59 protein-coding genes, 3 pseudogenes and 2 riboswitches (2 of these 64 cut by a window edge) are annotated in these 57,671 nt (G+C 31.0%); of the genes and pseudogenes, 43 read left to right on the top strand and 19 right to left on the bottom strand.

Annotated features, from left to right (window positions below; translation table 11 throughout):
- Together KM800_RS00580 and KM800_RS00575 are read left to right on the top strand one after the other, a co-directional pair.
- Positions 1–1,135: the 3' portion of a M56 family metallopeptidase gene (locus KM800_RS00580; RefSeq protein WP_217811332.1), read on the top strand. It extends 173 nt beyond the left edge of the window; only the last 1,135 of its 1,308 coding nucleotides appear in the window; its start codon lies off the left edge, out of view; its stop codon occupies positions 1,133–1,135.
- A gap of 184 nt (positions 1,136–1,319) precedes the next feature.
- The gene (locus KM800_RS00575) at positions 1,320–3,686 is read left to right on the top strand and encodes a type IA DNA topoisomerase (protein WP_217811331.1); all 2,367 of its coding nucleotides are present in this window, start codon (positions 1,320–1,322) and stop codon (positions 3,684–3,686) included.
- Positions 3,687–3,698: 12 nt separating this feature from the next.
- Here the strand turns inward: KM800_RS00575 and KM800_RS00570 are convergent, their stop codons facing one another.
- Positions 3,699–4,577 carry a LysR family transcriptional regulator gene (locus tag KM800_RS00570; RefSeq protein ID WP_254906419.1) on the bottom strand — a complete coding sequence of 293 codons (879 nt, stop codon included), beginning with the start codon at positions 4,575–4,577 and terminating at the stop codon, positions 3,699–3,701.
- 138 nt (positions 4,578–4,715) lie between these two features.
- Here KM800_RS00570 and KM800_RS00565 point away from each other — a divergent pair, with 138 nt between their 5' ends.
- The 4 genes from KM800_RS00565 (at position 4,716) to KM800_RS00550 (ending at position 8,190) form a co-directional block, all read left to right on the top strand.
- Positions 4,716–5,597 carry a DMT family transporter gene (locus KM800_RS00565; RefSeq protein WP_217811329.1) on the top strand — a complete coding sequence of 294 codons (882 nt, stop codon included), beginning with the start codon at positions 4,716–4,718 and terminating at the stop codon, positions 5,595–5,597.
- Between the two features lie 93 nt (positions 5,598–5,690).
- Positions 5,691–5,903, top strand: coding sequence for a hypothetical protein (locus tag KM800_RS00560; RefSeq protein ID WP_217811328.1), 213 nt, complete (start codon positions 5,691–5,693; stop codon positions 5,901–5,903).
- Between the two features lie 66 nt (positions 5,904–5,969).
- Positions 5,970–6,755, top strand: coding sequence for a PhzF family phenazine biosynthesis protein (locus tag KM800_RS00555; RefSeq protein ID WP_217811327.1), 786 nt, complete (start codon positions 5,970–5,972; stop codon positions 6,753–6,755).
- A 556-nt stretch (positions 6,756–7,311) separates the two neighbouring features.
- On the top strand, positions 7,312–8,190 hold the full coding sequence (locus tag KM800_RS00550; RefSeq protein ID WP_217811326.1) for a DMT family transporter: 879 nt from the start codon (positions 7,312–7,314) through the stop codon (positions 8,188–8,190).
- A 273-nt stretch (positions 8,191–8,463) separates the two neighbouring features.
- On the opposite strand, the gene gdhA is transcribed toward KM800_RS00550, so the two are convergent.
- Positions 8,464–9,810 carry an NADP-specific glutamate dehydrogenase gene (gene gdhA, locus KM800_RS00545; RefSeq protein ID WP_217811325.1) on the bottom strand — a complete coding sequence of 449 codons (1,347 nt, stop codon included), beginning with the start codon at positions 9,808–9,810 and terminating at the stop codon, positions 8,464–8,466.
- Positions 9,811–9,962: 152 nt separating this feature from the next.
- Between gdhA and KM800_RS00540 the strand changes: the two genes are divergently transcribed.
- The 8 genes and pseudogenes from KM800_RS00540 to KM800_RS00505 all read left to right on the top strand — a co-directional run bounded on the left by KM800_RS00540 (position 9,963) and on the right by KM800_RS00505 (position 16,573).
- Entirely contained in the window at positions 9,963–10,577 is a 615-nt protein-coding gene (locus KM800_RS00540; RefSeq protein WP_217811324.1) for a GNAT family N-acetyltransferase, read from the top strand.
- 125 nt (positions 10,578–10,702) lie between these two features.
- Positions 10,703–11,158, top strand: coding sequence for an AraC family transcriptional regulator (locus KM800_RS00535; RefSeq protein WP_217811323.1), 456 nt, complete (start codon positions 10,703–10,705; stop codon positions 11,156–11,158).
- A 183-nt stretch (positions 11,159–11,341) separates the two neighbouring features.
- Positions 11,342–11,998: a TetR/AcrR family transcriptional regulator gene (locus tag KM800_RS00530; protein WP_217811322.1), complete on the top strand. Its 657-nt coding sequence runs from the start codon at positions 11,342–11,344 to the stop codon at positions 11,996–11,998.
- A 3-nt stretch (positions 11,999–12,001) separates the two neighbouring features.
- The gene (locus KM800_RS00525; protein WP_217811321.1) at positions 12,002–12,520 is read left to right on the top strand and encodes an RICIN domain-containing protein; all 519 of its coding nucleotides are present in this window, start codon (positions 12,002–12,004) and stop codon (positions 12,518–12,520) included.
- Entirely contained in the window at positions 12,498–13,430 is a 933-nt protein-coding gene (locus KM800_RS00520; protein ID WP_217811320.1) for an SDR family NAD(P)-dependent oxidoreductase, read from the top strand. The genes KM800_RS00525 and KM800_RS00520 overlap by 23 nt, the downstream gene beginning before the upstream one ends.
- Positions 13,427–14,203: an EFR1 family ferrodoxin gene (locus tag KM800_RS00515; protein ID WP_217811319.1), complete on the top strand. Its 777-nt coding sequence runs from the start codon at positions 13,427–13,429 to the stop codon at positions 14,201–14,203. The genes KM800_RS00520 and KM800_RS00515 overlap by 4 nt, the downstream gene beginning before the upstream one ends.
- Before the next feature lie 130 nt (positions 14,204–14,333).
- A pseudogene (locus KM800_RS00510) lies at positions 14,334–15,207 on the top strand (AraC family transcriptional regulator).
- A 124-nt stretch (positions 15,208–15,331) separates the two neighbouring features.
- Complete coding sequence (locus KM800_RS00505) at positions 15,332–16,573, top strand: hypothetical protein (protein WP_254906418.1); 1,242 nt, start codon at positions 15,332–15,334, stop codon at positions 16,571–16,573.
- A gap of 68 nt (positions 16,574–16,641) precedes the next feature.
- On the opposite strand, the gene KM800_RS00500 is transcribed toward KM800_RS00505, so the two are convergent.
- Complete coding sequence (locus KM800_RS00500) at positions 16,642–17,178, bottom strand: flavin reductase family protein (protein WP_217811318.1); 537 nt, start codon at positions 17,176–17,178, stop codon at positions 16,642–16,644.
- A gap of 107 nt (positions 17,179–17,285) precedes the next feature.
- Here KM800_RS00500 and KM800_RS00495 point away from each other — a divergent pair.
- A pseudogene (locus KM800_RS00495) lies at positions 17,286–17,809 on the top strand (LysE/ArgO family amino acid transporter).
- A gap of 15 nt (positions 17,810–17,824) precedes the next feature.
- Here KM800_RS00495 and KM800_RS00490 read toward each other — a convergent pair.
- The 3 genes from KM800_RS00490 to KM800_RS00480 form a co-directional block, all read right to left on the bottom strand.
- Positions 17,825–18,655, bottom strand: coding sequence for a nitroreductase family protein (locus tag KM800_RS00490; RefSeq protein WP_217811317.1), 831 nt, complete (start codon positions 18,653–18,655; stop codon positions 17,825–17,827).
- 3 nt (positions 18,656–18,658) lie between these two features.
- A complete protein-coding gene (locus tag KM800_RS00485) occupies positions 18,659–19,360 on the bottom strand; it encodes a nuclear transport factor 2 family protein (protein ID WP_217811316.1) in 702 nt (233 codons plus the stop codon).
- A gap of 116 nt (positions 19,361–19,476) precedes the next feature.
- On the bottom strand, positions 19,477–20,379 hold the full coding sequence (locus KM800_RS00480) for a YafY family protein (protein ID WP_330655441.1): 903 nt from the start codon (positions 20,377–20,379) through the stop codon (positions 19,477–19,479).
- 179 nt (positions 20,380–20,558) lie between these two features.
- On the opposite strand from KM800_RS00480, the gene KM800_RS00475 reads away from it, so the two are divergent.
- Positions 20,559–21,167: a VanZ family protein gene (locus tag KM800_RS00475; protein WP_217811315.1), complete on the top strand. Its 609-nt coding sequence runs from the start codon at positions 20,559–20,561 to the stop codon at positions 21,165–21,167.
- 21 nt (positions 21,168–21,188) lie between these two features.
- Here KM800_RS00475 and KM800_RS00470 read toward each other — a convergent pair whose 3' ends face one another.
- Positions 21,189–22,178, bottom strand: a complete 990-nt coding sequence (locus KM800_RS00470) for an alpha/beta fold hydrolase (RefSeq protein ID WP_217811314.1) — start codon at positions 22,176–22,178, stop codon at positions 21,189–21,191.
- Positions 22,179–22,504: 326 nt separating this feature from the next.
- Here KM800_RS00470 and KM800_RS00465 point away from each other — a divergent pair, with 326 nt between their 5' ends.
- The 5 genes and pseudogenes from KM800_RS00465 to KM800_RS00445 all read left to right on the top strand — a co-directional run bounded on the left by KM800_RS00465 (position 22,505) and on the right by KM800_RS00445 (position 28,195).
- Positions 22,505–23,440 carry an ABC transporter ATP-binding protein gene (locus tag KM800_RS00465; RefSeq protein WP_217811364.1) on the top strand — a complete coding sequence of 312 codons (936 nt, stop codon included), beginning with the start codon at positions 22,505–22,507 and terminating at the stop codon, positions 23,438–23,440.
- Complete coding sequence (locus KM800_RS00460) at positions 23,433–24,593, top strand: ABC transporter permease subunit (protein ID WP_217811313.1); 1,161 nt, start codon at positions 23,433–23,435, stop codon at positions 24,591–24,593. The genes KM800_RS00465 and KM800_RS00460 overlap by 8 nt, the downstream gene beginning before the upstream one ends.
- A 58-nt stretch (positions 24,594–24,651) precedes the next feature.
- Positions 24,652–25,341, top strand: coding sequence for a response regulator transcription factor (locus tag KM800_RS00455; protein ID WP_217811312.1), 690 nt, complete (start codon positions 24,652–24,654; stop codon positions 25,339–25,341).
- Complete coding sequence (locus KM800_RS00450; RefSeq protein ID WP_254906416.1) at positions 25,325–26,752, top strand: sensor histidine kinase; 1,428 nt, start codon at positions 25,325–25,327, stop codon at positions 26,750–26,752. Before KM800_RS00455 ends, KM800_RS00450 begins: the two co-directional genes overlap by 17 nt.
- Positions 26,753–26,906: 154 nt before the next feature.
- Positions 26,907–26,988: riboswitch (ZMP/ZTP riboswitch) on the top strand.
- 45 nt (positions 26,989–27,033) lie between these two features.
- Positions 27,034–28,195 (top strand): annotated as a pseudogene (locus KM800_RS00445) (phosphoribosylaminoimidazolecarboxamide formyltransferase).
- Positions 28,196–28,457: 262 nt separating this feature from the next.
- Here the strand turns inward: KM800_RS00445 and KM800_RS00440 are convergent.
- A complete protein-coding gene (locus KM800_RS00440) occupies positions 28,458–29,246 on the bottom strand; it encodes an amidohydrolase family protein (RefSeq protein WP_217811311.1) in 789 nt (262 codons plus the stop codon).
- A gap of 112 nt (positions 29,247–29,358) precedes the next feature.
- On the opposite strand from KM800_RS00440, the gene KM800_RS00435 reads away from it, so the two are divergent.
- Entirely contained in the window at positions 29,359–29,685 is a 327-nt protein-coding gene (locus KM800_RS00435) for a winged helix-turn-helix transcriptional regulator (RefSeq protein WP_039652934.1), read from the top strand.
- Positions 29,686–29,781: 96 nt separating this feature from the next.
- Positions 29,782–30,735: a MerR family transcriptional regulator gene (locus KM800_RS00430; RefSeq protein ID WP_217811310.1), complete on the top strand. Its 954-nt coding sequence runs from the start codon at positions 29,782–29,784 to the stop codon at positions 30,733–30,735.
- Positions 30,736–30,773: 38 nt separating this feature from the next.
- On the opposite strand, the gene KM800_RS00425 is transcribed toward KM800_RS00430, so the two are convergent.
- The 3 genes from KM800_RS00425 to KM800_RS00415 form a co-directional block, all read right to left on the bottom strand.
- On the bottom strand, positions 30,774–30,977 hold the full coding sequence (locus tag KM800_RS00425) for a helix-turn-helix transcriptional regulator (RefSeq protein WP_039652938.1): 204 nt from the start codon (positions 30,975–30,977) through the stop codon (positions 30,774–30,776).
- A 2-nt stretch (positions 30,978–30,979) separates the two neighbouring features.
- Positions 30,980–31,369: a hypothetical protein gene (locus KM800_RS00420; protein ID WP_039652941.1), complete on the bottom strand. Its 390-nt coding sequence runs from the start codon at positions 31,367–31,369 to the stop codon at positions 30,980–30,982.
- 126 nt (positions 31,370–31,495) lie between these two features.
- Complete coding sequence (locus KM800_RS00415; RefSeq protein ID WP_254906414.1) at positions 31,496–32,236, bottom strand: nitroreductase family protein; 741 nt, start codon at positions 32,234–32,236, stop codon at positions 31,496–31,498.
- A 78-nt stretch (positions 32,237–32,314) separates the two neighbouring features.
- Between KM800_RS00415 and KM800_RS00410 the strand changes: the two genes are divergently transcribed.
- The 3 genes from KM800_RS00410 to KM800_RS00400 all read left to right on the top strand — a co-directional run bounded on the left by KM800_RS00410 (position 32,315) and on the right by KM800_RS00400 (position 35,068).
- Positions 32,315–32,641 (top strand): winged helix-turn-helix transcriptional regulator, encoded by a 327-nt coding sequence (locus tag KM800_RS00410; RefSeq protein WP_217811309.1) that lies wholly within the window; start codon positions 32,315–32,317, stop codon positions 32,639–32,641.
- Between the two features lie 193 nt (positions 32,642–32,834).
- Positions 32,835–33,002 carry a hypothetical protein gene (locus KM800_RS00405; protein WP_217811308.1) on the top strand — a complete coding sequence of 56 codons (168 nt, stop codon included), beginning with the start codon at positions 32,835–32,837 and terminating at the stop codon, positions 33,000–33,002.
- 227 nt (positions 33,003–33,229) lie between these two features.
- Entirely contained in the window at positions 33,230–35,068 is a 1,839-nt protein-coding gene (locus KM800_RS00400; protein ID WP_217811307.1) for an APC family permease, read from the top strand.
- A gap of 89 nt (positions 35,069–35,157) precedes the next feature.
- Here KM800_RS00400 and KM800_RS00395 read toward each other — a convergent pair whose 3' ends face one another.
- From KM800_RS00395 to KM800_RS00385, 3 genes are all read right to left on the bottom strand, one after another.
- On the bottom strand, positions 35,158–35,388 hold the full coding sequence (locus KM800_RS00395; protein WP_217811306.1) for a DUF1292 domain-containing protein: 231 nt from the start codon (positions 35,386–35,388) through the stop codon (positions 35,158–35,160).
- 194 nt (positions 35,389–35,582) lie between these two features.
- Positions 35,583–35,738 carry a hypothetical protein gene (locus KM800_RS00390; protein WP_217811305.1) on the bottom strand — a complete coding sequence of 52 codons (156 nt, stop codon included), beginning with the start codon at positions 35,736–35,738 and terminating at the stop codon, positions 35,583–35,585.
- Positions 35,739–36,042: 304 nt separating this feature from the next.
- On the bottom strand, positions 36,043–37,266 hold the full coding sequence (locus KM800_RS00385; RefSeq protein WP_217811304.1) for an EAL and HDOD domain-containing protein: 1,224 nt from the start codon (positions 37,264–37,266) through the stop codon (positions 36,043–36,045).
- A 302-nt stretch (positions 37,267–37,568) separates the two neighbouring features.
- On the opposite strand from KM800_RS00385, the gene KM800_RS00380 reads away from it, so the two are divergent.
- The 10 genes from KM800_RS00380 (at position 37,569) to asrC (ending at position 48,814) form a co-directional block, all read left to right on the top strand.
- Complete coding sequence (locus KM800_RS00380; protein WP_217811303.1) at positions 37,569–39,284, top strand: methyl-accepting chemotaxis protein; 1,716 nt, start codon at positions 37,569–37,571, stop codon at positions 39,282–39,284.
- A 283-nt stretch (positions 39,285–39,567) separates the two neighbouring features.
- Positions 39,568–40,872, top strand: a complete 1,305-nt coding sequence (locus KM800_RS00375) for an MFS transporter (RefSeq protein WP_217811302.1) — start codon at positions 39,568–39,570, stop codon at positions 40,870–40,872.
- Positions 40,873–40,877: 5 nt separating this feature from the next.
- Positions 40,878–42,950: a molybdopterin oxidoreductase family protein gene (locus tag KM800_RS00370; protein WP_217811301.1), complete on the top strand. Its 2,073-nt coding sequence runs from the start codon at positions 40,878–40,880 to the stop codon at positions 42,948–42,950.
- A gap of 22 nt (positions 42,951–42,972) precedes the next feature.
- On the top strand, positions 42,973–44,166 hold the full coding sequence (gene glp / locus KM800_RS00365; RefSeq protein WP_217811300.1) for a gephyrin-like molybdotransferase Glp: 1,194 nt from the start codon (positions 42,973–42,975) through the stop codon (positions 44,164–44,166).
- On the top strand, positions 44,144–44,686 hold the full coding sequence (gene mobB / locus KM800_RS00360; protein ID WP_217811299.1) for a molybdopterin-guanine dinucleotide biosynthesis protein B: 543 nt from the start codon (positions 44,144–44,146) through the stop codon (positions 44,684–44,686). Before glp ends, mobB begins: the two co-directional genes overlap by 23 nt.
- Positions 44,673–45,272: a molybdenum cofactor guanylyltransferase gene (locus tag KM800_RS00355; RefSeq protein ID WP_017752895.1), complete on the top strand. Its 600-nt coding sequence runs from the start codon at positions 44,673–44,675 to the stop codon at positions 45,270–45,272. The genes mobB and KM800_RS00355 overlap by 14 nt, the downstream gene beginning before the upstream one ends.
- A 12-nt stretch (positions 45,273–45,284) precedes the next feature.
- Entirely contained in the window at positions 45,285–45,965 is a 681-nt protein-coding gene (locus KM800_RS00350; protein WP_217811298.1) for a Crp/Fnr family transcriptional regulator, read from the top strand.
- Positions 45,966–46,051: 86 nt separating this feature from the next.
- Positions 46,052–47,035, top strand: a complete 984-nt coding sequence (gene asrA, locus KM800_RS00345) for an anaerobic sulfite reductase subunit AsrA (protein ID WP_039652959.1) — start codon at positions 46,052–46,054, stop codon at positions 47,033–47,035.
- Positions 47,036–47,058: 23 nt separating this feature from the next.
- The gene (gene asrB, locus KM800_RS00340; RefSeq protein WP_217811297.1) at positions 47,059–47,850 is read left to right on the top strand and encodes an anaerobic sulfite reductase subunit AsrB; all 792 of its coding nucleotides are present in this window, start codon (positions 47,059–47,061) and stop codon (positions 47,848–47,850) included.
- A gap of 16 nt (positions 47,851–47,866) precedes the next feature.
- Positions 47,867–48,814: a sulfite reductase subunit C gene (asrC, locus tag KM800_RS00335; RefSeq protein WP_217811296.1), complete on the top strand. Its 948-nt coding sequence runs from the start codon at positions 47,867–47,869 to the stop codon at positions 48,812–48,814.
- A gap of 36 nt (positions 48,815–48,850) precedes the next feature.
- Here the strand turns inward: asrC and KM800_RS00330 are convergent, their stop codons facing one another.
- The 3 genes from KM800_RS00330 to ablB all read right to left on the bottom strand — a co-directional run bounded on the left by KM800_RS00330 (position 48,851) and on the right by ablB (position 50,595).
- Complete coding sequence (locus KM800_RS00330) at positions 48,851–49,039, bottom strand: DNA/RNA helicase domain-containing protein (protein WP_278246131.1); 189 nt, start codon at positions 49,037–49,039, stop codon at positions 48,851–48,853.
- Positions 49,040–49,329: 290 nt separating this feature from the next.
- Positions 49,330–49,596 carry a TIGR04076 family protein gene (locus tag KM800_RS00325; RefSeq protein ID WP_017752888.1) on the bottom strand — a complete coding sequence of 89 codons (267 nt, stop codon included), beginning with the start codon at positions 49,594–49,596 and terminating at the stop codon, positions 49,330–49,332.
- A gap of 147 nt (positions 49,597–49,743) precedes the next feature.
- Positions 49,744–50,595: a putative beta-lysine N-acetyltransferase gene (ablB, locus tag KM800_RS00320; protein ID WP_217811295.1), complete on the bottom strand. Its 852-nt coding sequence runs from the start codon at positions 50,593–50,595 to the stop codon at positions 49,744–49,746.
- A 118-nt stretch (positions 50,596–50,713) separates the two neighbouring features.
- Positions 50,714–50,844, bottom strand: a riboswitch (cyclic di-AMP (ydaO/yuaA leader).
- 129 nt (positions 50,845–50,973) lie between these two features.
- Between ablB and KM800_RS00315 the strand changes: the two genes are divergently transcribed.
- The 6 genes from KM800_RS00315 (at position 50,974) to KM800_RS00290 (ending at position 55,854) form a co-directional block, all read left to right on the top strand.
- The gene (locus KM800_RS00315) at positions 50,974–51,267 is read left to right on the top strand and encodes a DUF202 domain-containing protein (protein ID WP_017752886.1); all 294 of its coding nucleotides are present in this window, start codon (positions 50,974–50,976) and stop codon (positions 51,265–51,267) included.
- A gap of 230 nt (positions 51,268–51,497) precedes the next feature.
- Positions 51,498–52,697, top strand: a complete 1,200-nt coding sequence (locus tag KM800_RS00310) for a S8 family serine peptidase (protein ID WP_136710668.1) — start codon at positions 51,498–51,500, stop codon at positions 52,695–52,697.
- Between the two features lie 179 nt (positions 52,698–52,876).
- A complete protein-coding gene (locus tag KM800_RS00305; RefSeq protein ID WP_017752884.1) occupies positions 52,877–53,065 on the top strand; it encodes a hypothetical protein in 189 nt (62 codons plus the stop codon).
- A 33-nt stretch (positions 53,066–53,098) separates the two neighbouring features.
- Entirely contained in the window at positions 53,099–53,494 is a 396-nt protein-coding gene (locus KM800_RS00300; RefSeq protein ID WP_017895146.1) for a hypothetical protein, read from the top strand.
- Positions 53,495–53,743: 249 nt separating this feature from the next.
- A complete protein-coding gene (locus tag KM800_RS00295) occupies positions 53,744–55,486 on the top strand; it encodes an ABC transporter ATP-binding protein (protein WP_017895147.1) in 1,743 nt (580 codons plus the stop codon).
- 152 nt (positions 55,487–55,638) lie between these two features.
- Positions 55,639–55,854 carry a hypothetical protein gene (locus tag KM800_RS00290; RefSeq protein ID WP_217811294.1) on the top strand — a complete coding sequence of 72 codons (216 nt, stop codon included), beginning with the start codon at positions 55,639–55,641 and terminating at the stop codon, positions 55,852–55,854.
- Positions 55,855–56,008: 154 nt separating this feature from the next.
- On the opposite strand, the gene KM800_RS00285 is transcribed toward KM800_RS00290, so the two are convergent.
- Both KM800_RS00285 and KM800_RS00280 read right to left on the bottom strand, forming a co-directional pair.
- Positions 56,009–56,659: an EAL and HDOD domain-containing protein gene (locus KM800_RS00285; protein WP_217811293.1), complete on the bottom strand. Its 651-nt coding sequence runs from the start codon at positions 56,657–56,659 to the stop codon at positions 56,009–56,011.
- Positions 56,660–56,782: 123 nt separating this feature from the next.
- Positions 56,783–57,232: an Lrp/AsnC family transcriptional regulator gene (locus KM800_RS00280; RefSeq protein WP_017895148.1), complete on the bottom strand. Its 450-nt coding sequence runs from the start codon at positions 57,230–57,232 to the stop codon at positions 56,783–56,785.
- 146 nt (positions 57,233–57,378) lie between these two features.
- Here KM800_RS00280 and KM800_RS00275 point away from each other — a divergent pair, with 146 nt between their 5' ends.
- On the top strand, positions 57,379–57,671 hold the beginning of the coding sequence (locus KM800_RS00275; RefSeq protein WP_017895149.1) for an LrgB family protein. Its footprint extends 412 nt past the window's final position; the window shows 293 of its 705 coding nt (coding positions 1–293); its start codon is at positions 57,379–57,381; its stop codon lies off the right edge, out of view.

Here is a 57,671-nt window from a genome sequence, read left to right as displayed (position 1 = left end):
TTACTTATCTCAAGAAGTATATAAATTTTTTGGATACTTTTTTGATGTTAAATTAATAACTGATAATACTAACTGGTTAAATTATAATATGGTAGTAAAAAGCAGCGTTAATGTGGTATCTGTCAATAGTAACAATACAATAAATTATTTTGAGATATTATTTTATCTATGGTTTATTGTTTCAATAACATTCACAGTGTATTATATCATATCTTACATTAGTTTTAATAAAAAAATCAAGCATTTTATGTACGATATCTCTGATGATATCATAACTCATATGTATTCAAACTTATTAGTAGAAATGAATATACGAAAAAAGGTTTCATTAAAGTTCTGCAGGGGAATTTCCACACCACTAGGTATAGGAATAATACATTCTTATATACTGCTTCCAGAAGTTAATTATAATGCTGAAGAAATAAAATATATCTTAAAACATGAACTAATGCATTTTAAAAGACATGATATGCTATATAAAATTATATTGTTAGTAGTTACAATAATGCACTGGTTTAATCCATTAGCTTATATATTATGCAGATTAATAAATAATAATTGTGAATTATCATGTGATGAAGCAATATTAAAGAAATCAGACATAAAAGAGAGAAAATTATACGCATTGACTCTCATTAATTCTCTAAGACTTAATAAAAATAATGCATTTCAAAATAATCTTACTATGGGATTCAATAGTAAGAAAAATATATTAAGAGGGAGACTGGAAAATATGCTGAATTTAAAAAAACGAAAAAAAGGTGTAACTATAGGTGCTCTGGCTGTGATATTAACGATAAGTTCAGTAATTAGTGTAAATGCTTTTGCTAAAAACAGTTCTAGTTCTGTAGATAGAACCAATACATCAATTAATAAAACTGTAAAAACTAATACGCAAAATAATGTAAGAATTGTATATTCAGGTAAAACAAAAGATATGCCGCAAAAATATAAAAATATGTTTAATATTAAAGATTCTACAGAAGACAACACTAAATCAATAGTAATTACAGGTTTTAAAGAGTATACTTATTCAAATGCACCAGAATCTGCAAAGAAACAATATGAAGAAGCTTGTAAAAAATTAAATATAAAGCCAGATCCATCTCATGTTATATTTGCTCATGAAAAATAAAATTTTATTAGTATAACCTAGTATTTTCAATGGATATTATAGGTAATTGTGGATAATTATTGACGCAGTTACCTTTTTGTTTTAAACATAATTTTTATAGAAAACTATTGTAGACAGTGCAGCAATAGATGTAAACTAAATAATGCACAGTTATACGTTAGTACGGATTTAGAAAGGAATCAAAATGAAATTGATAATAGCAGAAAAACCAAGCCTGGCAATGAATGTTGTCAAGAGTATTGGCAATATGAATAAACATGACGGATACTTTGAAAACAGATATTATATTATAACTTTTGCATTTGGACATTTATTGCAGCTTTTCGATGTAGATGATTATTTTAATAGAGAAAAAACAAGATGGAGTTTAGAGGAACTGCCTTTCATCCCGGAAAGCTTTAGATTCAAGCTTAGAGATGATGGTGGAGTAAGAAAACAGTATGAAATTATAAGATCCTTGATTAAAAGAAATGATATATCCGAGATTGTAAATTGTGGTGATGCTGATCGCGAGGGGGAAGTAATTATAAACAATATAATTACTAGAATTTTTCATCAGGAAAATATAAAAAAGCCTGTAAAGAGATTATGGCTGCCTGAACAGACAACTCAAACTATATGCAGTGAATTGAGAAATTTAAAAGATGATGGAGAGTATAAAAATTTATATAATGAAGGTCTTGCAAGGACTTATCTGGATTGGACATATGGGATAAATTTAACAAGGTATCTTAGTATAAAGTGTCAGTCTTTTTTACCCGTAGGGCGTGTCCTTATACCTATAGTAAAGTTTGTCTATGATAGAGACAAAGCAATAGAGAATTTCAAGTCGGAAACTTATTTTGAAATAGGTGCAATTATAAACAAAAACAACTTACAGATAAAGGCAAAACTAAAAGACAGGCATTTTTCAGCAGATGAAAGGAACAAGGCAGATGCCCTGTTAAATAGTTTAAAGGATAAAAAAGCTGTAGTTAGTAAAGTTAAAAAGAGAACAGTTAAAAGGCAGCCTCCTAAATTATTTTCCCTTGATACTATCCAAAATAAAATGTTCAGACAGTATAAAATGGCACTGGATGATACTTTGAAGCATTTGCAAAAATTATATGAAGGCGGATATACGACTTATCCAAGAACCAATACTGAATATCTTGCAGATACGGAAAAGGGAAAAATAAAGCAGGTAATTGCAGCGGTAAAAGAAAAATTTAATGTGGATATAGGTTTTAAAGATAAGAAATCCATATTCAACAGCAGCAAGGTTGAAAGCCATAGTGCAATTACTCCTACAATTAAAATTCCTGATGAGGGGCATTTAAGTGAAGGCGAAAGGAAGGTCTATAATTCAATAAAGAATAGATTTATAAGCAATTTTTTAAATGAGGAAACGATAATCGAAGAAACCAGGGTACTTATTAAAATAGATGATGAGTCCATAGAGCTTAAAGGTAATGTTATAAAGCAGCAGGGATTTTTAAAGTATGAGAAAATTAAAAAAGATAATGAACTTCCTGAATTTATAGAAGGTGAGAAATTAAATACTAAACTTTCTGTAGATGAAAAACAAACTCAAAGGCCTAAAAATGTTACTGAATCTGAACTCAATAATTTTCTTAAAAATCCTTTCAAAAAAAAAGAAGTTGAAGAACTAGAAAATAGTAATGATGATGAAGAATATAAAATGATATTAGAGGGTTGTGAGATAGGTACTGTTGCAACAAGGTCGGGAATTATAAAAAATGCCAAACGCTATGAGTACATAAAAGAAATTAAATCACATTTGGAATGTGAGGAAAAAGGCATAAAATTAATAGAGGCTCTTGAAAAGCTGAAAATTAATCTGGATAAGGAAAAAACCGTTGAGTTTGGAAAGCAACTTAAAAATGTATATAAGGGCAATATAGAAATCAATAATATAGTAGATGAAGTTAAAGATGAATTGAATAATATAATTGCCAATGGAAGTAGTATTCAAATCGATAGGATATATAGTCAAAAAAATAATAAAAAATTCAAAAGCCTTGGCGTTTGTCCAGTATGTAATAAAGGGAAGATAATAGTTGGAAAAACAGGATATGGCTGCAGCAGATGGAAGGAAGACTGTAAATTTTTTATAGCCAAAACCATAGCGGGAAAAACCATAAGTGAGTCTACAGCAAAAAAGCTTATAAAGAATGGGAAAACCAATATTATAAAAGGTTTTAAAAACAGAGCTGGAAAAAGTTTTGATTCAGTGCTTGTTATTAAAGAAGGAAAAGTTGTTTTTGATTTTAGCCTGGAAAATAGAAGCTTGGGGAAATGCCCGATATGTGGAGAAGGAGAAATTACCTCCAATAAATCAGGATATGGATGCAGCAGGTGGAAAGAGGGCTGCAAGTTCTTTATAGGTAAGTGTATAGCAGGAAAAAACATAACTGAATCAATGGCCAAAAAACTTGTAAAAGATAAAAAAACCAATCTTATAAAAGGATTCAAGAGCAGGGCAGGCAAAAAATTTGATGCTGCATTGATAATTGATAAAGATGGAAAAATTGTTTTCATGTTTGAATAAAATATTTTCCATCTATATAGTTCTTTCCTGTAATCTATTGACAATATAATCAATAAAATATTTAACGGCAAGAGATGGCTTTTCCTTGCATTTTAAAGCAATTTCCATTGTACGATAGAAAGTTGGATTGGTTTCCTTGGCTAATATTTCATAAGGGCTTCTTGTAAGGACGAGTTCAGATAATATACTTATCCCAAGGCCATTTTCAACCATGGACATTATAGTATAGTCGTCTTTGGCAATATAATGGATGTTGGGAGTTATGTTGTTGTCTTCAAAAATGTGTAAAATAATATTACTGTTGCCTGTTTCCAGTAAAATAAAAGGTTCGCTGGCAAGTGCCTGAATTGGAAAAAATTTTTCATGGGCATATTTATGATTCTTTGGAATTACCACTTTCAATTTATCATTTTTGAGAAAAATTGTTTTAAAGTTCTTTTTATGAGGCGGACATGTAGAACCAAAATCAACAACGCCATTTGCTATCCACGTTTCTATTTCATTATAATCGCCCTGTAGTAATTCAAATTTGATATTTGGGTATATAATTTTAAATTCTTTTATAAGAGGTGGCAGCCAATGGCAGGACACGCTTGAAAAAGTACCAATTCTGATTAGCCCCGTTTTCATGTTCAAAAGTTCAAAAATCTTCTCAGAAAGTTTATGATGGCTGTTACTGATATTTCTAAGATAGGGAAGTAACTGTTCGCCTTCTGCAGTTAGCCAGACTCCTGAATGAGTCCTGTTTAGAAGCGATATACCAAGTTCTTTTTCTAAAGAGCTAATTATCTGACTTACAGCAGATTGTGTATAGTTAAAATATCCGGCAGCTTTTGTTAAATTCCCCAATTCAATAACCTTCATAAGAACCTCATATCTTGAAATACGCATGTTTGTCAGCCCTTTCGTGCATTAGAAAATCTAATGTTAAATATAACAAAAGTTTGTTTTACTTATATAATACGTGATTATATAATAGATTTATAGAAAAGACAAGCATTATAATTTATAAAATATGAGGTTAATATTATGACACAGAAAAGAGCAAATCTATTACTTCTAACTGTTTCTATGGCATGGGGAACTTCCTATTTGCTTATGAAAATGGGACTTGGGGACATAGGTCCTTTCAATTTAATTGCACTCAGATTTGGACTTGCATTTTTCGTAACATTCGTTCTTCTTTTTAAAAGAGTTAAAGATGTAAATATTAAAATAATTGTCCATAGTGCAATAATAGGACTTATATTGTTTTGTATATTTACAAGTATTTTGCTGGGACTTAAAACAACAACAGCTTCCTCAGCAGGTTTCCTGGTAGGTACTACAGTAGTATTTGTACCTTTAATGCAGGTCTTTATAAATCACAAATTGCCTCAAATAAAAACAATACTGGGTATTTGTGTAGTACTTGCAGGTATAGGATTTCTAACTTTGAAAAATGGATTTGAGATGGATTTTGGATCAGTATTATGTTTACTGGGTGCAGTGTTCAACGCAATATATATTATAACAACAAAGCATTTTGTTAAATCAGAAAATACATTGCAATTGGGAGTTTTTCAGTTGGGATTTGCCTCATTATTTGGAATTCTATTTTCATTTATTTTTGAAAGTCCCAAATTACCGAATACCCAAAATGGATGGATAGCAGTTTTAGGTCTTGCTGTAATATGTAGTGCCTATGGTTTTGTAGTACAACCTATAGCACAAAAATATACTACCCCGGAAAGTACCAGCTTTACATTTGCGTTGGAACCAATATTCTCATCTGTTTTTGCTTCTTTATTTTTACATGAGGTACTCGGCATTCAGGAGTATTTTGGAGGTGCACTTATACTGATGAGTTTGTTTATTTCTTCCCAAGGTAAAGCTAATGTTTCTAATAGATTACATGTTAAGACAAGATAGGAGCAGTAAACTATAAATTTTGAAAAGGCACAATAAATAATTTAATTATTTATTTACAGTATTTTGAATTCAAGACATGGTGCAAAACAGTATTTGATTTTTGCTGCTGCAAGTGAAAAAATGCTTGCAAGCTATTCTTATGGTGAATTGGAAAAGCTATTGGATGATAATAATTTCTTGATTTATGAACATTTGATACTTGATGAAATAACAGACCAGTATTTCAAAAAATATAATCAAGCAAATCCAGAATATCCAATAACAGCTTTTGATAATGTGAATTATTGTTTGGCGGTTAAACAATAAAGACAAAATTGATAATTATAGATATAATTTTTATATAATGAATCTTATCTGAAGGGGAGGTAAAGTATGAAATATTATGTCGTTGACGCTTTTGCTGATGAGGTATTCAAAGGAAATCCAGCAGGTGTATGTGTTTTAGACGATCCGATAGATGATAATACAATGCAAAAAATTGCAGCAGAAAACAATTTATCAGAAACGGCTTTTGTAGTAAAAAACGGAAGTAGTTATAATTTAAGATGGTTTACTCCAAAGGCTGAAGTAGATTTATGCGGACATGCTACTTTGGGGACTTCTTATGTTATTTCTAATTATGTTGACATGGGAATTGAAAACATGACATTTAATACTGCAAGTGGAATACTTAAAGTTAAACGAAATGGTGATTTATATGAAATGGATTTTCCATTGAGAGAACCAGAAAAGATAGAATTATCACATGCAATAATTTCAGAGGCTATTGGTATTACCCCTATTGCAGCATATTTATCCAGAGACTTGTTTGTGGTGCTGGAAACAGAACAACAACTCAGAGAATTAACTCCAAACTTTTCTAAGATGATAAAACTGAAAGATGGATTGGGAGTTATTGTTACAGCCAGAGGTACTGATGTGGATTTTGTATCTCGCTGCTTTTATCCAAAACTTGGTGTAAATGAAGATCCAGTAACAGGTTCGGCACATAGTAATTTAATACCATTTTGGTCGCAGAGACTAAACAAAGATGTAATGGTAGCCAGACAATTGTCATCACGTGGAGGAACATTATATTGTAAACTAGCTGGAGATAGGGTAAAAATAAGTGGAAAAGCTGTGCCTTATATGATTGGAAATATTAATATTCGTAGATAAATAGTAAATTTATCTGAGGGATTTACTAAAAGAGTGTACAATACTATTCTTATCATTCATAATTACTTTTACAGAAAACTTGTTAAATGAATTAGAAGTGGTAAAATACGAAATGCTTGTATCGGAACAGTTCCTGAAGAATATATTCCTGACTTTATATATGCTGAGAGTACAGATACTTATCTTCAGCATGGGATGTTTGAGAAAGAGTTGGATATAAAAGGAGATGTAAACAGATGACAGAAAAAGAGAAAATGTAAACTTTATAAGTTAAAGGATATCTTTAGTACTCGTAAAAATAACAATTGGTTAACTTATAAGGAGCAACTATCCTAATCATTATATATTAGGTGGAATAGTTAGTATATCTTAAATTATGGATGGCATTTATGTTTTTTATATTTTATAATGATAAAAATTTTTTTAGTGTCTGGAGGTGTCGCTATGATTTATTCACCATTAAATGAATGTGATGTTCCTGTAATCCGTTAATCAGCGGATAGTTTCCGCTGATAATTTCAACCTATATTGAAATTTTAAAGCGGAGGGAAATTAAATGAATTCAAATAAAATTTTAGGTGCTATTTTTCTTAGTATATCTGCCAGTATCTGGGGTGGAATGTTTGTAGTTGTTAAAGTTGTTGTTGAGTATATACCGCCAGTTGAGTTAGTTTGGCTGCGTTATCTAATTGCACTGTTTTTTTTAGTTATTTTTGGATTGATAAGAGGGATAAAGTGGCGTATTGCACGACAAGATTTATTTTTAATTTTTCTAATTGGATTAATTGGAAATACAATCTCTATTGTCACACAAGAAACTGGAACCTGGCTGTCTTCTGCCCAGTTGGGTGCAGTTATTACATCAGCAACTCCAACTTTTATGATTATTTTTGCCTGGTTATTATTAAAAGAAAGAATTACCTCGGTAAAAATAATTTCGATTATTATGGCTACCTTAGGTGTAATTATGATTGTTGGTATTCACATAACAGGTAATCATGGTCTACTAGGAGTATTGTCGTTAGTTGTTGCCGCATTAACCTGGGCATTAATGTCAGTACTCATAAAAAAAGTATCTGGAAAATATGACTCGCTTCAAATTACAATCTATGCTACTTTTGTTGCTATTGTTTGTTTAACGCCATTTGTAATAAATAATTTTTCTGTATTTAATAATATTCATTTTACTGATTCGAAAATAATATTGAGTTTGCTTTATCTAGGTATTGTCTCTACTGCTGTTGGTTTCGTGATGTGGAATAAGGGACTCCAGTTAATGAATGCTGGTAGTTCGGGTCTATTTTTCCTCTTTCAACCCATAGTAGGTACTTTATTAAGCTGGCTGGTTCTCGGTGAGGGTATTTCCTGGGGATTCTTTTTGGGAACAGTATTAATACTGGGCAGTGTCTGGGTAACTATACGGTTTGTTGATTAATAAGATATCATGAATTAAAAAGGGAGAATGGAAAATGAATATAACATTAAATCAGAATTTATTGATATCAATATTTAATAGATAGGAGAAAAGAATGAAGTCATTTTTACTAGAAGTTGGGGCTATTAAATATAGAAGATTTGAATTTGATTTTTAAAATGGACAAAGAACCCCCAAAGCACTTTTGATGGTGCTTTGGGGATTTCTTTTCATTTACACAAACCCATGTTATTCTATATTATTTTTGAAGCTATAAAGATTTATACATTAAGACTATACAAGCCCTTGTGATCTCATTGCTTCTGCTACCTTGATAAATCCTGCTATGTTTGCTCCACTTAAATAGTCATTGCCAAGTCCATATGTATGTGCTGTTTCAGCGGATTTCTTGAATATATTCTGCATGATTTCTTTTAATTTATCATCTACTTCTTTAGATGACCAGCTTAATCTCATGCTATTCTGGCTCATTTCTAATGCAGAAACTGCAACACCACCGGCATTGGCAGCTTTTGCAGGACCATATAACAGATTATTTTGTTTATAGATTTGAATAGCTTCTGGAGTACTTGGCATGTTTGCTCCTTCGGCTACTAATTTAACACCATTGTCAGTGATTTTACGAGCTTCTTTTTCACCAATTTCATTTTGTGTTGCACAAGGTAGAGCTATATCATATTTTAAATCCAGGTTCCAAACGGAGCCTTCATGATATTTTGCACCTTTAACTCGCTCAGCATACTCTTTTATTCTCCCTCGTTCAACCTCTTTAATTTGTTTTACAACGGAAAGATCAATACCATTTGTATCAACTATGTATCCATTTGAATCTGAAACAGCTAATACAGTTCCTCCTAATTCATGAACCTTTTCAACAGCATAAATAGCTACATTTCCCGATCCTGAAATTACAACTTTTTTATTTTTAAAAGAGTCATTTAAGGTATTTAGCATTTCTTCTGTATAATATATCAAACCAAATCCTGTAGCTTCCGGACGAATTAAAGAACCGCCGTAGCTTATTCCCTTACCAGTCAATACACCTGCCTGATAGCCTTTTAAACGTTTGTATTGTCCGTACATATAACCTATTTCTCGGCCTCCTACACCAATGTCACCAGCAGGTACATCTAAATCCGGGCCAATATACTTTGATAATTCTGTCATAAAACTTTGACAAAATCTCATAATTTCATTATCTGATTTACCTTTGGGGTTGAAATCGCTTCCACCTTTACCTCCACCAATTGGAAGTCCAGTTAAGCTATTTTTGAATATTTGCTCAAATCCCAAAAACTTAATAATACTAAGGTTTACTGTTGGATGGAATCTAAGCCCCCCTTTATATGGGCCGATAGCTGAATTGAATTGTACTCTAAAACCTCTATTTATCTGATATTGACCTTTATCATCAATCCATGGCACTCGAAATTGAATTGCACGTTCGGGTTCTATAATACGTTCCAATATATTCTCATGAATATACTCCGGATGCTTGTCTAAAACGGGCTCCATAGTATTTAAAAAGTTTTGAACAGCTTCTTTAAACTCTGGTTGATAAGGATCTCTATTATTGATTTTTTCTAAAATACTTTTAATGTATATTTTAGTTTCTTCCATATTGTTTAACATCCCTTCTTGAATTTTTTAGTCCTAAATCAATAAATATAGATGCATTACTTGCATCATTTTATTAAATGAACTCAACTTATATGTTATATTAAAATTAATGGAATTACAATAATTTAATTTTTATAAGGAGAATTAGACTTATGCAAATCAAATATTTTTTAAAAGAAGGTAAAATAATGACAAATATTACAATACGTATGGCAACTAAGGCAGATGTAAAAGAAATTTTGGATATATATGTACCTTATGTGAATAATACTGCAATCTCTTTTGAATATGATGTTCCATCTGTTGAAGAATTTACTGATAGAATTATTAATATATCAAAACAGTATCCCTACATAGTAGCTATAGACAGTAATCGAATTATTGGTTATGCATATGCTTCGTCATTTAACAAGCGAGTTGCATATGATTGGGCTGTTGAAACTACTATATATTTGAGGCAGAATTGTCGAGGTAAAGGTATAGGAAAAAAATTGTATTTAGCTTTGGAGGAAATATTAAAGAGACAAAATATCCTTAACTTGAATGCATGTATAGCATATACATCTACTGAGAATGCATATCTGACTAATACAAGTATGTATTTTCATGAGCATTTAGGATATAAAAAAATTGGACATTTTACAAAATGCGGATATAAGTTTGGAAGTTGGTATGATATGATTTGGATGGAGAAAATTATTGGAGAGCATTCTGAAACCCCAAAATCAGTTATCCCAATATCAAAATGGCATGAATTACAATTATAAATTAAAGTTGATTTGATTCACAATGTTAGAATTTAGCCATTTAAAAAAATAAGTTGAAATACATTTTAAATCATTATATGATGAATTCAGGCATCGATGTACTATATTTAAAAAGAAGGTAAGTTATGAATACTAATATTGAAATGATACCATCATATAAAGTTGCTTATATACGGAGAACAGGACCTTATGGTTCAGAGAATGTACAGATAATGGAACAATTAAAAAATTGGGCTAGAGAAAAGAACTTATTAAATGAAAGTTCAATCATATTAGGAATAACCCAAGATAATCCTCAATTCACAGAATCTAAAGATTGTCGTTATGATGTATGTTTAGTTATTTTAGATGAATTTAAGAATGACAATAAATACATTAATTTTGGAGAAACCATTGGTGGAAAATACTGCGTATTTAAAATAAGTCATATGGCAGCTGCTGTGCAAAAAGCATGGATGGAGATATTTCAACAGTTATCAAAAAGGAATTATGAAATTGATGATAGAAGATCTATTGTTGAACGCTATGCAATGCGGATGATAGATAAACATTACTGTGAAATTTGTGTACCAATATTATAAAAATATTAGGACAAATAGTAATTTGTAGAAATAATTAAAATAACGACAAATCAGAATCTGCCGTGAATTTATTGGAGAGAACCTCACAATTTGCAGTCATAAATGGAGGATAGCTATAAATTAGGGCTGAAAGGCGTTCATCTTTTCAGTCCTAATTTATTTCTTTTTTTGCTATTGACCGATATGGTTATTAGTATTACAATAACCATATCGGTTATTGTAGGAGGCGACGAGAGCATGAAATTAGACTTAACCAATTTTAATAAAATATCCACAGATAAACAAAAGATGGTCATCAATGCAGGTTTTCTATGCTTTGGGCAAAACGGTTATAACAAAACCTCGGTTGCAGATATTGCAAATGCTGCGGGAATATCTAAGGCTTCTCTTTTTCAATATTTTGGAAACAAAACAGATATGTATTTGTTCTTATATGATTTTGCCGGAAAAGAGGTAGCAGGTAGAATCACGAAAGGAACAGATGACTATTTTGAGTGTGCTGAAATGTATGTGAAAAGTCTTGCAGCAGCAAGCAATGACTATCCTAATTTATTTGATTTCCTGGTTCTTCAATCACAACGCAAGGATTTTTCAGAGGTCGAGGGCATTCTCGAAGTGGCTAACGAAGTCTGTGAGTTTAACACAAACACACTATATGACAAGGTAGACTGGAACAAGTTCAAAGAAGGTTTTGATAAGACAACAGTTCAAAATATTTTTAATTGGCTTTCAACTGGTTGCATTACTCAACTTTCGTTGGAAATGGAGCCGAAACTGGTTTTTGATGAAATGCTGAGATACTTGAAACTTTTGAAAAATTCAATGTACAAGGAGGATTAAATAATGATATGTATTATAATATTAATCGTGATAGAAACTCTTGTCCTTCTGGTACTTGGTATGCGAATGCTTCACGATACGCAGAAAAAGAAAATGCGCGGGAAAACATTTGCGATTCAAAATGTTGAAACGAATATGGATATTCGTGTTTATAACGCAGGCGTTTTGGATGAAACAAGAATTATCATTTATCCGCATCACAACTGGGAATGCATGACTTGGCAAATGGTTGAACGAGAGGATGACTCATATATGCTGAAAAATCTTTATACAGAAAAAGGCTTTGAAGCTTCTGGAAATCCTGCTGATGGAGTCAAGCTGTGGCAGCAGCCATTAAGCGGAAAAACATCACAAGCATGGATTTTTGAGAAAGTTGGTGAATGTCATCGTATTCGACTGTATAATACAGAATTGTATCTTACTGCACCGGAGAACAAGTCAAATACAGATGTGCTGCTCAAATCTTTAGAAGATTCTGATAAACAATTATGGAAGTTGGTTGCACAGCAGCCAATTATGTGAGGTGAAGACAATGAAAAAGAAAATCATACTTATTACAGGTGCATCAAGCGGCATTGGTAAAGAGACAGCATTGGCTCTTGCAAAGCAGGGACATAAGATTATAATCCACGGTAGAAATCCTGAAAAGACAAAAAAGGTTTATGAAACAATTATAAACGAAAATGGAAATAAAGACATAGACATGTACACAGCTGACCTTTCTTTAATGTCGGAAGTAAAAAAGTTTGCCAATAAAATCATTGAGCACTATGACCACATTGATGTTCTTGTAAATAACGCTGGAGGACAGTTTGGAGGCACACGAGAAGTAACAGCTGAAGGACATGAAAAAACGCTTGCAATAAATACTTTGTATCCATTCTTGCTTACAAATTTGTTACTTCCACTTCTTATGAAAAGCAAATCAGCAAGAATTGTTACCGTAGCAAGTGAGTCATATCGTCAAGGCGGGAAACCGATTTATGATGATATCGAGTTGGAACGAAATTACTCACTTTTCAAATCCTATGGACTTTCAAAGTTATATGTGTGGTGGATTATGCGCCAGTTTGCAACACGACTTAAAGAAAAAGGAATTAATAATGTAACAGTCAATACTGTTGAACCGGGGTCTGCTATTACTTCATTAGCAAGGGTGTCAATGAAGAAGCATCCTCTTATGTTAATTATATCAATTTTGTGGCTTCCTTTTATGCGGTCTGCTAAGTATGGAGCCAAGACTAGTATTTATATGGCTACTTCTGAGAATGCCGAAGGCGTAACGGGAAAATTTTACGGGAAGTGTAAAGAAAAGAACATAAATAAAAAATGGTTATCTGAAGAAGGCGAACAGAAAATCTGGGATTTTTGCATTCATGCCTGCGAGCCATATCTTACAAGGAATGAGATTTTAGAGGAGGTATCAGAATGATAACGTTATATTTTTCAGCAACAGGCAACAGCCTTACAGTTGCAAAGAAAATCGGTGGAGAACTTATCTCCATTCCTCAAGCAGTTAAGAATGATCAATATAAATTTGAGGATGATGTGATAGGACTTGTATTTCCAACCTATTGTTGCTATCCGCCAAAGATTGTAAGAGATTTTATGGCGAAGGCAAAGCTGAAGGCAGACTATTTGTTTGCCGTTGCCACTTACGGAAATGCTATGGGTAAAGGCGGAGACGGAAGTGAAATGCTTGAATTTGATAAGTTGGCAAAAGCTGCAGGATATAGTTTTTCATATTTGAATAGTATTTTAATGGTAGATAATTTTATCGATAACTTTGATATTGAAAAGGAAATCAAAAAAATTCCATCGAAAAGGATTGATGAGAATATTATTTTAACCATCGAGGATATTAAGAATAGAAAAACATATATCAAAAATCCGGGATTTATGGGAAAAATGATAACTGCAATATGTAAAGGTCTTGTGGCTTCACAGGATAAAGGACTTGCAGCACAAAAATTCCTTGTCGATGACTCATGTACCGGCTGTGCCACTTGTGTCAAGGTTTGTCCTTACGGAAATATAAGCGTCAGAGACGGCATCCCACAGTTTGGCACAAACTGTATGAGTTGTTATGCTTGCATTCACAACTGCCCACATAAAGCCATCCACAAGAAAAGCGAGAAAAGTGCGAAGAGATGGAGAAATCCAGAAGTCACGCTCAAGGAAATTATCGCAGCAAATTACCAATGATACATGAATTCCAATTTAATGCATAGATAATTTAATAACCTTTTTAGACAAGACAAAATATAACACAGAAAGTCGGGAATAACCACTTGAAAAGAAATAAGATATATTTACAGATATGGGGATGATGATTATGGGATGGATTGAAGGAATCGGTGAAGCTATCAACTATATTGAAGAGAATATCACTGAAGAAATCACAATGAAAAATATTGCAAAAAAAGCACTTATGTCTCCGTTCTATTTCCAAAAAGGCTTTGCAATGCTTTGTGGTTTTACAGTGGGAGAGTACATCAGACAACGGAGGCTTACCCTTTCCGGCAGGGAGCTTGTTTCTATTGATGAAAAAATCATTGACATTGCACTGAAATATGGATACACCTCACCGGATAGTTTCACAAGAGCCTTTACTCGATTTCACGGTGTCACACCCACTTCTGTTCGAAAAGATGGAGCAATGATTAAATCGTTTGCTCCTCTGAAAATCAAATTTTCATTGGAAGGCGGTTATATTATGGATTACAAAATTATTAAGAAAGATTCGTTTACTGTCATGGGCATATCAAAGGTGTTTAAATATGATAATGCAGCTACAGAAATTCCACAGTTTTGGACAGAGCATTATCAAACAGGAAAAGATAAATTTGTATGATGAGTTTGAATATTTGATTGCAGACAATTATGATCCATCCATAAAAACACCTAATGGTTTTCTTACAAAGATTATTCTTAAACATACGTGGGCTGTTTTTGCTTGTAAGGCTGCAATGCCGAAATCTCTGCAAGATGTGAACAGAAAAATCTTCTCAGAATGGCTGCCTAATTGCAAGGATTATGAAATTGCAGCAGGTTATAATATTGAAATGTACGCTGATATAGCTGATTATCCGCAAGGTAATCAATATGAGGGAAATAAACATGAAGAAGAAAAAAATATTTATAAATCTATCTATTATCTTTTCTTTGATATTTGTAGTGTTTTTGAATTCTACATCTTTTTTACCTAATAAAGTATCTGCTTCTACAAGTAACTTTCTTATTGTTCACAAAAGTGGCGAATTTAAAAATTATGTTTATACAAATCTTTATATTAAATAATAATATAGAGATATTTTGGTTAGGGGGATAACTTTGAGAATATTAAAAAAGGACAATAGATTTTACTTGATTTCAATGTTAACAGCATTGGCATTGTGTGTTTTATGGGTTGTATTTGTTAAAACTGTGCCTTATTCAGATTTTGATTATTATTATGATTTGGCAAAAAAGATCTCAGAAGGTGGAAGTTTTGGCGATACATATACGAGTGTAGGTTATTCCATTATACTGGGATTTATATTTAGTATTTTTGGAAAGGGCATTATCGTAGGAGAAATATTCAATTTAATTCTCACTGCTATAGGCTATTTATTAATGTACAATTTAATAAAAAAAATTAATATAAGCGAAACCGGTAAGAAAATGATTTTTATAATTTTTGTATTTTTCCCTGCAAATATTTTTTACAACAGTATTATTGGAGTTGAAATCCTCTTTACTATGCTGCTGCTTTTAATTACAAACATATACTTTTCGAATAACAAATTTAAATATGTTTTTATAGGTATTTTGGCAGGGGTTGAAAATATGATAAAACCATTTTTTATTGTATTTTTCTTTGTTATATTTTTAGTAGAAATAATTATTGATAAAAAGTTGTTGAAGCCAATGGTAAATTCCATGATAGTTCTCATCCTTACGTGTGTTGTTACAGCTCCAATGGTATATAGAAATACCAAGCTTGTGGGACAATTTACTTATGTGTCCAATAACAATGGCATAGTTTTGTATATAAACAATAATTCTCAAAATACAAAGGGAAGGTGGATGGCAGCAGCAGATGTTGAAAATTCCATAGTTTCAACTGACAAATATAAAGAAGCTAATATGACCCAGAAAAACAAGATGCTTTCAGCTGCAGCTAAAAAATGGATAAAAAATCATCCAAAACAATTTTTGATTTTAGGCTTCAAAAGGCTTTTCAATACGTATTTTGTAGGGGATGACATACTTTTTACCTACAATCGGGCAGGGATTGGTAGTGCTATTCAAAGTATGCTTTTGATTTATACAAACATAGTGAGAAATATAATATTTGTGCCCGGAATAATTGCGATTATATTATTTAGTATAAAAGTGCTAGAAATGCTTTTAAGGAGAAAAGAAAATGAAATAGATAGATTTAGTTTATATGCACTTGTGACCTTTTATATGTTTACATCAATGTATTTTATGACAGAGGGACAAGGAAGATATGCTTTCCCATTTATATTTATAGTTATATACTTTTTTTGTAGCTGGAGAAATATTTTTAAAATACCAGTTAAACATTAATAGTGTCTTGATAACTAATTATTTTAATTTAAGATTTAGTTTGTGAACTAGAAAAACTCCAAGATATACTATTCGATGATATAAGCACTAACAATTTCTCCATAATAAGCAGTATGAAAATCTTTGTTTGAACCATGAAATAAGCTGTCAACATTCTGTGGGTAAAATATAGTTTTGTTTTCTTCTGTAATTTCATTCTTATCTTGTTTTTGTTTGTATACAACCCTGCACTCAAGTGTTAAGGGAAGTTCTTTAATAGCAGGAACAGAAATACTAGTAGGTTCTTCAAGTGTCAAGTTAAGTGTTTTGATTTTATCAACTTCACGACCGGATTTTGTTCCACAAATCCCCAATATTTTTTTATCAAAATCTCCATGTGGTATGTTTATTGTAAATTCAGGATTTTCTTCAAGCTGATGTTTTGTAAAACGATTTTCTCTAACAAAAACTGTAAAAATCGGTTTTGACCATTCAATTCCAAGTGTGCCCCAGGAAATAGTCATAGAGTTTACTTTGTCATCTACCTTTGTGGTCAACAAAACTCCCGTTTTGACCGCTTCCATAATCTCCTTGGCATAATTAAATACTTCAATTTCTTTTTTCATAGTGTTATCCTCCTTAAGATTTCGTTGTCTCCATGATATACTAATATGCAATCAATAACAAGTATGTACTTTTTTGTAAGGTACTATCTAAAAGGAGAATTTGACTGTTGCAAGTTAAATATTTTTTACAGGGATTTTTATTTGGACTAGCTTATGTAGCTCCTATAGGATTACAAAATTTATATGTAATTAATACTGCAATATTAAAAAATAAGTCTGCTGTGTTTAAAACAGCTATTATAACAATATTTTTTGATATTTCACTTGCACTAGCATGTTTCTTTGGTATTGGATTTATTTTAGAAAAATTTCAAATTTTAAAAAATATAATAATGCTTTTAGGAAGTATATGTGTGATTTACATAAGCATATCTCTAATTAGAACAACTACGGATAAAATAGGTGAAACAAAAATAGATGATGAATCTATTTTAAAGATTTTTCAAACTTTTTTATAATAGGCACTTCGCTTGCTTCTTTTACCTGGTTTAGTTCAATATCACTTATAGTTTCTATTAATAAAAGTAGATTTAACGCCAAGATTTTAAAAATTATAAACTTAGTCTGTGGATTTGTAATGTTAATATACGGATTTAAATTAGCATATAATTTAATAGTAAATATTATTTAATATCTATTTAATATATTATTGCCATGAAATTTGTAATGTATTTCTGTCAACTAGCCGCCTAAAAATGTAAAGAGGATATCCTGCAATAATTGCACCGGTAATATTTTTGCTCTTAGGGATTTTTAAAAGCTTAAGTAGAGGTTGATAATTTGATTGGGCACAGTATTCAAACAATCCAGACCAACAAGTACCTAATCCTAGAGAAGGCGCATAAAGTTGAGCATAGGTAAGTGCAAAATGCGTATTGTCCCGGCCAAGAGAGGACATTTCTTTATCTGCCAAAGCAATAATCAGACAAGGTGCATTTCTAAGAATAGTATCTTTACCATTTCCCTTATATTGACGTATGGTATTCACTGTGTTTTTAGACCAGGGAGAATTCTTTAAGGCTCCATCTTTAAGGCTTTTTTCTGCCCAGTCTGCAATTACAGCTGTAATATTTTTTAAAGTATCAGGATCATCTACAACATGGTAAGATACTCCTTGTGAATTACAGGCAGTAGGTGCAAAACGAGCTATATCAAGAAGTTTTCGAATGGTTTCATGTGATATACGTTTTTTCCTATAAGAGCGAATTGAACGCCGTGCTCTAAGAAATTGGGTTGTTGTCTCAACATCAGGTATTAGTGATTTTTCAAGTAGAACCTGATTCTTGAGAGGAGCTCTACTGTTATCCAATGCACCATTTGGACAAACAGCTACACAGTGTCCACAGGCAATACAAAAATCATCAACAACTAAGGGACCATATTTTCCCATGCCAAGGGTTCCACGACAAACTCCTACACAAAGTCCACATTGTGTACACTTGTCATGATTAACTTGTATAAATATATTTTTATTCATCTATTATTTGTCTCCAGTATGAAGTATAATCTTGAGAGATTTTATTTTTCCTCCATCAAGAGAAAAATGAAAATCCATAGGAAGTGGACTTCCTTCAAAGTTACCAGAGAGTATAGCTGCAACTACAATAACGTTGTTTTGATTTGTACAATCAGTTATCTCAAGAGTTACATTTGCATCTCTATTGGCATTTAAAATATGATTACTAATTTCTATAGGTCCATGATAGTCAGTATCTTCATCATGTAAAACAGCATCTTCTTTAAAACATTCTTCAAGTAATGATACATCATAAATATCACATGCATGATAATATGTAGCAATTGGTGTTGGCAATATTATACCTTTGCAGTTGGAAGATATTACAATATGCAAAAGGCCTATTTTAGATTCTATTATGAAAAAGTGGAAATCTAGAAATAATGGATCAGGTAGTCCTGTTTTATCAAAATCTCCAGTTGCTATAGCCGTAACTACAATTCCTTTAATATCCTTTACTATATTGGTAATTTTGAGTCTCAGGTGATCTTCAAAATATGTTTGTTCACTCCATTTTTTTATTGCAGATTTTCCATGATATTTATTTCCTGCGTCAATAACAATAGCATCATCACTGAAGGTTGAGATAAATGTAACAGGATCATCCGTATTCGCGGTCTGGAAATGTGTCTTAATTACATCTGGCAATTGAAATTTATTTTTCATAATAATTCTCCTCTGAATATTTATTATGCTCGGCTTTAATAATACAAGAATTTCTGAGCATATTTTAATTATATAGAATATAACTTGACGACATTACGTCAAGTTATAATTGGTTATTAATGATATTTATTAAAAATTTTCTTTGCTTTATATTGAATAATATTACGCAGCTGTTGAGGTTCAATTATATCAATATCATCTCCAAATGACAGCAGATATCCAATCAACCATTTACTTTCAGGGAAAGAAGCATCTATGGTAAAGGAACCGTCTTGATTTTTAATAATTTTTTCCTCACTAAACTCATCATATACTCTATAAGCACTATTGGAAGATATTTTCAACTTCATATCAATCATTTTTTGAGAACTTTTTTGATGATTTTTTTTGATTCTCTCCAATCTTCTGGTGAAATGATAATCAGTTACTTTAATATTTGACATACGTGAAATTTTAAATGTTCTGTATTCATTTCTATACAAACAAAATCCATAGAGATACCATGTATTTGCTTTGAAAAGAAGCTTTACCGGTTCAACCTTTCGGGTGCTTTTTCTACCAGAGTTGTTTATATATTCAAATTCAATTATCAAATAGTTAAGTATGGCATTTTTTAGAGTAGTAAATTTATATATTTGATCTTTATTGCTGCCCCAGGGTGAAGGGTCTACTTCAATCCAGTTAACTATGTTTTTATTAAATAAGCTGCTTAACTTTGAAAGTATTTTATTTTTTCCTGGATTTGGTGTTAAACTTAGACTTTGCAGAGCGAACAATATCTCATTTTGCTCTTTTTCTGAAAGAATAGATTTATTGAGTACATAATTATCTAATAGAGCTATACCACCACCCTTTCCCTGGTTTGTGTAAATCGGTATCCCAGCTGAAGAAAGTATATCAATATCTCGATATATTGTTCTTACTGATACTTCAAAATACTCTGCTAGTTTACCTGCTGTTACTATTTTTTTATTAAGAAGAATGTATATGATTTCAAATAATCTGTTAATCTGCAACATTATCGCCTCACTTATACTATAGAACATATAACTTGACAATAGTATGTCAGATTATATATTTTTTCATATATTATAATGGCAATATATTACACGAGATTATATAATTTATTTAAAATGTAATTTAATGTTATTTACACAAACACCAAAAATAGATTTATAAAATAAGAAGGGGGAAGATTATGAGAAATCTTATAATGTTTATAATACCAATTTTCTTAGTAGCTATATTGAATATTATATTGAAGAAAAATAGCAGTAAGCTTGGAAAGAAACTATTATGGCAGCATTACTTATTCGGGTATCTTTTATTATTCTATCTTATGATTAATTTAGTATCAGTGGTAGGTGTTCCTTCTTGGTTTGAATGGAAACTAAGTTTAAAGCTAGGACAACCAATATTTCATACTAATAATATGAATTTAGTGCCTTTTAAAGATGCATTGGATACTACAAGTATATTTAATATTATACTATTTATACCTTTTGGATTACTTTTGCCAATTCTGTGGGATAAATACCGTAAATTATTACTAACATTTTGTTATGGATTCATCTTTTCTCTTATTATTGAAGTAAGCCAATTATTTACAAGAAATCGTACTTGTGACATAAATGACTTGATTTTTAATACTTTAGGAACTGTATGCGGCTGGTTGATTTTTAATGGCTTTAGAAAGATTTTTTACAAATTAGCTAATAAAACAGTGGTTAATAGCAATACTTCTATTAGTAAATTAGAACCACATTTATACATAGTGATTGCTTTTGTATATGCTTTTTTTGCATAATATTAGAATATTGTTTATCAATTAAATATCTTTTGAAAATTCATTATTAGCGATATTACGTATTCGATTCATAGTTTTATAGAAAATAATTGGTTCTTCAATATGAGGTGCATGTGAAGAATGCTTAAACCAAATCAACTCTTTTAGTGGAGCCTCCAATTGATTATAATATTTATCTACTAATTCAAAAGTAGACACATAATCATATTGCCCAGTTAGAAAAAATACTGGTATCTTGATTTGCGGAATTTGATTAAGCAAATCTACATTGTCAGACCACCCCCATAGATTTTCAGCTGAAAAATAAAGTCCTTTTTTATAAAGTACTTTATTTAATGGAAAAATTTTATTTGAAATTATATAATTAAATATCATATAAAAATTAATTTTTCTGTGGTTACCTTTTCCTAGTTTGTACAACCACTGTCTTTCATTATGTATTCCATTTCTTCCATTGCAATATAAACCATCCTCCATTCGTGCTATTGTTGTTAATTCTTCTATTGCTTGATTATTCTTATGCTTTCGAGCTATCTCAAGGGTATAGTTATATGAAATTTGCTCGTTCAACCTGCCATTTACAACTTGTGCAATTCCGATATAAGCATAAAAATTATCAGGATATCTGTCTACTGTACTTATTCCTAAGAAAGAACCCCATGAATGGCCTACTAAAAAAATTTTATCCTTATTAAATTCCTTCTTCAAATATTCCACTAATTCATTTGTATCAGCTAACAGTTGTTTAACATTTATTGATTCTTTAGTAACTTCATTTGTATATGAATTTCCCGCACCACGCTGGTCCCAGTTAACAATGGTAAATATCTTTTCAAGTTGAGGATCATAATATCTGCATACTGCTCCCGGTCCTCCATGTAAAAAAAGCATTATAGGATTGGAAATATTTCTACCTCTGATAGAAATCCATTGACCTACTCCACCTAACTGAATTATTTTAGTTATATTAATATTTTTATTGAGTTTCTGTAATCCTAAATATTTTAACATCTCAATGCCTCGCAATAATATTAGTTTTGATATATATAATTAAATAAAGTTAATGCTAGTTTATAATAATTTACAACTGTGAATTAAATAATAAGTAAATTATATCATTATCTATTTTTTGTCTTAGAGTGGGTTTTATTAACTTATATTATTCTATAATAAATAAATCATATCTTTTTTATTAAATTTTCAAGCAATAATTTTATTCTGTTTAATTTATAATAATATCTACCTTTTGTAATAAATTTATTTTTTCTTTATTTTTACTATACTTTTATTATATTTTTGACTTTTATAATGAATATAGAATAAATGTTTAAGAGGTGATTAAAGTGAATAATAAGGTTCTGGAAGTAAACCATATTTCTAAAAAACGTGGCAGAAAAAAAGTGTTGGATGACATCAACTTTTCTATAAGTAAGGGTGAAGTATGTGGTTTTGTAGGTAGAAATGGTGCAGGCAAGACCACATTGATTAAAATTATAACAAGTATGTTGATTCCCGATGAAGGTGAAGTAATAATTTGTGGAAAGAATCTCAAAACTGAAAGAGAAAAAGCTCTAAAAAATATTGGAGCGGTAGTAGAAACGCCTGTGATGTACGGATATATGACAGGAAGGCAAAACCTAAATTATATATCAAGTGTACTTGATGGTATAACAAATAATGAAATAGAAGATGCTATAAAATTTTCAAACTTAGGGAACAAAATTGATGAGAAAGTAAAAAAATATTCTCTAGGTATGAAACAAAGGCTGGGGCTTGCAGAAGCACTGATGGGGAATATATCATTATTAATATTAGATGAACCTACAAATGGACTGGATCCAATGGGAGTTTTTGAACTTAAAAACACTATAAATACACTGGTTAAAGAAAAAGAAGTAAGTATTTTCATATCTTCACACATATTAAGTGAAATAGAAAACATATGTTCAAAGGTTGTATTTATAGATGATGGAAAAGTTATTAGTGTTCAAGAAATAGATGATAAAGAAAAGTCTAGCAGTGAAAAAAATATGTTTATAAAAACTAATTTACCACGAAAATCATCAGAAATTATTCAAAGTATTTCCCATGTAAAACTATTAAAAGTAAAAAATGACGGTATTTCAATTTTAATAAATACTGAATCACATGACATTTTTGAAGTATTAAAAAAATTACATGATTCTGGAATAAATATAGAAGGTTTCTTTGAAATAAAACAAAATTTAGAAGATAAATTTATAAAAATGATGGGAGAAAATAGTGATGAGTAAATATATATGCCAGGAAATTAAAAGAGTCATAATTAAAAAGAAGCTTTTGCTTATTGTTATTCTTATTATTGTAGCAGGATTTGGTTTAATAAATGTTTCAAAGAAAAAAACTTTGGATGTACAAGTTCAAAACGACAAAGCACTTCTCAATAATCAAAAAATTGGCATGGATAAGGCTGATAGTGAAATAAGAAAGGCGGACTTTTCCAAGGATATACTGGAAACTGAAAAAGAAATAAAAGACAAGGAAGAACAGTTGAATCAAATAAATAATTATGATAAATCAAAATTAGATGAACAGATTCAAAAATTGGAAAAAGAAAATAATCCTAAAAACGAGTACAAGTTACTTCAATTAAGATATGAAAAAAAATACAATATAGAAAAAAACGAGTTGACACCAAAGGGAATGTACGCAGCTACGGAAACTTTAATGGATTTTATACCACTTTTTATACTTATTACTATTGTACTATTATCTGATATGGTGTCTGGAGAATATTCTCCTAATACAATTAAGGCCTTAATTACCAGACCTATTCCGAAAAAAAAGATTATAATATCCAAATTTATTGTTTCAATAGTTTTAAGTACAGGCACTATAATTACAAGTGCAATAATATTTGTGTTGGAAGCTGGAATTCATTTAGGCTTTTCAGACTCTAGATTACCTTTTGATGTAGGTGCAAAATATGTTTTAGACAAATCAATGACATTGAGTTCAATAACCTCACAAATGAAGTATGTAAGTGGAAGCATATCAATAATTCCCCTTTGGATTGCAATTATTGAGTTGATATTAATTGTAATAGCTATTTCAGCAGCCATTGTATCGATAATATTGTTTATATCAACCATTTGTAGAAATCCACTTATTTCATCAATTATCAGTTTTATATTAATTGGAGGAGCAACAATTTGGTACATGTTAGGATTTATGGGGAGATACCTTGTATCGGCCAAATATGGAGTATTCGTAAAATTTTTGCCTATACCATATATGATTGATAGTATTGGCACCTTAAGTGGAGATATCTCTATGCAACTTGCAAGTCGTATAAATATATTCTTTGTTTTTATGGTATGTCTAGGATGGATTTTGATTAATGCATTCTTAAGCACCTATACTTTTGAAAAAAGGGACTTTGACTAGTTGATTTTCTAATATGCCCTAAATAAAAAATGATATAATTTTGAATGGGGTGATGGTTATGAAAGAAAATATATTGATAATAGATGACGACAAAGATATAAGAGAAATGCTTATAAATTATTTTTCTAAAGAAGGTTATGTCATGCAAGCTGCATATAACGGAGAAGACGGACTTCGGGTTGTAAAATCAAAACCGATCTCTTTAATACTTCTAGATGTTATGATGCCTAAAATGGATGGTTATACAATGCTAATTAAGCTCAGAGAGTTTTCAAGCATACCTGTTATACTACTCACTGCAAAAGACCAGCAAATAGACAAAATAAAAGGATTTATCGATGGTTGTGACGATTATATAGTAAAACCATTTGATTTTACAGAACTTTCATTAAGAATTATGGCTATACTCAGAAGAAGTAACATTAGTCATGCAGTGAAAAATCATATACTCAAGGTTAAAGATATTGAAATCAATACTTTAGAACATACAGTAAAAAAAGACAACTTAGAAATAATATTAACTCCCAAAGAATATGAAATTTTATACACATTGTCATCAAATAAAGGCAGGGTGTATTCAACCAGGGTGCTTTATGAAATGCTATGGAAAGATACATTTATGGAAAACGACAATACTGTCACAATGCATATTAAAAATCTGAGGAATAAACTAGGTGACAGCGTTAAGAATGGCAAATATATAAGAACTATCTGGGGAGTTGGTTATAAAATTGAAAATAATATTTAAACTTATTATTATTGGCATAGTACTATTTTCTATGATTATTGGAATAAAATCAAAAAGAATATTTAAGCTTAGGAGTGAATTGGTTTTTTCTGCAATTATTTCTGCAATTATATCACTCATAATTGTAATTTTTTTAAAGGAGGATGTTTTAGGAGCATTTTTAAATAATTATAAGAATACTCCTATGTATATACATAAAGAGATGATTTCTGAAATTGAACATACTTTAAAAAATATAAGTATTAGTAATCAAAGTAAATTACAGAAATATATGGATGAACAATATAATATGTCATATTATATTTTTGTGGTAAAAAAAGATGGAAAGGTAATAGCTGCAAATAATAGAGAAATTAAAAATGTAGATATTCATGAAATTTTAGACGGGAAAAAAACATTTAAATTTTTAAATACTGGAAGAGATAACTTGATTAAAATAACCAGATGTGATTACTTAAAAGATGGATATTATTTATATTATATATATATAGGTTATGGAGAATCAGATAATGGAAACATTGTAGGTATAATATGGGCTGTAACTTTCTCAATTATTTTTTTCTTGCTCATATGGAGACGTATATCCTATATATCTAAAATAAAATCAACAGTTAGCAATATTACAGAAGGCAATTTATCCAATCGTGTCCCATTAAGATACAAAAATGAATTAGGTGAACTTGCCGAAGACATAAATTACATGGCTTCAAAAATTGAGAAAGAAGAAAAAAATAAAAACGAATTCATGACCAATATATCTCATGACTTGAGAACTCCATTAACTACTATCCTTGGATATATAAATATGATTAAAAATAACAAGTATGGATCAAAAGATGAACTTAATAATTACGTTGACATAATGAATAAGAAAGGTATTTATTTAAAAAACATGCTGGATGATTTTTTTGAATACTCAAAGCTCTCTTCGAGTGATATCATACTTGAAAAACAGAAACTTGAGTTAAATGAACTTGCAAGACAGATAGCTGAAGAAGAGGAAGACGAATTCACACAAAAAGGATTAAAACTTTCCATTAAGCTGCCGCAGGAATCTATTTATATTGAAGCAGACCCAGATTTACTTTTAAGGGCAGTGAATAATCTTTTAAGTAATGTACTTAAATATTCCAAAGAAAATACAGTTGTTGAATTTAATATTAGCAGAGAAACTTTTAATAATGCACCTTATGCAGTACTTTCAGTATCAAACATTCCTAATGATCCAATTTCAAATGATGATTTAGAAAACTTTTTTGAAAGATTATATAAAAAGGACTTATCCAGACAAAAAGAAGGCAGCGGTTTAGGCTTATCGATCGTTAAAAACATAGTAAAACTTCATGGTGGATTTGTAAAAGCCTATAAACAAGATAATAGATTAGTATTCAATATATATTATCCATGTTAAACTATATAATTCGTAAATACATAAATTTCTAATATTGTTCATAATCCAATAAATAAAATTGATATTAAAGAAGTAAAAACTGTAACTTAATATTAAATTATAATAATTTATGCTTGATGTTATAATATATATAAATTATAATTGAATTAAATATCAATAATCATGCAACTGGCGAAAATGGAGTTTACCATTGGGAGCATGATTAAACAAAAATATCGACCGCCTGGGTAAATAATATATTTATCCAGGCGGTCTTTTAATTTATTTTGGAGGTTGAATTTATGAAAAATTGTGAAATAATACTCAAATACGGATGCAATCCATATCAAAATCCAGCAAGAATATATAATAAGAATAAAACAATGCCATTTAAGATTTTAAATGGTACTCCAGGTTATATTAATTTTATGGATGCATTTAATTCATGGCAATTAGTAAAAGAATTGAAACAGATATCTGGACTAACAGCGTCAGCTTCATTTAAACATGTAAGTCCGGCAGGAGCTGCAATAGGAATTCCTTTAAATGATATATTAAAGAAATCATATTTTGTTGAAGATATAGAATTATCATCTACAGCTGCCGCATATGCAAGGGCTAGAGGGGCAGATAGGATGTCCTCATATGGTGATTGGGCTGCTATAAGTGATACTGTTAATGATTTTAAGCAAATCTGTTTCTGATGGAATAATTGCTCCAGGATATACAGATGAAGCACTTAAACTTTTACTTAAAAAGAAAAAAGGAAGATACTGCATTATTCAAATGGATTGGAACTATGAACCTGAAAGAATGGAAAGAAGAGAAATATACGGTATGGTATTTGAACAAAAGAGGAATGATGTGAAAATAAAAGAAGAAATGCTTAACAATATAGTAACCAATAATAAGAATATAACAGAATCTGTAAAACTAGATATGCTTGTTTCAATGATTGCATTAAAATATACTCAGTCCAATTCAGTTTGTTTTGTTTTAAATGGTCAAGTAATAGGCGTTGGTGCGGGACAACAATCACGTATACATTGTACAAGACTAGCTGCCTCAAAGGCAGATATATGGTATTTAAGGCAGCATCCGGCTGTGCTTAATTTGCCTTTCAAGAAAAATATTTCTAGACCAGAAAGAGACAATGTTATAGATCAATACCTTAGAGATGATACAACCATAATGGAAATGAAAGGATGGAATAATGTGTTTGAAGAAATGCCCAATAGACTGACAAAGGAGGAAAAAGCTGAATGGCTTTCTAGTTTAAACGGAGTCACATTGGGTTCTGATGCATTTTTCCCATTTAGAGATAATATTGATAGAGCATCTCAAAGTGGTGTAAAATATATTGTTCAACCTGGTGGGTCGCTGAGAGATAATATAGTAATAGATGCATGCAATGAATATAATATGGTTATGGTATGTTCCAATTTAAGATTATTTCATCATTAAAAATATAGAAAAATTTGCTTCTAATAGAATTTTAACTATAGTATAATTAGTAAAATAGGATTAATTATGATTAATTATTAAGTTCCATAAAAGATTAGATGAACAATTTTCTAATAATATGAGGCAGTAAATTATTATAAACTATATTTAAATAAATTTTTGTACATATAAATACATATTTTAAAAATAAATCGCATTAGATATAGCAAAAAACAGTTATTGTATTTATATTTAATGCGATTATTGAAAATAAACCCGATAATCAAATTTCAAGCAATTGAGCTATATTTTCTCCCAATACTGCTCTGGCAATGGATTGAGATTCGGCAACTTTTAATATGGCTTCTATAGACAATGCAAGGTCACCAAAAGGCCTGTCTACTCCAAAAATACATTTATCAGGCAATTCATTAATTAAAGTCCTTAAAACAAATGTGGAATAATAAGCAGAGGTATCAAGAAATAAATTGGGAATTTCTTTTACTATGTCCATTGTTTCAAGCCAGTTAACTCCACCTAGATGTCCTAGAATAACAGGGTTAGCAGGATATCTGCGTGCAAAATTGGATATTTCTTTAATATCCTGAAATGTAAGTGGGAGAAAAGCATGTACCCAAATTGGAAGATTTCCAAATTCACTTGAAGCTTTGAAAATATTTTTTAGAAGATAAACTTGACCACTTCCTAGAGTAAATTCACCCATTCCAACTAGGTGATTTTTTAAAATATTATCATTGATGTACTGTTTTGTAGTATTTAAATCCAAATTTGGAGGAACAGCACCGAATCCAATATAACGGCTGGGATATAGCTTAATAGCTTTTACCAATTCTTTAATTGATTTCTTGCGCATTTCTGTCATATTTCCTTTTTTACCAGCAAGCAAATCATGAAGATATTGCATTGAAGCCTTAACCTCTTGTGCATTTGCAGCCATTTCAGGGTGAAAGGATGTAGAAAAGAGTACTGTCTTGTCTACACCAGAATTGTCCATGTCTTTTATATGTTCTTCAACAGGTAAAGTAAGGTGTGAATGTCCGTCAATAATCATAAATATCATTCCTTTATTAATTTATTTTTACTATAATCAATTATATATGATATAAATATAATTAATAGTATGCACTTTTTTGTACTATACTTTCAAAAAGGAGAGTAATTATATGAAAGAGAAACTTTGCTATGTAGGAAATAGAGAACCCTTTGAATATACTTTGTCCATTATAAGCGGAAAATGGAAATTGAAAATAATTTATTTGCTTGTATGCATGGGCACTGTAAGATATGGTGTTCTTAAAAGGAATATTGATGGAATAACTCACAAGATGCTGAGTTCACAGTTAAAAGAATTACAAAATAAAGATATTATACTAAGGAAACAATATATGGAAATGCCTCCAAAGGTAGAATATTCTCTTAGTAAAAAGGGAGAAAGTCTTATTCCTATTGTAAAAGCCATGTGTAAATGGGGTGAAGAGCATAATGATTAATCAAGAATACTCAAAAAAGTTGTTGACTTGTACCTTACAGACACCCTTATACTTAAATTAAGGTTGGCTAATTTGTTAATTTTGGAGGTGTTGTTTATGAATATTAAAATTGCAGCTGAAAGGACTGGATTGACCAAAAAAGCTATCAAATATTATGAAAGTGAAGGATTAATTAATCCTTCAAAAAATAGTTCTAATAATTATAGAGAGTATACAGATAATGATATTGTAAAACTTAATTTGATTGGTGCATTAAGAGTTATAGACATACCAGTAAGTGAAATAAAATGCTTGATAGATGGCAATAAGAGTTTTCCGGATATTATGAAGGATACACTGGATAAGATAACAGAAACTATTAGCAATTTAGAAAAAAGCAAACTTATTATTTCTAGTATTATTAATAAAGATTTACAGGATTATAGTACAATTGGTAAACAAGTAAGAAAATTAAGAGAGACCTTGGAATTTTCCATATCTCAAAAGAAAGAATTTATTTCTACTAGATTGCTGAAAATTTTTCCCGGAAACTTTGGAAAGATATTTGTGAACTCCTATGAGCCTTTTTTAAATATTACTGTGGACAGTGACGAAAAAAAAGATGCATGGGTGAAACTTGTGGAGTTTTTGGATGATTTAAATGAGGTTGATAACACCCAACCATTTATAAAACTTATGAACAGTATAGATGTCAATAAAATAGAAGAACATAGACAAAACTCTAAAGAAGATATATTGAAAAATTTAAATAATAATATTTTTATTGAAAAAATTAAAAAACAATATATAGAATTTATAAAATCTATGAATGAAGATGAGGAAAAGAAAAAAATGTTTGGTAAGTCAGTGTCTCAAACAATGGATATGTTTAATTGCCTTGGAGCAGATGAGAACATTTTTGATAAATATTTAGAAATACTAAATGAAGATTATAAACAATACAGACGGATAGTTAAAAAATTTATGGGTGATATAGATGAAGAGCTGAAAAAAGAGTTTGGATTTACCTCAAAGGAGTTTCTCGAAAATCTAAAAACTGCAGAAAATTAAAATTCCAAATAGGGATTACATGGCTAATCCCTATAAAATTAATCTTTAAACTTAAATAACTCTTCAACAGTAGTATTGAATATTTTAGCAATGTCCATTGCGAGCTTTAGTGATGGATTGTATTTCCCATTTTCCAAATGGACTATAGTCTCTCGTCTTACACCAACTAATTCAGCTAGTTGGCTTTGCTTCATTCCTGAATTTTCTCTGTATTCTTTAATTTTAGTTGTTAATTTCGGCATTATTAAAACCACCTTGAATCCAGTAAGCAAAATATAATGCTGCGTAATATACCAATTATACATAGAGTAATTACTATTATATATCCCATGGTAATTGAATTTATATTAATAAATAAGCATGGCAGAAATATAATACCGAAAAAAACATAGGTTAATTTGAAGCAAATGGCATCTGTTTTATTCAGAATTTTACTGGCATATTCATCAAATATGTCACGATTTTTACCTATTATATGAAGAATCAAAAGCATACATGCTAAAATAATATATTGTGAATATGCAAATAATGGGTGATACTTCATTTTAACACTCATCCAATACAATACAACTAATAATAATGCAGGGATGATTTTTGAAATCATCCATATTTTTAAACTAATCTTCTTTTTCATCATATTACCTCCAAAGTGATATATTTATAACCTATGTTATAAATATATCACTTTGAAAATATATAGTCAATTATTTCTATATTAAGAATTTACCTTTATAAGATATAGGAAAAGTTTTTTTAATAATTATAATGGTATGTCCCAAATGGATAATTTTCTTATTGGATTTGGATCTTCATCTGGGTAACCTATAGTCAACAGACTTACAAATTTTATACTTTCATCCCAATTGAATAATTTCTTGATTTTTTTATCATTGGTTAGTCTTAACCAGAAGGTACCAAGCCCAAGTTCTACAGCCCTCAATACAATGTGCTCAATTCCAATTACGGCATTGAAACAAACTTCTAAAGTTAATTTTTTAAGATCCATATTTTTAAGACTGGTATTTCTTGATTTAATAGTTTTATAGAAATGCTTATTGATAATATCGAGATTATATAATTCTATGTTACCAATTGAAGAACTTGGAGCATAGCCTTTTGTATCTGCACAGCATACAAGAACTAGTGAAGCTTTTGCAACATGTTTTTGATTGAATGAAATTTTAGATAAGAATTTTTTAGTATTTTTATCTTTAACTACTTTAAAGCGCCAGGGTTGAGAGTTGCAAGCAGATGGGACAAGCCTGGCACAGTCAATTAAGTCATATATTATTTCGTCGGGAAGAGTTTTATTTTTATATTTGCTTATCCTGTAATAAAGCACATATCCTTCATAAATGGCAAATGCTTTTCTAGCTGCCATATTAGTCTTATCTTTTATTAATCTAGATATTTGTAAAGAGTTTGAAAAAATATCTATTATTCCATTGATTTCATTTGTGTATGGATTGGGTAAATTATTTTCAATAAATGATATATCCAAACTTAATACAGTTATTGTACAGCCAAAGTAATTATATGCACTTTTTTGTAGTATACTTTCAAAAAGGAGAGTAATTATATGAAAGAGAAACTTTGCTATGTAGGAAATAGAGAACCCTTTGAATATACTTTGTCCATTATAAGCGGAAAATGGAAATTGAAAATAATTTATTTGCTTGTATGCATGGGCACTGTAAGATATGGTATTCTTAAAAAGAATATTGATGGAATAACTCACAAGATGTTGAGTTCACAGTTAAAAGAATTACAAAATAAAGATATTATACTAAGGAAACAATATATGGAAATGCCTCCAAAGGTAGAATATTCTCTTAGTAAAAAGGGAGAAAGTCTTATTCCTATTGTAAAAGCCATGTGTAAATGGGGCGAAGAGCATAATTCTTAAAAAATATAAACTTCCCATTGCAATGTTGATAATATTTAAGCTATTAGCAATTATACTTTGGATTTTACTAGATAATATTTTCTATTTATTTAATTTTTCCTATATAGGAAGTATTATTGTTTTTGGTATGTTATTTTCTGTTAGAAAATATAAATATGCACGTCTTATAATTAAATTTGGAGTAGGAATTTATATGTTCTTTTATCTTGGAATAATCTCCAATGAAAATATGAATATAGAAGGATTTTGGTATTATTTGTTCTTGGGAGTATTCCAGGCAGCAGTTGTTCACTATGTTGTTGCCAAAATTTTGAACCGTTTATTTTTGGTAGGGGATGGTGCAGCTGGTTATACATGCTAGAATAGAGTTCCATGCAATACTTATTGTATGGAACTTATTTTATATCATGTATAAAGGGAACTTTGGGAAAACGATTCAAAATAGCTAAAAGCAGATATATAGACAATAATTTCATGATAAATAAATTTTCAAGTCCTCAATGATGGTTTTTAAGTAGAATTAAGGTATTTTTTGAAATTGTAGTACAAGTTATCTTGATATATAATCAATCATTAGAGGTGGGACTTATGTTTGATAGTATTAAAAAATTTTTAATTGGAAAATCCCTTAAGACAGAACAGCTTAAATCGCAAAAATTCAATATATTCTGGGGCCTGCCACTTTTGTCCAGTGATGCAATATCTTCAGTAGCATATGCAGGTCAGGAGATACTCTATGTACTTGTTCCTGCAGTAGGATTTATGGCATTTACCGATATGGTACATGCAGTACTTATGGTTATACTCCTGCTGTTCATACTTATATTTTCATATAGACAAGTTATTGACTCCTATCCACAGGGCGGCGGAGCCTATATAGTTGCACAGGACAATCTGGGAGTTACGCCAAGTTTGATAGCAGCAGCGGCTTTGTGTATAGATTATATTTTAACTGTTGCAGTTAGTATTTCAGCTGGTGCCGCTGCAATTACTTCTGCATTTCCAGAGTTACTTCCATATAATGTGGTTATATGTATTTTGCTAATAATTTTAATGACTATAGGCAATCTAAGAGGTATTAGTGAATCTGCAAAAACTTTTGCCATACCTCCATATTTGTTTATTATTATCTTAGTTATAACTATTGTATGTGGATTTGTAAAATACAATATAATGGGGATTCATCCGCAGCCAATTTACAAGATACCAAACTTTACAAATACACTTTCGCTGTTAGTGTTTTTAAAAGCTTTTGCTGCAGGTTGTACAGCACTTACCGGAGTTGAAGCTGTAAGTAATGGAGTACCTAATTTTAAAGAACCGGCGCAGAAAAATGCAAAAATCGTATTGTTGCTTTTAGGTTGCGTTTCACTTGTATTGTTTGGAGGAATTTCATATCTTTCTACAATATACAAGGCTGTTTATAATCCCGATATGACTGTAATGGCGCAGCTGGGAATTCAGATATTTGGAAAGGGAGTCATGTTCTATATTATTCAGGCATTTACGGCTTTGATATTGGTTATGGCTGCGAATACTTCATATAATGGATTCCCTATTTTACTTTCAATAATAGCAAGGGATGGATATGTTCCAAGACAATTTTCAAAGAGAGGATCAAGACTTAGCTATTCAAATGGTATAATGTTTTTATCTTTTATAGCTGTGATCCTAATTATATGTTTCAAAGGGGACAACCATAGATTATTGCCACTTTATGCAGTGGGGGTTTTTGTATCATTTACAATTGCACAAACTGGTATGGTTTTGAAGTGGTTCAAGAACAAAAGTGGTTCATGGAAACACAAGGCAGTAATTAATTTAATCGGTGCAATAATTTCATGTGTTACAACTATAGTCCTAGGTGTTACAAAATTCAAGGAAGGTTCATGGATTGTATGTATGTTAATACCGATTTTGGTGTTTATAATGTGGAGAATCAAAGCACACTATAATGTAGTTGCATCTGACTTGAAACTTGACTGGTCCCAAAAGCCAAAGAATATAGATCGCCATAAACAGAGAAATTATATGATAATACCTATTGATTCACTTAACAAATCATTTTTAAAGTCGTATAATTATGCGAGAAATTTTACTGATGATATAATAGTCTTCCATGTATCGGTAAATGAAGAGGCAACTAAAAAATTGCTTTCAGACTGGGAGGAATATGGAATAAAAATCCCTATAGTTGTAAGAAAATCACCTTATAGAAATTTAATAGGTCCTATTATAAAATTTGTAGAATCTGAAGAATTTGAAGTAATGCCTCAAGACACAATAACAGTTGTAATGCCGCAGCTTGTCGTAAAGAGATGGTGGCAAAATATTCTCCATAATCAAACTTCTCTATTTATAAGGAGTACATTATTAAAGAAAAGGAATATAGGATTGATTACATTGCCATATATAATAAGCAAATAAGAAAAGAAATATATTATAAAATGTTAAAAGGGACTGTCGCACTAATTTTTTAGTATGGCAGTCCCTTGTTGAAAAAATATGTCAACTTCTTAATTCTGATTATACTTTTCAAGTACTTTCTGGAATTCCTCTCCTGTACCTATGGCAAAGTATTGTGTTTCACCGTTTTTTGTAAATGACTTGTATGCATAAGCCTCATTTGAGCCTTTTGGCCCAAGTATTACATATTCCTGCCCATCTACTTTTATAGTGTCTATAAACTCCAACTCCACCTTTTCACCATCTTCATTTTCCACAGTTATCAACTTGCTTGTTTCCATATATACACCACCTCTCATAATTATTATATTTCCTCTAGGGGAGATATTTTATACAAATTTCCATATACTATTTACATTATATGGAACAAAAAAATAAGCAGCCGAATTGGCTGCTATAAATTTATATCTATTAGGAGGTTTTTCATTTTGAATTACCAGTTGTAATTGCTGCCATCTCAAATGAGTATGGCGCATTAATTATCAGATAGACCTTTGCTATATGAAAAGTTGCAAGGTTCATCATCATAGTTCAAAGCTACGTCGTCTCCCTCAGCTGCAAATATAACTTTTTCATTTATAACATCTTCATATACTTTTTCTTCCGGTTTTACATTTCTTTCATCTTTCATAATTAACCCCTCCATTTATTAAATTCACTAATTAATAATTGCTATTGATTAATTATTATTATATGATATAAATGAAAATAATTAATACCTTTTTGGTGTAAATTAAAAATTATTTTTAAATCTGTTTTAGAGAGGGTAGGCGATTATATATTAATTGTTCAATAGACCAATATAATAAATTTAAAGTATGTCACATATATGTGTCCGTCTATTAGGCGGACATTTTTAAAATTTGTTTTTATAATAGACGGACACACAAACGCATATACCTTTATACTTTGTCGAAAAATTCAATATAAAGGATTTATAAAGTGACTTCATCCACCCATTGGATAGATTCCATATAACAGTTTTGTAGATCCCTACAATTGAGATTAAAATAAGAAGATGCCATAAGCATACTTTTATCCCAATTGCCAGTTCTAAAAGAGATTACTATGTCAAGCATTTTACTGTAATAATTTGATTCTCTACCTGTCAATGCATATTTGATATCCTTGGAAATCATAAGTTCATCCAATACTTTGATCAATGGCATTTGGAGGATTACGTCCATAAGAGACATGATACCCATTAGGTAGAAATTAGAGAAATTTTTACTTAATGCAGTTTTTTTAGCCAGCTTCTCCAGAAATTCAGCTCTTAGCAGGGATTCCAGCATAACTATTTGCGGCCTGTTGCTGCATATGGGTTTCATACATATAAAGTACAACCATTTTTTTATCTCATTTTCTCCTAACAAGGACACGGCATGGTTGATTGATTTAATCTTATTTTTAAAATAATATTTTGCTGAATTTATCAATTTTAATATTTCATATGACATTGATACATCCTTTTTTATCAGGTTCTGAATATTTTCCAAAGAAAATTTTTTGGAACTAAGTTCCTTTATAAGCTTTAGATAAATCAGTTTATTACCTTCTATTTTTTTCCCCTTAACTATTTGTGGCTTGCTAAAATAATATCCTTGAAAATAGGAATATCCCAGGGATAAGGCCTCATTAAACTCATCTAAGGTTTCAACTTTTTCAGCTAAAAATTTTAAATCGGGATTTATATTTCTCGCTGTATCCAACACTCCCTTTCTTTCCTGTCCTTTAGTTAAAAGAAAATCCACTTTTATAATATCAGCAAGTTTAACAAGTTCTGTATATGAGTCATTAAATACGAAATCATCCAACGCAATTGTAAATCCACTTTTCTTTAAAATTCTGCATGAATTAACAACATTCTCACTTGGAACAATATCTTCTAAAAGTTCTATTACAACATTTTCAGATGGAATTAGAGAGTATAAATCTGACTTTAGAATATTTTCAGTAAAATTTATAAAAGCCTTTTTATGCCCAACGATTTTCTCCATGCCAATATTGATTAAAATATTTTGCATGACCTTGATAGTGGCTTCATCACCATCATTGAATTTATATGTATTACCTGTGCCGCTATTTCTAAATAAGATTTCATAGCTTATTATTTTGCCGTACTTATCAAGAATTGGCTGACGTGCTAAAAAAATATCCATAATACCATTCTTCCTTTTAATAAATAATGTTTCATAATAAATATTATTATATAATATATTGTATTTTTCAAGCGCTTAAGATATAATAACATTATACACTTTTTAAACGAATAATATTGATTACTAACATTGTCGATGTTATAATTTATCTGTTAATAACTTAACAAGTTTTATGTGCTCTCCTGACGAGGTTAGATTTACCGCGATTGGGAGACTATTTTAAAGTAATTAAATTTTTTAAGTAAAGGTGCATTTATTAATTCTGTTTATAAAACTTAAACATGTATTAGGGAGGTTATATTGTGAAGTCCATCAGTAATATGAAAGTAAAAAAATTGTTAGTGTTAAGTTTTTGTGTAGTAGCTGCATTTATTGTAATAGTAGGTGCAATAGGTATTATAGATATTGGGAGAGTAAATTCATCTTCCCAAAAACTATATAATGAAAATTTGCTTGATATTAGAAATCTTAATAAATTAGATAGCAATACTTTAAATGCCAGATTGGATATAATAAATTTGGTGGAAAGCCATAATAAAAATGGGACTCAAAAGACAATACAGCAGTTGGATTCATATATGAAGCAAAATAACAACATATTGGATTCATACAGAAAAACCAATTCAGATTCTGATCAGAAGGATATGATTTCACAACTTGAGAATAATTTAGCTGCATACAGAAATAGTATCAATGATATTTTTGATGCAATGTCTGCAGGAAAGTATGACGATGCCATGAATTTAAATAGAAAGTCAGCAAGTTATAGAGAAAAGGTGACATCTACGATAGAAGACCTGGTTAAGGTGGAATCACAAAAGTCCATGGACAGAAATAATAATAGCAATTCCATATTTAAATCAGCTTTTTTTACTATAATGATACTCACCATAATTGGATTTGCTATTGCAATACTATTGGGCAATTTCCTTTCTCGTATTACAGGTAAAGTACTTGATGAAATTTTAGCATTTACAAATTCTATGAGTGATGGGGATTTGACCAAATCCTTGAATATTTCAAGCACAAATGAGTTTGGTATAATAGCCAATGGATTAAACAATGCAAATAAAAGTATAAATAATCTTATTAGTGAAGTAACGAAAACCATAAAAGATATAAATGATTCCAGTCAGGATTTATCTGCTACAACTCAGGAAATATCATCAATGATGTCCTCCGTAAATGAGTCGACAGGGCAAATAGCTGATGGATCACAAAATTTAAGCAGTATTACAGAAGAAATAAGTGCATCATCAGAGGAAATGGAATCAAATACAAGTGAACTTTCAGGAAAAGCTGATGAGGCTGCAAAATCATCTGTTGAAATAAAAAACCGTGCTGTAAAAATAAAGCAGAAAGCTTCCAAAAGCATAGAAGAGAGTACATCTGTATATGAAGAAAAGAACAATAGAATTTTAAAGGCTATTGAAGCTGGAAAGGTAGTCTCAGAAGTAAAGACAATGGCAGCTTCCATTGGAAATATAGCCGAGCAGACTAATCTTCTTGCATTAAATGCAGCTATTGAAGCAGCAAGAGCTGGTGAGCAGGGAAAAGGATTTTCCGTAGTTGCAGATGAAGTTAGAAAACTTGCGGAAGAATCATCAAATGCCGTTGAAAATATAAACAAAATGGTACTGGCTGTAGAAGCAGCTTTTAAGAATTTATCCGACAGCAGCAAAGAAGTGCTTGAATACATAGCAAATAGTGTCAAACCGGATTATCAGTTCCTTATGGATACGGGAATTCAGTATGAGAAGGATTCTGAATTTATAAATAATATATCCAATCAAATAGACATCTCTTCAAAACAGATGCACGAAGCTGTATCCCAGGTAAGTACTGCCATACAGAATGCAGCATCTACAGCAGGGGAATCCGCTGCAGGTTCTGAAGAGATACTTGGAAGTGTAGGCGAAGTTACAAAAGCTGTTGAAGGAATTTCAGAGTCTTCTCAAAGACAGGCTGAAATGGCAGAAAAACTTTCTGATTTGATAAGTAAATTCAAAATAAATTAAACTTGGTGTAAAGTGCAATATATTATAGATATAGGGATGGCTCAAATATTATTTTGGGTCATCCTTTTTTTATTCAACTGTTATTTATTATTTCAAAATCTTTTTATGATACATAAAATATTGAAAAATATACACATAAATAATTTAAAGATTATCATTATAACACGGTAAAATATAAAATATTGATAATATTTTAAATAAATCGTGATATATATCACAGTTAAAAGCAGCCAACTATGATATTATTGTAACAATAAATTTTATAGATGGAGGTTTTGGCATTATGAATGATTTGTATTTAAAAGGAAATTCAAAGCAAGGGCTTACAGGAGCTACTTTAGGATTCTTTATAGGTTTTGCAGCAGTAGCACTTTATGGCTCCACTGCGGCACTTTTTAAAAATAGTTTTTCAGGAGTCAGCCCTATTCTGCTTGCACTTCTTGTAGCAGCACCGTCTTTATCAGGTTCTCTCCTTAGAATACCATTTGCTGCCTGGGTGGATACCACAGGTGGAAGGAAACCATTTATCGTACTATTGGTGCTTTCTATAATTGGAATGTTTGGGTTATACGTTGTCATGGCATTTTTTAGGCAGAATCTAAGTGAATATTACTGGGTTCTCTTTATTCTTGCACTCCTGTCAGGCTGTGGCATAGCTACATTTTCTGTAGGTGTAAGCCAGGCATCTTACTGGTTTCCACAGGACAAGCAGGGATCTGCACTTGGAATCTATGCAGGTGTAGGAAATATAGCACCTGGAATATTCATGATTATAGTTCCCAATATAGCAATTCCACTTTGGGGATTATCAGGCTCATATCTTGCATGGCTTATTTTTCTAGTTATAGGAACTATAATTTATATATTTATAGGTCAGAATGCATGGTATTTTCAGCTTATGGATAAAGGCATTAAGAAAGATGAAGCAAGAAAAATAGCAAATGAAAAATATGGACAGGAACTCTTTCCCAATGATAAGGCGAGTGAAAGCCTGGTTTTGTCAGCTGGAATGTGGAAAACATGGGCACTTGTAATTATATATTTTACTACCTTTGGAGGGTTCATGGCACTTACAAGTTGGCTTCCTACTTATTGGACAGGATTTTTTAAATTGAGCATAAAATATGCAGGACTTCTTACTGCACTTTATTCAATAGTAACTTCCATAACAAGAGCATGTACAGGTAAAATAGCAGACTCATATGGAGGAGAAAGAACAGCTGCCATTGCTCTATTTATATCAATATTAGGTACATTATGCATGGTGTTCAGTTCATCAATTCCTTTATCTGTTGTAGGAATATTGCTTCTGGCTGTAGGCATGGGAGCTGTAAATGCTGCAGTATTCAAGATAGTACCAAGAGCTATACCTAAGGCAATTGGAGGAGCATCTGGATGGATAGGCGGAATAGGTGCATTTGGAGGATTTTTAATACCGCCTTTAATGGCATCTTTTATAGATAAATCAAATAAAAGCCTTATAGGTTATTCAAGAGGATTTATAATTTTTATAATATTGATAATAATTTCCTCTATAATACTTGGTTTGATTTCAAAAGATAGAAAGTGTGAAGAGGCAGTGAGGTGAGATAAATGGAGATAAAACAGTCCACTTGTAATTATTGTTCTCTAGCCTGTAATCTGGAATTTTATGTAGAAGATAATATGATTAAAAAAATATTGCCTAAAAAAGATTACCCTGTGAATGGAAAATTCACCTGTTTAAAAGGTATAAATCTTGATAAACAGTGCAGTAGATATGGAAAAGATAAACTACCTGTGCTGAAAGATAAATATGGAAATAAAAGGACTATTTCATGGAATGAGGCCTTTGAATTATTTGCAGATAAAATGCAGTACATACAAAATAAATACGGAGTTGAAAGTGCTGCATATATAAGCACAGGCCAGATAACTACAGAAGAACTTGCACTTTTGGGACTTGTAGGCAGAATACACATGGGCATAAATGGAGATGGCAATACAAGGCTTTGCATGGCTTCTACAGTTATGGCGTATAAACAGAGTTTTGGATTTGACGCTCCTCCCTATACATTAAAGGATCTTGAAATTTCAGATACACTTGTATTTATAGGAGCAAACCCCGCTATCGCCCATCCTGTAGCCTGGTCCAGAGTCAAAAAAAATAAATCTGCCAGTATAGTGGTCATAGATCCAAGAGAATCAGAGACAGCACAAAATGCGGATATTTGGCTGGATATAATTCCAAAGTCAGATATTTATCTTTTGTATACACTTGCCAATGCGCTTATAGAAAACAACTGGATTGACAGAGAATATATAGATAATTATACTATGGATTTTGATGGATTTAGAGACCATGTAAAAAAGTATAATATTGCAAGTGTGGAGAAAAACACCGGTATATCGAGTGAAAGAGTGCTTGAACTTGCGCAGTTGATTCACAATGGAAAGAGAGTGTCATTTTGGTGGACCATGGGTGTAAACCAGGGGTATCAGGCTGTAAGAACTGCACAGGCAATTATAAACATTGCAGTTATGACTGGGAATATTGGAAGAGAGGGAACAGGACCAAATTCATTAACTGGACAGTGCAATGCAATGGGATCTAGAATGTTCAGCAATACCACGGCCCTTTATGGAGGAAGGAACTTTGACAATCCTAAACACCGAAGGGATACAGCTGAAATTCTTGGAGTGGATGAAGAAAAGATTCCTAAAAAGCCTACTATACCCTACAGTGAAATAATAAACAGGATAGATAGGGGTGAGATAAAATCACTTTGGGTTATTGCCACCAATCCCAGGCATTCATGGGCCAACAACAAGGAATTTGAAAATGCAGTAAAAAAACTGGACTTTTTTGTAGTACAGGATCTCTATGGAGATACAGACAGTTCAAAAATATGTGACCTGTTTCTTCCTTCCGTTCCACTTACAAAAAAGCAAGGATCCATTATAAATACTGAGAGAAGATTGTCGGCAGTAGTACCTGTAATTGATATGGGAAAAGATGAGATGAGTGACTATGATATATTCCTGGGAATAGGGAGAGCTCTTGGAATGAAACAAGAACTTGAAAAGTGGAAAACCCCACTTGACGCATTTAATACCATAAAAGAACTCAGCAGTGGAATGCCCTGTGATATAACAGGCATAGATTATGAAATGCTTGTAAACTCCAAAGGGATACAATGGCCTTTTAAAAGTGGGGACAAATTACTTCAAGATGAAAGAAGACTTTTTGAGGACAATATATACCTTACCCAAAACGGAAAGATGAAGTTCATATATGAGAATGTAATGGAAAATCCGTGTCCAGTCGATTCAAAATTTCCATATATATTGAATACGGGCAGAATATCCGTAGGCCAGTGGCATACTCAGAGCAGAACAAGAGAAATAAATTCAGGAAATTCTTCAATTGTTAAAGCAGCATATGTAATACTCAATGTGAAATTGGCTAAAACACTTGGCATAGAAGAAGGTGACAATGTAATAATTTCATCTATAAATGGAAACAACAGTAAATTCAAGGCGAGATTAAGTAGTATGATTAAAGAAAACCAACTGTATGCGCCTCTGCACTATATAGAGACAAATGTACTTTCTGTTTCAGTATTTGATACCTATTCAAAAGAACCTTCTTATAAATATATACCTGTAAATTTAGAGAAAATCTAAATAAAGGGAAAGGAGTATATATATGATTGACAAACAGGATGCAGTTAGGATTATTGTTCAGGAAACCAATCAGATGAAAATTGAAAATAGAGATATAGTTTCCTGTTTGGGCAAAGTACTGGCAGAAGATATATATTCAAGAGATAATTTGCCCAATTTCGACAAGTCCGCTATGGATGGATATGCAATTCGAAGCAGTGATAGTGAAAGAAAGTTATTTAAAATAAAAGGTATAATCAGGGCAGGAGATACCAATAAGTATGAACTGAAAAGTGGAGAAACATACAAGATTATGACAGGAGCGGCTTTGCCATTTGGAGCAGATGCAGTTATCGAGAGAGAAAAAGTCCATGTGGAAAATGGATGCATTTTTATAGAAAACAATGTTAAAAAGTACAATAATACAATCAAATGTGGAGAAGAAATTAGAAAAGGTGATCTGGCACTTGAAAGAGGTACAGCTATAAGACCAGCAGAAATAGGATTCATGGCATCACTTGGATACAGTTCTGTCAATATATATGGAAGTCCAAAGATTGCAATATTGCTTACCGGGGATGAACTTGTTGATATAGAGTCAAGTCTTACTCATGGAAAAATAAGAAATTCTAACGGATATTCTTTAAAAGCCATGATAGATAATGTATCGGCAGTTGCAATATCCTATGGTATTATACCAGACGATAAAAAAATAATAAAGTTTAAAATTGAAGATGCACTAAAGAGGGCAGATATAGTAATAATATCTGGAGGAGCTTCTGCAGGTGACTATGATTTTGTAGAAGATGTGCTTGAGGAAATAGGAGCTCATGTTAAATTTTCGGAGGTGGCGGTAAAGCCTGGAAAGCCAGTTACATTTGCCGAATATCATAATAAACTTATATTTTCACTTCCTGGCAATCCACTGTCACTTATAAACAGTTTTGAAGAATTTGTAAAACCAGCAATATATAAAATGATGGGAAGAGGTTCCCAGAATTACAGTGAATTTCCTGTAATTTTAAGAGATGATTTTCATGGAAAAATCGGGAGGGAAAAAAATATATACGTCAAAATAGTAAAGCATGGTGAAAAATATTATGCATTTCAGACAGGTTCTCAATGTTCAAATACGCTTTATACTTTAACTAGGTCAAATGGTGTTGTAATAGTACCAAAAGATTATGAAAGTGTAAAGGCAGGGAGTGTTTTAAATGGAAAATTCATATTTAGGTAATCTTAATACCAAGAGAAAACCTGCAGTAATTTCCATAATTGCTGCAGGTTCCAACTCCGGTAAGACCACACTTATTGAAAAACTTGTGAAAATTTTAAAAGATAGAAATTATAGAGTTGGAGTTTTGAAACATGGAACTCATGAATTTGAGATAGATAAAGAGGGTAAAGACACTTATAGATTTACCAGAGCAGGTGCAGACAACGTAATAATATCAAATTTCAGTAAAATGGCGATAATGAAGGCTTTACCTCAAGAACTGGATATTGAGGAAGTCTTGAGATTATTCAATGATATTGATATTGTATTTATAGAAGGTTTCAGGGAAAATAAATACCCTAAAATAGAAGTACACAGAAGTAAAATAAATGATGAATTGCTCTACCAAAATTCAAAAAGAGTTGACCCTGAAAAATATATTGGAATAGCAAGTGATGAACCTTTAGATATGCCTATTTCGGTTTTTAATTTGAATGATGCTTGCTCCATAGCAGATTTTATTGAAAATGGATACATTTAAAACAGCAGTAATTCTGGCGGGCGGCATGAGTTCCAGGATGGGATTTGACAAACAGCTTCTAAAGATAGGCGGAAGATATGTAATGGATATGTTGATATCCAATCTTAAAATGGAATTTGAAGAAATAATAATATCCGCCAATAAATTTTATGGAGAATACAGCGGATGTAAATTGGCTTTTGATAAGCTCAGAACAGGTGGACCCCTTGCAGGTATTCATTCAGCACTCTATGAAAGTTCAAGTAGATACGTGTATTTTATTTCATGTGATATGCCTAATATAAATTTGGATTATATAAGATTTATGAAAAATTGTATAAAGGACATTAATGTAGATGCATGTGTTACTAAAGGATTTGAAGGCAGGGAATACATTGAACCATTTAATGGGTTTTATTCAAAAAATCTAGTGGGATATATAGAGAAAATGTTAAAACAGGATAAAAGGTCTGTGAAGGAACTTATAAAAACTGTAAATACATTTTATATAAAAAAGGATATTATAGCAAGGTATGATCCAGGGATGGATATGTTTTTCAATATCAATACAAAAGAGGATATGTACAGATTATTATGTTTACGTTAGAGAGATGAGGAAATGATTAAAGTTACTTATGATGATTTAAAAATATTTGAGGACATGGATGAATCTACATTGAATATTCTTCAACAAAAATGCTTTAAAAGAAAATTGAAAAAAGGTGATGCACTGTTTTATGAAAAAGACAGGATAGATGAAATATATATAGTGATATATGGAAAGGTAACTGTATACAGGATATCTGAAAATGGACAGAAAAGAATTATCTATATTCTTGACAATGGAAATTTGATAAATGAGGACATATTTGGGAATGCATCCGTATCTGTAAGCTGTGAAGCATTTGAAGACAGTTGGGTACTGTGTATCTCAAAACAGGATATTGTCGAGATTATGGCTAAAGATTGCAGATTTTCAAGTCTAGTATTAACCTCAATGTCCAAAAAGATAAGAAGACTCTACAGGCAGTTGAAAAATGCAGTTCCAATACGAATGGACAAAAAACTGGCTGCCAAGCTATGGAAATTGTCGAGGGATTATGGTGTAGAAGTTGAAGGTGGAGTTTTAATAGATCTGGATATAAGCATAACCTATCTGGCAGATATGCTTGGAAGTACAAGAGAAACTATATCAAGATGTATAAGTGACTTCAAGAAGAAAAATATGGTTGAATTTCACGATAAGAAGATAATAATTCCAGATGTTCACATACTGTCTTCCTATTTTAGAGGAATTTAAAAGATAATTACAGAGTGTGATTTGTGTCATATCCATATTTTCGAGTTTGTAGTATATTTAATATAATTTTAAATAGGAGGTGTGGTATGGGGTATAGTACAACTACTGAAAAGTTTGATGAATTTTTAAATAGTATAGGTGGAGAATATAATATTTATGCTCCAGTAGATATGGAAGGTATGGGAAGATTTTCTGATACTGATTCAGTTAGATATGAAAAGATAAAATCCATTGCAGACATAGAGTTTGTCAGAAAATCTGACTTTTCGCCAAAGGAAGTACTTCTTCCAATTACTCAGACACTTTTTTATTTTACTGAAGATAGTGTAAAGGAACCTAAAATCAGTGACAAAAAGATACTTTTATTTTTGAGAAGCTGTGATATTCATGCAATTAAAAGATTGGATCAAATCTATTTGAAAAGTGGTTTTGAAGATATATATTATAAAGAACTAAGGCAAAAAGTCAAACTTGTCCTTATGGAATGCGAGCATAGTTTTGAAAACTGTTTTTGTACAAGTATGAACAGTAATAAAACTGATGAATACAATATGTTTGTAAGGTACAGAGATGGAAAAGTATTCGTAGAGTGCAGGGATGAATGTTTTGGTAAATATTTTGAGAATACTGAAACATGTGACCTGAAACCTGAATTTGTTGAGGAAAATGATATAAATGTAAATGTTCCTGAAAATGTGGATGAGAGTATAATAAAAAGTCCGGTATGGAAGGAATATTCATCAAGGTGTATAGCCTGTGGACGATGCAATGTAGTATGTGGAACCTGTACATGCTTCTCAATGCAGGATATTTTCTACAGTGAAAATAAAAATGCAGGAGAAAGAAGAAGAGTATGGAGCTCATGTGAAGTGGATGGATATACGGACATAGCAGGTGGGCACAGTTTCAGGCAGGACAAGGGTGATAGAATGAGATTTAAAGTACTGCATAAAATTTCTGATTTCAAGAAAAGATTTGGATATAATATGTGTGTTGGATGCGGAAGATGTGATGATTCCTGCCCGGAGTATATATCCTTCTCTAAGTGCATAAATAAATTGTCAAAGTAATTCAGTTTGTGGAGGTGAGACAAGTGGAAAATGTATATTTGCCGGAAGTGAGCAAAATAATTGATATTAAAAAACATACGGATATTGATTATACTTTCAGAATGGAGTTCAAAGGTGAAGTAAAGCCTGGACAGTTTTTTGAAGTATCAATTCCAAAATACGGTGAAGCCCCTATATCTGTATGTGGAATAGAAAATGGATATGTGGATTTGACAATAAGGCGTGTTGGAGTAGTTACGGATATTATTCATACATTTTCAACAGGACAGAAACTTTTCATGAGAGGTCCTTATGGAAATGGATTTGATGTTGATATATACAAAAAAAGGGAGCTTGTTATAGCTGCAGGAGGAACTGGAGTTGCACCTGTAAAGGCCATTATAGATCATTTTTCTGATAATAGAGGGGAAATTAAAAATCTCAATGTTCTAATGGGATTTAAATCACTGGAAGATGTGTTATTTAAAGATGATATAGAAAGATGGAAAAAGAATTTGAACGTGACTCTAACTGTAGACAAGGCCGGTGAAAACTATAATGGCAATACTGGATTGATTACAAATTATATTGCGGATATTAAAATTGAAAATGTGGAAAGAGCTCAGGCTATTGTGGTAGGCCCTCCTATAATGATGAAATTTACCATTCAGGAACTTTTGAAAAAAGGAATCAGAGAAGAAAACCTTTGGGTTTCCTATGAGAGAAAGATGTGCTGTGGTATAGGAAAGTGCGGACACTGTAGAATGAATGATACTTATATATGTTTGGATGGACCTGTGTTTAATTATACAAAAGCCAAACATCTTGTAGATTAGAGTAGGGGGTGAAAATATGGATATCAATACAAAACAGCTTAAGAAAAATGCTTTTAGGATAACCAAGGAAAGAGGAAATACGGCTATAAGAATAAGAGTACCGGGAGGATATCTTAAGGCAAAATATTTTACTGTACTTCAGAAGGTGGCGGAGCAGTATGGCAATGGTACAGTTCATATGACAACAAGGCAGGGATTTGAAATACCAGGCATTGATATGAAAGACATTCCTGTAATAAACAAGATAATACAGCCTGTTATCGAAGGACTTGAAATAAATCAGAAAAGTCCTGGCAATGGATATCCAGCTTCAGGTACTAGAAATGTATGCGCCTGTATAGGAAACAGGGTTTGTACTTTTGCAAATTATGATACTACTGTGTTTGCAAAAAAAATAGAGAAGGCAATATTTCCAAATGACAGGCATGTAAAAATAGCACTGACAGGCTGTCCCAATGACTGCATAAAGTCAAGAATGCATGATTTTGGAATTATGGGAATGACGGAGCCACAGTATGACAGCTATAGATGTATAGGCTGCAGGGCCTGTGTGAACAATTGCAGGAAGAGATCTGCAGATGCACTGACATTCAAGGATTTCAAGGTTATAAGAGATCCTGAAAAATGTATAGGTTGTGGTGAATGTATAGGAAAATGTCCAACAGGTGCATGGACAAGAAGCAGTGAAAAATATTACAATCTTTTTATAATGGGAAGAACGGGAAAGAAAAATCCAAGACTTTCCCAAAATTTCATAAAGTGGATAGATGAAGAGAGTATTATAAAAATAATATTGAATACCTATGACTATATAGAAGATTATATAGATGAAAATGCTCCAGGTGGAAAAGAGCATATAGGTTATATTGTAGATAGGACCGGGTATCAAAGGTTCAAAGAATATGCACTAAAAGATGTAAAGCTGGGACCAAAAGCTCAAGTAAAACAGAATATAAACTGGTAGTATGGACAAGTATGGGGTCAGGTCCCCAATACTTATTTATCTAAGGGACAGTAATTTTTCCCTTAGCTTTTTATCTGCTGCGTAAATGTACATGCCTTTTCTTCCACGTGTCATAAGTACATTTATGGAGTTTAATATGATTCTGGACTTGGCTTCATCTGGAGAGTCTATATTGGGACTCCCCATATATGCGGCCCTATCTTCATATCTGTCTGAAAAAACAATTATTTCATCTCTTTATTGAGCTTAAAAGGAGTCTCTTCCCAGTTCCTGAGTTCCCCTTAATTAAAAATATAGCATGTTCATCATTTTGGTGGCTATAGCAGAATCTGAATATGGATTCTTTTAGTTTTCCTGTTCTTCTGTTAATTTTTTATATGGATCTAATTTGTATATTGAATTATTTGAGCCAATTGAGTCGTACCTCTTTTCCAATTTCAAGCCATTATAGTAAAACTATCATAACATATAAAGGCAGGATGCTGGTAACATCCTGCAGATACAATCCAATTAGGCTAGTCTTCCTTTTTTATCTCAAAGACAACTGGTTCACAGTAGTCGGGACATTGAACTATAAATTTATCTCCAAATCCAACCTGTTGGGGAGTTACGCCCTTCCTGGCAGCAAATACAAATGGAAAAAATGACTGAAGTGCCATAACACAAACTTTTTTTGTTTTCTCCATGTCTATAAGTGCGTCTTTTATATATATTTTATCTCCAGGTTTGTAATGATCACATTTGGATTCTAAAACCTCTATTACAACATTTTCACTTTTCATAATTACACATCCTCTTTTCAAATTTTCATTTATGAGGCAAATTATAAATTAAATTTTTATTATAGTCAATACAATTTGATTCATATTTAGATATATTGGCTATTTTTTTACTAATTTGTTAAAATGATATTGAGGACATTTGTAAAATTAATTGTTAAAATCCTTGACCCATATATTCATATCTTCAAATTCTCCATATATATTGCAATTGTTTATCAATCTTCCCCTGAATTTATAGTTGTTTTTACTTAAGGCAAAATTAATGCTCGTACATGCAGCACGTGATAAACTGTATACGCCCATGTATCCCATAGATATCAAGTCTGATTCAAAAGAGGATATAATATTAGATACTACTCCTTTATTTCTATAGTTTGGATGGGTTGCACAGTTTATTAATTCGGCATTTAAATCTTCTTTATTTAAATATGCTGAAGCTGCACTTATAATTTTCCCATTGTATACAGCTGCCTTATACAATATCCTTTTATTCATGTTATCTTTTAAGTATTTCTCGTCAAACAGTGGAGATGGGCATTTGAAAAATACTTTTGAGAAAAGTTCCGACATCTGTTTTGCATCACGTTTTTCCGCATATCTTATATTATATTTTAAAGTAGTATCAGGTACAAAAGTGATTTCTGCATTTAAACTCTGTCTTAAAATTAAATTTTCCATTGAATGCTTGTTATATAGTTTTCTCTTTTTGCTAATAAAATAAGACATACAAAATGCACTTTCACCTTTGAAATAACTGTCTATTTTACCCTCCAGTTTAAATCCTGCTTTAATGAAATTCTTAAATGATGCGGCATCACAATTACAAATAATTTTGCCTAAATGCTGCCTTGAAGCAAAGTGTACCAATCTTTTTATATTTTGAACTGATATATTATGAAAGTCAACTATTTTTGCAAGGCTGTTTACGTAATCTACGTATATTTTTGATTGATTTATTCTAGCATAATAATTATCTGATTTATAATTAGTTAGTATCATTACACTGTTCCCCCTTGCGTGTAATTTATTAATTCCCAAAAATAATAAGCTGCAGAGAGAAGTCTCTGCAGCTTAATTTTAGGTATATTAAAAATAAAATTCATAATTTACATACCAAAAAACTTCTCTTCAACGCTTACGAGATTAGCTGACGGATTCGGATCGAAGAAATTAACCCTACTTGTTTTAATACAAGATTCACCCCAAAAGTGGTTCTCCCGTTCATAATTGATTAAGCGCTTTCAATATTTATTTTTACGGTTTAATACTTGTACATAAACATTATCACGTTAATATATGCATGTCAATTAATTATATAAAAATTTATTGGAAAAATCAATAATATTATGATATAAAGAATTTATGGAGTTGATGTATATGAGTAATTTTTTAAATAGGGATAAAAGGGTCTATAAATTCAATAAAGATGAAATGATATTGAGAGATTTTCTTGCAGTGGACAGAACTCTCCTTGCTAATGAAAGAACCCTACTGGCATATATAAGAACAGGGGTGAGTTTAATTGCTGTAGCAATTACTCTTATAAAATTGTTTGATACAACTTTTACATACGTGGTTGGAATAATTTTTGCAGTTTTAGGTATAAGTGGTATGGTATTTGGTGTATATAGATACAAAAATATAAATGACAAGATGAAAAATATAGTTTAATAAATGTAGTAATATATTTTATGTTGAGATAAACACATGCCAAATTAAAGTATATTTCACATAATTCTCACATAATTTTAAGTGAATTTTAAGGAATGATTTATAAAATCTAAATATATGTAATATTTTATAGGAGAAGGTGATATATATGAGTATCGTAAATTAAAATCAATTATATTATAAAAAATAATACAAATTTAATTTTTTATGATGGGATAGTGATTGATATTATGAAAAAGAAAATACTTTCTCTGTTGGCAGGTATTTTTATAATACTTGGACTTTTTCAAAATGTTAGTGCAAGCACTTATAAAGATCAACTGAAAATGAATACTTCAAGATACATAGTTACAGTATCTTCAAAACAGGATATTAGCAAGATAAAGTCCAGTATTCCTAAGGCTGAGGTAAAGGATCTATCTAATGGACAAGCAGTTGTGTACTCTGAGGATATCTCTAAAAATACACTGAAAAAAGATTTGTCTAAAGTCAAGAATATAAGGAGCATAAGAAATCCAGTCAAAATGAAAATTGATGGATACTCAAGAAAAATGAATGTTAATTCTGCAAGAAGTCTAGAGTGGGATATTCCAGATGTAATGGCAGATAGTGCATGGTCAAATATAAGCCAGAAAAAAACTGTAAAAATAGCTGTAGTTGATACAGGTGTAGATTATAATAATTCACTATTAAAAGGGAAAATTGATGTCTCAGATGGTTATAATTTTATTTCCAATAATTCAAATGCAATGGATGATAGTGGACATGGAACAGGGGTAACTGGGATTATAGCTACAAATTCAAATGTAAAGAGTAAGGATCTTATTGGGGTAACTGGAAATTTAAATGTTGAAATTATTCCTGTGAAAGTACTGGATAGTTCCGGAACAGGTGATTCCGATATAATTGCAGAAGGTATACAATATGCAGCAGACAAGGGTGCAGATATAATAAACCTTAGTTTTGGAGGAAAAGGATCGGCACCTGAGATAGATTCAGCAATACAATATGCAAAATCCAAGGGATCCTTTGTTGTAGCAGCAGCAGGAAATGACAATGCAGATGTAAAAGACTATTCACCTGCATCTAATTCCAATGTATTTACTGTATCGGCTTTAAATATGCGAAATTCAAAATCATATTATTCGAACTACGGTTACAATGTGCAGGGAGCAGCACCAGGGGACAATATTTTAAGTGTGGAACTCAATAATCAATATTATTTTATGACGGGAACGTCAATGGCATCACCTATAGTATCTTCAGTTGCGGCTATGGTAAAAGCTGCAAATCCGAATTTGAATTCAACCCAGATAGCACAAATACTTGATGAATCAACAGATAAAATTGGTACCCAACATCGAAACATATATTATGGATATGGAAAGATAAATGCAGTAAAGGCTGTAAAACAGGCTGTTGCCAAATAGAATCCAGTCAGGGCAAAAGGGTTTGCCCTGACTTTTATATACTTGTTTTAATGTTGATATAGTATAAATATCAATAATGTTTTATAACATCAAGCCATAAGTACATAAATTAAATAAATATGATATAATTTTATACAAGTAATGGATATAAATAGTGGAAAATTACAGGAGATGAAAGTATGAAGAGCTCAAAAAAGTGGAAGTTATTGATGGTATCAAGTGTTTGTTTTATAGTTGCAGGCATAATTGGAATAAGCACTAAAAATTATATGGGAATTCTGCTTATATGTTTGGGAATATTTTATATTTGGTTAAGTAGGACTATGTATAAAAATCATGCCTTGAATAAAAGTGAAAAAAACGTATAATCATGGAAAATATATTGGATTGGAGAATATGTTTTGGGGTTATTTATAAAAGAAAAAGATATAGAAGAACATTTGAAGGATAAAGAGTATGATTATGAAAAAGGATGTTCAGTTTTGGCTGATGGGATTACTATAGGATTGCCCGTACCTGCCAATGCCATTTTAAACTTCAGTGATTCTGGAATTTTGGTTATGGGAGTTGACGGTTCAAGAGTAAAATTTGAAGGATTAGACGTCTTTTTTAATAATAAAAATATTAAATTCATTGGATTTAGAAAAAAATTTATGAGTTACAGGCTTCAAATAGAAACGGATATGACAATTGAGGGTTTTGAAAATGTTGATCTGGAATTTAATATAAAAAAAAGGATTGCAGATTGTACATGGCATTCTGCAAATCTTCGTAATGTAATGGCTAAGTATAGCTAATGAGATAAATTTGGTACATTCATAACATTGTAAATAAAGTTATAAAATAAGACTGTTGGAGGATATCCCGCAGTCTTTGCAATCAGACAATTTCTTTAAGTAATTTTGAAAAATAAGAGGCATGGTTTTTTTCTTCTATCATCTTCCATAAGTAGTGCAATAGCTTTACACACTATATCCAGCGTGTTATAATGGTCAGTAAAACTTTTTACAGTAAAAATCAATATAGAAAGGATGATAATAAACTTTATGAGTATATTAAAAAAGTTTATACAGTACTACAGACCTTATAAATTCCTTTTTTATATGGATCTGTTCTGTGCTTTAATTGTGTCTTTGGTTGATCTGTCGTTTCCCCTTATTTTGACTTATCTTTCAAGGACTGTATTTACAATGGACAAACATATTATACTTCATTTGATACCTTACATAGGAATAATACTGATTGCCATATATGCAGTTAAATATTTTTGTCAGTATTTTATTGCTTCCTGGGGGCATATTATGGGGGCTAGAATGGAAAACAACATGAGAAAGGATTTATTTTACCATCTTCAAAAGATGCCTTTTTCCTATTATGATGAAAAGAACACGGGACAGATGATGTCAATACTTGTATCAGATCTGTTTGACATATCGGAGCTCGCACATCATGGACCGGAAAATGTATTTATTTCAGGAGTCAAGATAATAGGTTCATTTATAATATTAACATTTATTAATCCTAAGATGACCATTATACTTTTGGCAGTAACAGTAATTATGGTTATTTTTTCAGTTTATCAAAATAATAGGATGCAGAAAGTATTTATGGATAATAGGCAAAAAATGGGAAATATAAATGCTTCTGTTCAGGACAGCCTTTTGGGAATAAGGATTGTAAAATCATTTGCCAATGAGCGTATTGAAAGGGAAAAGTTTGATAAAAATAATAATGCATACCGTATTTCAAGAGAGCATAGTTACAAGATAATGGGAAGATTTATAGCTGGAAATGCTTTCTTTGAAGGACTTTTATATGTAGTAATACTAGTCACTGGTGCATTTTTTATATCAAAAGGAACTTTGAGAATATCAGACCTTGCAATTTATGCCCTCTACATCAATATATTCATAAATCCTATAGACATACTCATAAATTTTGCAGAACAATTCCAGAAGGGATTTGCAGGATTTAAAAGATTTATAAAGATTGTTGATACTGAACCCAATATAGTTGATAAAAAGGATGCTGTAACTCTTAAAAATGTAAAGGGAAATATAGAATATAAAAATGTTTATTTCAGTTATAATGACCAAAAACAGATACTTGATAATGTGAATTTGAAAATAGATGCTGGTAAAAAAGTAGCATTTGTAGGTCCGTCAGGAGGAGGAAAGACAACTATTTGTTCACTTCTTCCTAGATTTTATGATGTTTCATCTGGATCTGTAATGATAGATGGAATAGATGTAAGGGATATTGCTCTTGAATCACTTAGAAATTCCATTGGAATAGTTCAACAGGATGTATATTTGTTTTCTGGAACTTTAAGGGACAATATAAAGTATGGAAAACCGGAAGCATCTGAAGAAGATGTAATAATAGCAGCCAAGGAAGCCAATATACACGATTATATAATGAGCCTTGATAATGGATATGATACCTATGTTGGAGAAAGAGGAGTCAAGCTTTCTGGTGGGCAGAAACAGAGGATTTCAATTGCAAGGGTATTTCTAGAAAATCCCCCAATTCTCATATTGGATGAGGCAACTTCAGCACTGGATAATGAAAGTGAAAGCTTTATACAGAAATCTCTTGAAAAGCTTGCAAAAAATAGGACAACTATTATAATTGCCCACAGACTCAGTACTATAAGAAATGCAGATGAAATAATAGTTATTGATGATGAAGGAATCAAAGAGAGGGGAAACCATGAAGAACTCCTTGAAAAAGGAGGAACTTATTCCTACTACTATAATATGCAGTTTGAAGGGCTTGATATAAAGTAACATAGTCAGGGGCGGTCTCTATGAAAAATTTTACCATAGAGACCGTTTTTTATTATATTTTATATTCTCAAAAATTTGAACTGTGATATAATATTCACAGATTATATGTTTTATTAAGTTGTAATATAAAATACAAAGGAGAACTTTGAAAAATGCTGAATTTTTTCCATCTTCATATAAGTACAAATCCAATACATATAGTAATTGGTATAATAGTACTGGCAATTGTTTTAAAATTGCTTGGCAAGATATTTAAAGTCATACTTATGGTAGGAATTATAGCTTTTGTATTGTACAAGTTAAATGAACTGCCAATTGTACATAATGTGCTTAATAATATAGCTAGAATGCTAAATATTCATTTTTAGTTAATTTTGAAGTGTAAAAATCATAATTTTTATATTTATTTAAATAAAAAAGATCTACTGAATTGTGAAATTTTAATTTGGGATAATAGATTTTAATACAATAATTTAAGGTAGCAGGTTGGAATGTTTTTAGAACAGAACCCATGCTTTGTTTCTATACAAAATTATATTCTTTTTCCTTAAATAGAACAGATGCCTTTTCATCTTTTTTACCTGTTACTATTTGTGGCTTACTAAAGAAATATCCTTGAAAGTATGAATATCCAAGAGATAAAGCTTCTTTAAAGTCCTTTGGTGTCTCGATTTTTTCTGCAAGAAATTTAATATTTCCGTTTATAGAATGAATTTTTTTCATAACATTTTTTCTTTCCATATTTTTTGTCATAAAAAAGTCTATTTTTATTATGTCTACAAGTTTGATTAAATTCACGTACTTGATATTGAATACAAAATCATCCAGTGCAAGTACAAATCCATTTTCTTTTAATGATTTACATGAGTCTATAATCTTGTCTGTAGGTTCAATATTTTCCAAAATTTCTATTATAATATTTTCAGGAGAAATAAAAGAACATATATTGGATTTCAATATATTGCCGGTAAAATTTACAAGAGCTTTTTTAGTTCCAACAAGTTTGTTCATGCCTATATTTACAATACTGTTTTGAAGTAGTTCAAGAGTAGCCCTGTCTCCATCTGTAACAGTATATTTATTTTGTTCATAATTATCTCTAAATAATAGTTCATACCCTACTATGTTGCTGAACCTGTCAACAATAGCCTGTTTAGCTACATATACATTCATGTTCAAACTCCTTTTAAATTATAATAACCTTGCTTATATCATTTGCATAATTTATTATTTTATACATAAAATTGCAATAAAAAATTTTAAAAGGAAGTTTTTAAATAAAAAATAGTATATTTGCTATTTGATGTTTGTGTTTTTTGGAATAACGTGACGATAGGATACAGGAGATTTAAGTACTACAGATGTATTTATATCACCATAAGGAAGTAGTCTGTCTATTAACAAACTCATATCATCCATGTTGTTTACAGCAGCTTTAATAAAATAATTTATGGGTCCGGTTACTCTATGACACTCTAAAATGTCACCATCCTTTTTTACCATTTGTTCAAATGTTTTAGGTGATACTTTTAAAGAACTCAACTGTACAAACAGTATGATATTTTTACCAATATTCTTTAAGGATATTCTTGCAGTAAACTCTTCAATTATATTCTTCTCTTGAAGCCGTAAAATTCTCTCAGTAATACTTGGCCTGCTGAGGGAAAGCTCTTTTGACAGTGTACTTATAGTCATGCGTGAATTTTTCTGTAAAAGTTCAATTAGTTTAATATCCAGGTTATCCATATAAGCTCCTTGCAAAATAAATATATTTTAAGCAATACTTATTCAAAATATAAATATATTTAAGATAATTTATTCAATATTTAATATAAATTGCCTTATAAGTATTATATCATTAAATAGATGTATTTATAAGGGAGGTTTTTGGGGTGAGAGAATTGATAAGTTCTCCTGTTTTTTCAATTATGCTTTCATTAGTGGCTTTTGAAGCAGGGAGTATCATATATAAAAGAATTAAATTTCCATTGTTTAATCCTGTAATTATTGCCATAGTGGTTGTAATGTTTGTAATTAAATCACTGAACATAAGTGTTGATACATATAATAAGGGTGGAGATATAATAAGCTTTTTTTTGAGCCCGGCTACAGTTATACTTGCGGTACCATTGTATAAAAAGATGAAACTCTTGAAGAAAAACTTACTTCCAATAATGTCAGGTAT

This window comes from Clostridium tyrobutyricum, assembly GCF_019144085.1.
GTDB lineage: Bacteria > Bacillota > Clostridia > Clostridiales > Clostridiaceae > Clostridium_B > Clostridium_B tyrobutyricum_A.
Note: the sequence above shows the minus strand (reverse complement) of the source record. Positions and strands in the feature narration are given on the sequence as shown.

What these genes read in the sequence shown, in the direction of transcription:
- KM800_RS00310 (WP_136710668.1), top strand. Translation starts at nt 51,498, where the DNA reads ATGAAAAAGAAAATACTTTCTCTGTTGGCAGGTATTTTTATAATACTT.
- KM800_RS00490 (WP_217811317.1), bottom strand. Translation starts at nt 18,655, where the DNA reads ATGAATAAAAATATATTTATACAAGTTAATCATGACAAGTGTACACAA.
- KM800_RS00390 (WP_217811305.1), bottom strand. Translation starts at nt 35,738, where the DNA reads ATGAAAGATGAAAGAAATGTAAAACCGGAAGAAAAAGTATATGAAGAT.
- KM800_RS00485 (WP_217811316.1), bottom strand. Translation starts at nt 19,360, where the DNA reads ATGAAAAATAAATTTCAATTGCCAGATGTAATTAAGACACATTTCCAG.
- KM800_RS00570 (WP_254906419.1), bottom strand. Translation starts at nt 4,577, where the DNA reads ATGCGTATTTCAAGATATGAGGTTCTTATGAAGGTTATTGAATTGGGG.
- KM800_RS00525 (WP_217811321.1), top strand. Translation starts at nt 12,002, where the DNA reads ATGATATGTATTATAATATTAATCGTGATAGAAACTCTTGTCCTTCTG.
- mobB (WP_217811299.1), top strand. Translation starts at nt 44,144, where the DNA reads ATGGAAAATTCATATTTAGGTAATCTTAATACCAAGAGAAAACCTGCA.
- ablB (WP_217811295.1), bottom strand. Translation starts at nt 50,595, where the DNA reads ATGATACTAACTAATTATAAATCAGATAATTATTATGCTAGAATAAAT.
- KM800_RS00375 (WP_217811302.1), top strand. Translation starts at nt 39,568, where the DNA reads ATGAATGATTTGTATTTAAAAGGAAATTCAAAGCAAGGGCTTACAGGA.
- KM800_RS00285 (WP_217811293.1), bottom strand. Translation starts at nt 56,659, where the DNA reads ATGAATGTATATGTAGCTAAACAGGCTATTGTTGACAGGTTCAGCAAC.
- KM800_RS00535 (WP_217811323.1), top strand. Translation starts at nt 10,703, where the DNA reads ATGAATACTAATATTGAAATGATACCATCATATAAAGTTGCTTATATA.
- KM800_RS00290 (WP_217811294.1), top strand. Translation starts at nt 55,639, where the DNA reads ATGCTGAATTTTTTCCATCTTCATATAAGTACAAATCCAATACATATA.
- KM800_RS00500 (WP_217811318.1), bottom strand. Translation starts at nt 17,178, where the DNA reads ATGAAAAAAGAAATTGAAGTATTTAATTATGCCAAGGAGATTATGGAA.
- KM800_RS00565 (WP_217811329.1), top strand. Translation starts at nt 4,716, where the DNA reads ATGACACAGAAAAGAGCAAATCTATTACTTCTAACTGTTTCTATGGCA.
- KM800_RS00435 (WP_039652934.1), top strand. Translation starts at nt 29,359, where the DNA reads ATGAAAGAGAAACTTTGCTATGTAGGAAATAGAGAACCCTTTGAATAT.
- KM800_RS00425 (WP_039652938.1), bottom strand. Translation starts at nt 30,977, where the DNA reads ATGCCGAAATTAACAACTAAAATTAAAGAATACAGAGAAAATTCAGGA.
- KM800_RS00400 (WP_217811307.1), top strand. Translation starts at nt 33,230, where the DNA reads ATGTTTGATAGTATTAAAAAATTTTTAATTGGAAAATCCCTTAAGACA.
- asrC (WP_217811296.1), top strand. Translation starts at nt 47,867, where the DNA reads ATGGATATCAATACAAAACAGCTTAAGAAAAATGCTTTTAGGATAACC.
- KM800_RS00550 (WP_217811326.1), top strand. Translation starts at nt 7,312, where the DNA reads ATGAATTCAAATAAAATTTTAGGTGCTATTTTTCTTAGTATATCTGCC.
- KM800_RS00555 (WP_217811327.1), top strand. Translation starts at nt 5,970, where the DNA reads ATGAAATATTATGTCGTTGACGCTTTTGCTGATGAGGTATTCAAAGGA.
- KM800_RS00305 (WP_017752884.1), top strand. Translation starts at nt 52,877, where the DNA reads ATGAAGAGCTCAAAAAAGTGGAAGTTATTGATGGTATCAAGTGTTTGT.
- KM800_RS00280 (WP_017895148.1), bottom strand. Translation starts at nt 57,232, where the DNA reads ATGGATAACCTGGATATTAAACTAATTGAACTTTTACAGAAAAATTCA.
- KM800_RS00325 (WP_017752888.1), bottom strand. Translation starts at nt 49,596, where the DNA reads ATGAAAAGTGAAAATGTTGTAATAGAGGTTTTAGAATCCAAATGTGAT.
- KM800_RS00515 (WP_217811319.1), top strand. Translation starts at nt 13,427, where the DNA reads ATGATAACGTTATATTTTTCAGCAACAGGCAACAGCCTTACAGTTGCA.
- KM800_RS00350 (WP_217811298.1), top strand. Translation starts at nt 45,285, where the DNA reads ATGATTAAAGTTACTTATGATGATTTAAAAATATTTGAGGACATGGAT.
- KM800_RS00460 (WP_217811313.1), top strand. Translation starts at nt 23,433, where the DNA reads ATGAGTAAATATATATGCCAGGAAATTAAAAGAGTCATAATTAAAAAG.
- KM800_RS00295 (WP_017895147.1), top strand. Translation starts at nt 53,744, where the DNA reads ATGAGTATATTAAAAAAGTTTATACAGTACTACAGACCTTATAAATTC.
- KM800_RS00405 (WP_217811308.1), top strand. Translation starts at nt 32,835, where the DNA reads ATGTTCTTTTATCTTGGAATAATCTCCAATGAAAATATGAATATAGAA.
- glp (WP_217811300.1), top strand. Translation starts at nt 42,973, where the DNA reads ATGATTGACAAACAGGATGCAGTTAGGATTATTGTTCAGGAAACCAAT.
- KM800_RS00430 (WP_217811310.1), top strand. Translation starts at nt 29,782, where the DNA reads ATGAATATTAAAATTGCAGCTGAAAGGACTGGATTGACCAAAAAAGCT.
- KM800_RS00530 (WP_217811322.1), top strand. Translation starts at nt 11,342, where the DNA reads ATGGTTATTAGTATTACAATAACCATATCGGTTATTGTAGGAGGCGAC.
- KM800_RS00480 (WP_330655441.1), bottom strand. Translation starts at nt 20,379, where the DNA reads ATGTTGCAGATTAACAGATTATTTGAAATCATATACATTCTTCTTAAT.
- KM800_RS00420 (WP_039652941.1), bottom strand. Translation starts at nt 31,369, where the DNA reads ATGAAAAAGAAGATTAGTTTAAAAATATGGATGATTTCAAAAATCATC.
- KM800_RS00455 (WP_217811312.1), top strand. Translation starts at nt 24,652, where the DNA reads ATGAAAGAAAATATATTGATAATAGATGACGACAAAGATATAAGAGAA.
- KM800_RS00440 (WP_217811311.1), bottom strand. Translation starts at nt 29,246, where the DNA reads ATGATTATTGACGGACATTCACACCTTACTTTACCTGTTGAAGAACAT.
- KM800_RS00355 (WP_017752895.1), top strand. Translation starts at nt 44,673, where the DNA reads ATGGATACATTTAAAACAGCAGTAATTCTGGCGGGCGGCATGAGTTCC.
- KM800_RS00410 (WP_217811309.1), top strand. Translation starts at nt 32,315, where the DNA reads ATGAAAGAGAAACTTTGCTATGTAGGAAATAGAGAACCCTTTGAATAT.
- KM800_RS00385 (WP_217811304.1), bottom strand. Translation starts at nt 37,266, where the DNA reads ATGGATATTTTTTTAGCACGTCAGCCAATTCTTGATAAGTACGGCAAA.
- KM800_RS00575 (WP_217811331.1), top strand. Translation starts at nt 1,320, where the DNA reads ATGAAATTGATAATAGCAGAAAAACCAAGCCTGGCAATGAATGTTGTC.
- KM800_RS00475 (WP_217811315.1), top strand. Translation starts at nt 20,559, where the DNA reads ATGAGAAATCTTATAATGTTTATAATACCAATTTTCTTAGTAGCTATA.
- KM800_RS00470 (WP_217811314.1), bottom strand. Translation starts at nt 22,178, where the DNA reads ATGTTAAAATATTTAGGATTACAGAAACTCAATAAAAATATTAATATA.
- KM800_RS00395 (WP_217811306.1), bottom strand. Translation starts at nt 35,388, where the DNA reads ATGGAAACAAGCAAGTTGATAACTGTGGAAAATGAAGATGGTGAAAAG.
- KM800_RS00370 (WP_217811301.1), top strand. Translation starts at nt 40,878, where the DNA reads ATGGAGATAAAACAGTCCACTTGTAATTATTGTTCTCTAGCCTGTAAT.
- gdhA (WP_217811325.1), bottom strand. Translation starts at nt 9,810, where the DNA reads ATGGAAGAAACTAAAATATACATTAAAAGTATTTTAGAAAAAATCAAT.
- KM800_RS00315 (WP_017752886.1), top strand. Translation starts at nt 50,974, where the DNA reads ATGAGTAATTTTTTAAATAGGGATAAAAGGGTCTATAAATTCAATAAA.
- asrA (WP_039652959.1), top strand. Translation starts at nt 46,052, where the DNA reads ATGGGGTATAGTACAACTACTGAAAAGTTTGATGAATTTTTAAATAGT.
- KM800_RS00540 (WP_217811324.1), top strand. Translation starts at nt 9,963, where the DNA reads ATGCAAATCAAATATTTTTTAAAAGAAGGTAAAATAATGACAAATATT.